At 51.5% G+C, this 57,671-nt stretch carries 49 protein-coding genes (1 of these 49 running past the window's edge); 22 read left to right on the forward strand and 27 right to left on the reverse strand.

What is annotated here, in order from left to right; translation table 11 throughout:
- Positions 1 to 357 precede the first annotated feature (357 nt).
- Complete coding sequence (locus AC1RVX_RS08965; RefSeq protein WP_493216243.1) at positions 358 to 828, reverse strand: hypothetical protein; 471 nt, start codon at positions 826 to 828, stop codon at positions 358 to 360.
- Positions 829 to 1,324: 496 nt separating this feature from the next.
- On the opposite strand from AC1RVX_RS08965, the gene dfrB reads away from it, so the two are divergent.
- Positions 1,325 to 1,561 carry a trimethoprim-resistant dihydrofolate reductase DfrB gene (gene dfrB / locus AC1RVX_RS08970; RefSeq protein ID WP_493216665.1) on the forward strand — a complete coding sequence of 79 codons (237 nt, stop codon included), beginning with the start codon at positions 1,325 to 1,327 and terminating at the stop codon, positions 1,559 to 1,561.
- A 250-nt stretch (positions 1,562 to 1,811) separates the two neighbouring features.
- Complete coding sequence (locus tag AC1RVX_RS08975) at positions 1,812 to 2,276, forward strand: hypothetical protein (protein WP_493216244.1); 465 nt, start codon at positions 1,812 to 1,814, stop codon at positions 2,274 to 2,276.
- Between the two features lie 146 nt (positions 2,277 to 2,422).
- Here AC1RVX_RS08975 and AC1RVX_RS08980 read toward each other — a convergent pair whose 3' ends face one another.
- The 9 genes from AC1RVX_RS08980 to AC1RVX_RS09020 form a co-directional block, all read right to left on the reverse strand.
- Positions 2,423 to 3,523 (reverse strand): ABC transporter ATP-binding protein, encoded by a 1,101-nt coding sequence (locus AC1RVX_RS08980; protein ID WP_493216245.1) that lies wholly within the window; start codon positions 3,521 to 3,523, stop codon positions 2,423 to 2,425.
- A 16-nt stretch (positions 3,524 to 3,539) separates the two neighbouring features.
- A complete protein-coding gene (gene nagZ, locus AC1RVX_RS08985; protein ID WP_493216246.1) occupies positions 3,540 to 5,084 on the reverse strand; it encodes a beta-N-acetylhexosaminidase in 1,545 nt (514 codons plus the stop codon).
- Complete coding sequence (locus tag AC1RVX_RS08990; protein ID WP_493216247.1) at positions 5,081 to 5,902, reverse strand: carbohydrate ABC transporter permease; 822 nt, start codon at positions 5,900 to 5,902, stop codon at positions 5,081 to 5,083. Before AC1RVX_RS08990 ends, nagZ begins: the two co-directional genes overlap by 4 nt.
- 2 nt (positions 5,903 to 5,904) lie before the next feature.
- A complete protein-coding gene (locus AC1RVX_RS08995) occupies positions 5,905 to 6,798 on the reverse strand; it encodes a carbohydrate ABC transporter permease (RefSeq protein ID WP_493216248.1) in 894 nt (297 codons plus the stop codon).
- Positions 6,795 to 8,051 (reverse strand): ABC transporter substrate-binding protein, encoded by a 1,257-nt coding sequence (locus AC1RVX_RS09000; protein WP_493216249.1) that lies wholly within the window; start codon positions 8,049 to 8,051, stop codon positions 6,795 to 6,797. The genes AC1RVX_RS08995 and AC1RVX_RS09000 overlap by 4 nt, the downstream gene beginning before the upstream one ends.
- A gap of 182 nt (positions 8,052 to 8,233) precedes the next feature.
- Positions 8,234 to 9,244, reverse strand: a complete 1,011-nt coding sequence (locus tag AC1RVX_RS09005; protein WP_493216666.1) for an SIS domain-containing protein — start codon at positions 9,242 to 9,244, stop codon at positions 8,234 to 8,236.
- Positions 9,237 to 10,367 carry an N-acetylglucosamine-6-phosphate deacetylase gene (nagA, locus tag AC1RVX_RS09010; protein ID WP_493216667.1) on the reverse strand — a complete coding sequence of 377 codons (1,131 nt, stop codon included), beginning with the start codon at positions 10,365 to 10,367 and terminating at the stop codon, positions 9,237 to 9,239. The genes AC1RVX_RS09005 and nagA overlap by 8 nt, the downstream gene beginning before the upstream one ends.
- A 2-nt stretch (positions 10,368 to 10,369) precedes the next feature.
- Positions 10,370 to 11,104, reverse strand: coding sequence for a GntR family transcriptional regulator (locus AC1RVX_RS09015; protein WP_493216250.1), 735 nt, complete (start codon positions 11,102 to 11,104; stop codon positions 10,370 to 10,372).
- Between the two features lie 40 nt (positions 11,105 to 11,144).
- Entirely contained in the window at positions 11,145 to 12,092 is a 948-nt protein-coding gene (locus AC1RVX_RS09020; RefSeq protein WP_493216251.1) for a glucosamine kinase nucleotide-binding domain-containing protein, read from the reverse strand.
- 647 nt (positions 12,093 to 12,739) lie between these two features.
- Here AC1RVX_RS09020 and AC1RVX_RS09025 point away from each other — a divergent pair.
- Positions 12,740 to 13,642, forward strand: a complete 903-nt coding sequence (locus AC1RVX_RS09025; RefSeq protein WP_493216252.1) for a hypothetical protein — start codon at positions 12,740 to 12,742, stop codon at positions 13,640 to 13,642.
- Positions 13,643 to 13,715: 73 nt separating this feature from the next.
- Here the strand turns inward: AC1RVX_RS09025 and AC1RVX_RS09030 are convergent, their stop codons facing one another.
- Positions 13,716 to 14,414, reverse strand: coding sequence for an aspartate/glutamate racemase family protein (locus tag AC1RVX_RS09030; protein WP_493216253.1), 699 nt, complete (start codon positions 14,412 to 14,414; stop codon positions 13,716 to 13,718).
- A 364-nt stretch (positions 14,415 to 14,778) separates the two neighbouring features.
- Here AC1RVX_RS09030 and AC1RVX_RS09035 point away from each other — a divergent pair, with 364 nt between their 5' ends.
- Positions 14,779 to 15,810 (forward strand): FUSC family protein, encoded by a 1,032-nt coding sequence (locus AC1RVX_RS09035; RefSeq protein WP_493216254.1) that lies wholly within the window; start codon positions 14,779 to 14,781, stop codon positions 15,808 to 15,810.
- A gap of 146 nt (positions 15,811 to 15,956) precedes the next feature.
- Here AC1RVX_RS09035 and AC1RVX_RS09040 read toward each other — a convergent pair whose 3' ends face one another.
- On the reverse strand, positions 15,957 to 16,925 hold the full coding sequence (locus tag AC1RVX_RS09040; RefSeq protein ID WP_493216255.1) for a LysR family transcriptional regulator: 969 nt from the start codon (positions 16,923 to 16,925) through the stop codon (positions 15,957 to 15,959).
- A gap of 117 nt (positions 16,926 to 17,042) precedes the next feature.
- Here AC1RVX_RS09040 and AC1RVX_RS09045 point away from each other — a divergent pair, with 117 nt between their 5' ends.
- Positions 17,043 to 18,326 (forward strand): MFS transporter, encoded by a 1,284-nt coding sequence (locus AC1RVX_RS09045; protein WP_493216256.1) that lies wholly within the window; start codon positions 17,043 to 17,045, stop codon positions 18,324 to 18,326.
- A 91-nt stretch (positions 18,327 to 18,417) separates the two neighbouring features.
- Here the strand turns inward: AC1RVX_RS09045 and AC1RVX_RS09050 are convergent, their stop codons facing one another.
- Complete coding sequence (locus AC1RVX_RS09050; protein ID WP_493216257.1) at positions 18,418 to 20,892, reverse strand: glycoside hydrolase family 95 protein; 2,475 nt, start codon at positions 20,890 to 20,892, stop codon at positions 18,418 to 18,420.
- 306 nt (positions 20,893 to 21,198) lie between these two features.
- Here AC1RVX_RS09050 and AC1RVX_RS09055 point away from each other — a divergent pair, with 306 nt between their 5' ends.
- Positions 21,199 to 21,837, forward strand: coding sequence for an NAD(P)H-dependent oxidoreductase (locus tag AC1RVX_RS09055; protein ID WP_493216258.1), 639 nt, complete (start codon positions 21,199 to 21,201; stop codon positions 21,835 to 21,837).
- A 271-nt stretch (positions 21,838 to 22,108) separates the two neighbouring features.
- On the opposite strand, the gene scpC is transcribed toward AC1RVX_RS09055, so the two are convergent.
- Together scpC and AC1RVX_RS09065 are read right to left on the reverse strand one after the other, a co-directional pair.
- Positions 22,109 to 23,620, reverse strand: coding sequence for a succinyl-CoA:acetate CoA-transferase ScpC (gene scpC / locus AC1RVX_RS09060; protein WP_493216259.1), 1,512 nt, complete (start codon positions 23,618 to 23,620; stop codon positions 22,109 to 22,111).
- Positions 23,621 to 23,709: 89 nt separating this feature from the next.
- Positions 23,710 to 24,651 carry a bestrophin family protein gene (locus AC1RVX_RS09065; protein WP_493216260.1) on the reverse strand — a complete coding sequence of 314 codons (942 nt, stop codon included), beginning with the start codon at positions 24,649 to 24,651 and terminating at the stop codon, positions 23,710 to 23,712.
- A 174-nt stretch (positions 24,652 to 24,825) separates the two neighbouring features.
- Here AC1RVX_RS09065 and hpaR point away from each other — a divergent pair, with 174 nt between their 5' ends.
- The 7 genes from hpaR (at position 24,826) to AC1RVX_RS09100 (ending at position 36,817) form a co-directional block, all read left to right on the forward strand.
- Positions 24,826 to 25,281, forward strand: coding sequence for a homoprotocatechuate degradation operon regulator HpaR (gene hpaR, locus AC1RVX_RS09070; protein ID WP_493216261.1), 456 nt, complete (start codon positions 24,826 to 24,828; stop codon positions 25,279 to 25,281).
- A gap of 337 nt (positions 25,282 to 25,618) precedes the next feature.
- Complete coding sequence (locus AC1RVX_RS09075) at positions 25,619 to 27,130, forward strand: hypothetical protein (RefSeq protein WP_493216262.1); 1,512 nt, start codon at positions 25,619 to 25,621, stop codon at positions 27,128 to 27,130.
- A gap of 786 nt (positions 27,131 to 27,916) precedes the next feature.
- Positions 27,917 to 30,673 (forward strand): TonB-dependent receptor, encoded by a 2,757-nt coding sequence (locus AC1RVX_RS09080; protein ID WP_493216263.1) that lies wholly within the window; start codon positions 27,917 to 27,919, stop codon positions 30,671 to 30,673.
- 151 nt (positions 30,674 to 30,824) lie between these two features.
- Positions 30,825 to 32,333 (forward strand): tryptophan halogenase family protein, encoded by a 1,509-nt coding sequence (locus AC1RVX_RS09085; protein ID WP_493216264.1) that lies wholly within the window; start codon positions 30,825 to 30,827, stop codon positions 32,331 to 32,333.
- Between the two features lie 93 nt (positions 32,334 to 32,426).
- On the forward strand, positions 32,427 to 33,164 hold the full coding sequence (locus AC1RVX_RS09090; RefSeq protein ID WP_493216265.1) for a YoaK family protein: 738 nt from the start codon (positions 32,427 to 32,429) through the stop codon (positions 33,162 to 33,164).
- Positions 33,165 to 33,251: 87 nt separating this feature from the next.
- Entirely contained in the window at positions 33,252 to 35,360 is a 2,109-nt protein-coding gene (locus AC1RVX_RS09095; RefSeq protein WP_493216266.1) for a hypothetical protein, read from the forward strand.
- Between the two features lie 5 nt (positions 35,361 to 35,365).
- Positions 35,366 to 36,817, forward strand: a complete 1,452-nt coding sequence (locus AC1RVX_RS09100) for a M48 family metalloprotease (RefSeq protein ID WP_493216267.1) — start codon at positions 35,366 to 35,368, stop codon at positions 36,815 to 36,817.
- Between the two features lie 47 nt (positions 36,818 to 36,864).
- On the opposite strand, the gene AC1RVX_RS09105 is transcribed toward AC1RVX_RS09100, so the two are convergent.
- From AC1RVX_RS09105 to AC1RVX_RS09120, 4 genes are all read right to left on the reverse strand, one after another.
- Positions 36,865 to 37,524: an amino acid ABC transporter permease gene (locus AC1RVX_RS09105; protein ID WP_493216268.1), complete on the reverse strand. Its 660-nt coding sequence runs from the start codon at positions 37,522 to 37,524 to the stop codon at positions 36,865 to 36,867.
- Positions 37,525 to 37,885: 361 nt separating this feature from the next.
- Complete coding sequence (locus tag AC1RVX_RS09110; RefSeq protein ID WP_493216269.1) at positions 37,886 to 38,692, reverse strand: transporter substrate-binding domain-containing protein; 807 nt, start codon at positions 38,690 to 38,692, stop codon at positions 37,886 to 37,888.
- A gap of 228 nt (positions 38,693 to 38,920) precedes the next feature.
- Positions 38,921 to 39,235 (reverse strand): hypothetical protein, encoded by a 315-nt coding sequence (locus AC1RVX_RS09115; RefSeq protein WP_493216270.1) that lies wholly within the window; start codon positions 39,233 to 39,235, stop codon positions 38,921 to 38,923.
- 320 nt (positions 39,236 to 39,555) lie between these two features.
- Complete coding sequence (locus tag AC1RVX_RS09120) at positions 39,556 to 41,250, reverse strand: peptide chain release factor 3 (RefSeq protein ID WP_493216271.1); 1,695 nt, start codon at positions 41,248 to 41,250, stop codon at positions 39,556 to 39,558.
- Between the two features lie 176 nt (positions 41,251 to 41,426).
- Between AC1RVX_RS09120 and AC1RVX_RS09125 the strand changes: the two genes are divergently transcribed.
- The 7 genes from AC1RVX_RS09125 to AC1RVX_RS09155 all read left to right on the forward strand — a co-directional run bounded on the left by AC1RVX_RS09125 (position 41,427) and on the right by AC1RVX_RS09155 (position 49,797).
- The gene (locus AC1RVX_RS09125) at positions 41,427 to 42,137 is read left to right on the forward strand and encodes a hypothetical protein (RefSeq protein WP_493216272.1); all 711 of its coding nucleotides are present in this window, start codon (positions 41,427 to 41,429) and stop codon (positions 42,135 to 42,137) included.
- A 91-nt stretch (positions 42,138 to 42,228) separates the two neighbouring features.
- Positions 42,229 to 42,975, forward strand: coding sequence for a hypothetical protein (locus tag AC1RVX_RS09130; RefSeq protein ID WP_493216273.1), 747 nt, complete (start codon positions 42,229 to 42,231; stop codon positions 42,973 to 42,975).
- 89 nt (positions 42,976 to 43,064) lie between these two features.
- Positions 43,065 to 44,078, forward strand: a complete 1,014-nt coding sequence (locus AC1RVX_RS09135) for a S1/P1 nuclease (RefSeq protein WP_493216274.1) — start codon at positions 43,065 to 43,067, stop codon at positions 44,076 to 44,078.
- A gap of 59 nt (positions 44,079 to 44,137) precedes the next feature.
- Entirely contained in the window at positions 44,138 to 45,994 is a 1,857-nt protein-coding gene (sppA, locus tag AC1RVX_RS09140) for a signal peptide peptidase SppA (protein ID WP_493216275.1), read from the forward strand.
- A 165-nt stretch (positions 45,995 to 46,159) separates the two neighbouring features.
- Positions 46,160 to 47,986: a CIA30 family protein gene (locus tag AC1RVX_RS09145; protein WP_493216276.1), complete on the forward strand. Its 1,827-nt coding sequence runs from the start codon at positions 46,160 to 46,162 to the stop codon at positions 47,984 to 47,986.
- 69 nt (positions 47,987 to 48,055) lie between these two features.
- Complete coding sequence (locus AC1RVX_RS09150; RefSeq protein WP_493216277.1) at positions 48,056 to 49,195, forward strand: sensor histidine kinase; 1,140 nt, start codon at positions 48,056 to 48,058, stop codon at positions 49,193 to 49,195.
- Complete coding sequence (locus AC1RVX_RS09155; protein WP_493216278.1) at positions 49,192 to 49,797, forward strand: response regulator transcription factor; 606 nt, start codon at positions 49,192 to 49,194, stop codon at positions 49,795 to 49,797. The genes AC1RVX_RS09150 and AC1RVX_RS09155 overlap by 4 nt, the downstream gene beginning before the upstream one ends.
- Positions 49,798 to 49,933: 136 nt before the next feature.
- Here the strand turns inward: AC1RVX_RS09155 and AC1RVX_RS09160 are convergent, their stop codons facing one another.
- A complete protein-coding gene (locus AC1RVX_RS09160) occupies positions 49,934 to 50,791 on the reverse strand; it encodes an SDR family oxidoreductase (RefSeq protein ID WP_493216279.1) in 858 nt (285 codons plus the stop codon).
- Between the two features lie 18 nt (positions 50,792 to 50,809).
- On the reverse strand, positions 50,810 to 51,358 hold the full coding sequence (locus AC1RVX_RS09165; protein WP_493216280.1) for a nuclear transport factor 2 family protein: 549 nt from the start codon (positions 51,356 to 51,358) through the stop codon (positions 50,810 to 50,812).
- Between the two features lie 86 nt (positions 51,359 to 51,444).
- On the opposite strand from AC1RVX_RS09165, the gene AC1RVX_RS09170 reads away from it, so the two are divergent.
- On the forward strand, positions 51,445 to 51,849 hold the full coding sequence (locus AC1RVX_RS09170; RefSeq protein WP_493216281.1) for a winged helix-turn-helix transcriptional regulator: 405 nt from the start codon (positions 51,445 to 51,447) through the stop codon (positions 51,847 to 51,849).
- Positions 51,850 to 51,976: 127 nt separating this feature from the next.
- On the opposite strand, the gene AC1RVX_RS09175 is transcribed toward AC1RVX_RS09170, so the two are convergent.
- The 6 genes from AC1RVX_RS09175 to AC1RVX_RS09200 form a co-directional block, all read right to left on the reverse strand.
- Positions 51,977 to 52,534, reverse strand: a complete 558-nt coding sequence (locus tag AC1RVX_RS09175) for a GNAT family N-acetyltransferase (RefSeq protein ID WP_493216282.1) — start codon at positions 52,532 to 52,534, stop codon at positions 51,977 to 51,979.
- 459 nt (positions 52,535 to 52,993) lie between these two features.
- Complete coding sequence (locus AC1RVX_RS09180) at positions 52,994 to 53,464, reverse strand: hypothetical protein (protein ID WP_493216283.1); 471 nt, start codon at positions 53,462 to 53,464, stop codon at positions 52,994 to 52,996.
- Positions 53,465 to 53,573: 109 nt separating this feature from the next.
- On the reverse strand, positions 53,574 to 54,401 hold the full coding sequence (locus AC1RVX_RS09185) for a serine hydrolase (protein ID WP_493216284.1): 828 nt from the start codon (positions 54,399 to 54,401) through the stop codon (positions 53,574 to 53,576).
- Positions 54,402 to 54,529: 128 nt separating this feature from the next.
- The gene (gene pal, locus AC1RVX_RS09190) at positions 54,530 to 55,057 is read right to left on the reverse strand and encodes a peptidoglycan-associated lipoprotein Pal (protein ID WP_493216285.1); all 528 of its coding nucleotides are present in this window, start codon (positions 55,055 to 55,057) and stop codon (positions 54,530 to 54,532) included.
- A gap of 201 nt (positions 55,058 to 55,258) precedes the next feature.
- Positions 55,259 to 56,584, reverse strand: coding sequence for an ATP-binding protein (locus tag AC1RVX_RS09195; RefSeq protein ID WP_493216286.1), 1,326 nt, complete (start codon positions 56,582 to 56,584; stop codon positions 55,259 to 55,261).
- Entirely contained in the window at positions 56,581 to 57,243 is a 663-nt protein-coding gene (locus AC1RVX_RS09200) for a response regulator (protein ID WP_493216287.1), read from the reverse strand. The genes AC1RVX_RS09195 and AC1RVX_RS09200 overlap by 4 nt, the downstream gene beginning before the upstream one ends.
- Positions 57,244 to 57,446: 203 nt before the next feature.
- Between AC1RVX_RS09200 and AC1RVX_RS09205 the strand changes: the two genes are divergently transcribed.
- Positions 57,447 to 57,671, forward strand: partial view of a hypothetical protein gene (locus tag AC1RVX_RS09205; protein WP_493216288.1) — the beginning only. 252 nt of this gene lie beyond the right edge of the window; only the first 225 of its 477 coding nucleotides appear in the window; its start codon is at positions 57,447 to 57,449; its stop codon lies off the right edge, out of view.

Here is a 57,671-nt window from a genome sequence, read left to right on the forward strand (position 1 = left end):
CCTGTTCATCATTTGTTTTTCCAAAGTTACGTTTATTTTACGTCACCTTTGGGGAACTAAATTTCAGGGGAAGCTCAATTCGATCCTTTCGATGTCTTGAAATATACGAACAGAAAAATGTTTGGTCATTGATATTTTTAAATCATATATGGTAATAGTCGGCCTCAAAAATACGATGGCCACACAAACTACAATCAAAATTGTGGTGGCTATCCAGGCTCTGCACTTCCATTTAGGTACATTAATTTTCATATTTTTGTGCCATTTCAACTTAGATTTCGTGTTAACTTGCTCATTCAAATTTGGCTATAACACTTGCATAATCAATATCCTTGAGGACGGCTGTCTAATGCCGATTTAATTGGCATTGTCACCGCTACGCCTTGTAATCAGACCGCACGGAGTTACGATGTCCCATTCTTCCCATCGCCTAGTGTTACCGTTAGATTGTTTAGCTTTATCGGTCATTTCGTACCTTATAAATGCTTCCAACCGGTCATCGAAGAACACCTCAAATATGCCTCCCAAGCGAAACCCATTAGTTTCTTCTGGTCTGATCTGGCAATTGTCCGGGTGATTTGCGTGATATTCGCGTCCGGTCTTTTCTGTTGGCCCCAATAATAAATCCCCACGTTCTATCGTCTTGTCATATAGCATTACGCACATTTCGTCTTTAGGAATAATCCGCATTTCCTTTGCACAATATTCTGGAGGACGAGCTACTACATAGGCATATAACAAATAGGCGATCAACAAACCAGGTATCGCTACCTTGAGAGATTTCGTGAATGCAGTGAATGCAAGTTGCTCCTTCATCGGAGTGTCCATACTGGTTCTCCCCAAAAATAGCAGTAACCTCATTGCTTGTTATTTCGTGTTCTCTGCCTATTCTTTTATTTCTATTCCTCAAATTCAAATCAAGTATTTTCGTGTCGAACAAACTTCAATCAAGGAAAAAAGACATCCGTCACAATCGCATAACTCTATGAAGCCAGCATGAAGGGAATGTGAAAGAGTGTCTGAAATCAGTCGTTATCGAAAATATTCGATCAAAAAAAATACATCAAAAAAATGGGTGTTTTGTAAGGAAAAAAATATTGCGTATTTCAATCAGAATTAATTTTATTGTTATAGAATTGATTTTTCACCACACCTAACGTAAGAGAGCGTGTTGGGCTTACGCAGTTGGCCAAGTGCCTTTGCGGGCTACAATAGGGTGAAAAGATGCGATGTTGCTTTGCGCGAAATTTCAAGATCATCGCCCAATCAAGTAGTAGATATGGGCCAGCAGATCACCTCAACACATTCAAAAGAAAGCTTAGATATGGATCAAAGTAGTGATGAAGTCGGTACTCCAGTTGCTGGCCAATTTGCGTTCCCATTGCGCGCCACGTTTGGCCTGGGAGATCGTGTACGCAAGAAATCTGGTGCCGCTTGGCAGGGTCAAGTTGTCGGCTGGTACAGTACTAAACTGACCCCTGAAGGCTATGCCGTCGAGTCCGAGTCTCATCCTGGCTCAGTGCAAATTTATCCTGTGGCTGCGCTTGAACGGGTGATCTAAGCCCTCAATCGAGAGGGCGTCGCCCGGCAAGCCGGGTGCCGTCACTCGTCTCGAAAATAAAAACATAATTTCTATTTTTTAGCGCAAAGCCTGCCCTTGGGCATCAAACACATGACACTTGGCGGGAAGTTGTCAACCAATATTGTTCTGGCGGCGTTATGCTCAGTGCGTAATAGATGAGTTAATTTTACTAGTATCTTTGGCAAACTTTATCGCTTACTTAATTCACTAATCCATTTGGGAAACGAAAATGAACAAATTTGCGAAATACCTGCTTCCTTTAGCCTTTGTTGGAATGATTCCCTTTGCCGCGACGGCACAGCAACTACCCGGAAAACATCCTGCCTACCTCCACGCTTTGACAGACTTGCGCACAGCCCGCTGGTTCTTGTATCACCAGGCTGGTGACTCAAAAGTCTATGCTAATGAGGACATTGGCATCACCGAAATTGACGCTGCTATCGCTGAAATAAAGAAAGCGGCAATCGATGACGGTAAGGACATCAATGACCACAAGAATGTTGATGTCAAGGAGCATGGAAGCCGCCTGTTAAAATCCATTGAAACGCTGAAAAAGGCGCGCGCCGATATTTCACAAGAAGAGGACAATCCAGAAGTGCGAGGATTGCGTGATCGGGCAAGGGTACATATTGACCGTGCTATCAACGCTGCTGAAAGAGCCCACGCCGAATGGCTCAGGGACATGGACAAGTAAGCGGATTTATATCGCTTAGTCGAATGATAGCGCCAGGGAACACCTGATTAAGTACGTTCATCCGTGCTGCACCCAGTACGAATACCAGGGTGGTTTTACAAAAGCGGACTTGATCAAAGCTTCCCTGGTTTATTTTTCAGATACATTTACGCGGAGCAGCGCGCCCCCTTCTCATCAAACACATGACACCTCATCACCGGCAGTTGAATCCGCAAATCCGCCCCTGGGAATAAATCTGAAGTGTCCGCTGGCAATTTGATGGCGAACAGGTTTTCTTCACCGGCCAGTGTGGCGTAGACGATGGCGGCATCGCCCAGGTGTTCGATGAAGCTGATGCTGACGGTGAGCTGGTTGTTGCGGTCTTGTGTTTGGGCGGCTGGCATCACGTGTTCTGCGCGTATGCCTATGCTGACTTCTTGCCCTTGTGTTAGTAAATGGGTGGGGGCGATCACTTCAAGTTGCGCGCCGCCAGCCAGGGTCACTACGGCTTCGTTGTTGGCGCAGCGACTGACTTTACCTTGCAGGAAATTCATTTTGGGTGAACCAAGGAAACCGGCGACGAAGCGGTTGGCGGGTTTGTCGTAGAGTTCCAGCGGTGCGCCTATCTGCTCTATCTTGCCGCCATTGAAAACGGCGATGCGCTGGCCCAGGGTCATGGCTTCGACCTGATCATGGGTGACGTAGATCATGGTGGCAGCGAGTTCTCTGTGCAGCTTGCTGAGTTCTATCCGCATCTGCACGCGCAGGCTGGCGTCGAGGTTGGATAGCGGTTCATCAAACAAAAACAGGCCAGGTTTGCGGACGATGGCGCGACCGATGGCAACGCGCTGGCGCTGGCCGCCGGACAGGTCACGCGGCTTGCGTTGCAGCAGGTGGGTCATTTGCAAAATGCCAGCGGCATGCTGGACCGCTGCATCAATGTCTTGCTTGCTCATGCTGCTTAGACTAAGGCTGAAGGCCATGTTTTCATACACGGTCATATGCGGGTACAGGGCATACGACTGAAACACCATGGCCAGGCCGCGTTTGGCGGGCGGGATGTCGTTGGCCAATGCGTCACCTATGTAGAGTTCACCGGCAGTGATATCTTCCAGACCCGCGATCATGCGCAGCAGGGTCGATTTGCCACAGCCCGATGGGCCGACAAAGACCATGAATTCACCATTGCGCACATGCAGGTCTATGCCTTGCAAGACCTGGTTATTGCCGTAGGATTTGCTGATCTGTTGTAGTCTGACTTCGGCCATACCCTGCCCCTTTGCCTTATATTTGTGCCGTTACAGCGCTGGAAAAACCGGCGACCGGGATCTGGCCGCTGGCAATCACTTCGGTGGCAAACCAGGCGCGTGCAGCGTCGATGGCGGGTGGTGCAAAGCCATAGGTGATCAGGGCAGGTGCCTGAATGTCCAGCATTTGAAATGGGTTCCACAAGACCAGGTGCAGGTCTGGCTTCCAGCTGTCGCGCACCTGTTTGCTGTAGCGTATGCGTACTGTCGATGCCAATATCACGAAGCGGCCATCATTGGGCAAGGCGCTCCAGTCAAAGGTGTCGGCTTTGTTAAAAGTGACAGTGTCCACATCATACAAACTGGCCAGCATGGCGCTGACCTTGGCTGCAGAGATGCCCGCTTCTGACACGCCGTCGCTGACGACATCTGCGCTAATGATCAGGCGCACTTTGCTGCCCCTTGCTGGCGGTATGGCATTGCCTTGCGTGGTCAGGCCGCGCTTCCATGCACTGGACATGAGGATGCGATCTGCCATGTCGGTCTGGTAGGCGGTGTCTATGCAGGGATAGGTTTTTGTCAGAGCTGTCATGCGCTGCAGTTTTTGCTGTACGTCGGCCAAGGAAATTTCGCCAGACAAGATGACTTCGGTCAATGCATTCAGGGTTTCGAGCTGGGTTTCTGTGGTGCCCAGTGCCATGACCATGTCAGCCCCGGCCAGCAAGGCACGCACTGCGGCATTGCCGACGCCGTAGCGCCCGGCAATGGCATGCATGTCCATGCCGTCGGTGATGACGACGCCCTGGTAATTCCATTGATCACGCAACAGGCCGGTGAGTATGGGTTTGGACATGGTAGCCGGGTTTTCTGCATCCAGTGCCGGGTAGACGATGTGCGCGGTCATCATGGCGGGGGCATTGCGACTGACTGCGGTCTGGAAAGGGGCCAGTTCCAGTGCCTGCAATTCTTTCAGGCTCTTGTTCACTGTCGGCAAGTCACGGTGGGAATCAACATTGGTGTCGCCATGGCCGGGAAAGTGTTTGACGCAGCAGGCCACGCCTTCATACAGGCTGCCATCCATCCAGGCCAGAGCAAGTTCACTGGCACGTTTTGGGTCAGAGCCAAATGAACGTTCAGAGATGACGGGGTTATCAACGTTATTGTTCAAATCCAGCACGGGTGCAAAGTTCCAGTTGAAGCCCAGCGCCTTGACGCCACGCGCAACTGCAGCGCCCACCTGACGACAGAGTTCAGGGTCATCGCTGGCCCCCAGCGACATTGCCGCCGGGGGCTGCGGTACCCAGGTGGAACGCACAACTGCGCCCCCTTCCTGATCGATACCGATCAGCGCTTCCTCCCCCAAGGTGCTGCGCAGATCAGCCGTCAGTTTCTTCAGCTGGATTTCGTCCACCATGTTTTGCCTGAACAGGCAAATGCCACGGATGTAATTGTCTTTTAAAAATTGTGCCGATGTGTCGTCAAGGCTGGTGATGGGCATGCGTATCATCACCAGTTGCCCGGCAAGGCGGCGTGCTGCTTCGCGTGTCAGGGTCTGTTCTTTATTATTTGTATTTTGTGTCATTTCACTGCTCCATCCATGCCGCGCATAAAAAAGCGCTGGGTAAATAAAAAGGCGACCAATATAGGTGCAACTGTCAAAATGGTTCCTGCTGCGATCACGCGGGTGCTGCTGCCGTAGGTGCCGCGCAGATACAGCACACCTGCTGACAATGGAAAATCTTCCGGCTTGCTGATGACTATCGACGGCCAGATGTATTCATTCCAGGCTTCAACTGCGGTCAGTATGCCTACTGTTGCCAGCCAGGGGGTGATCAGCGGTAATACGATGCGGTAAAAAATTGTCCGTTCACTGGCACCGTCCACCCTTGCAGCATCCAGCAAATCTTGCGGTACTTCATCAAAAGCCTGTTTCAGCAAGAGTATGGATACTGCCGTCACGATATTTGGCAAGACCACAGCAGTATAGGTATTCACCAGCGATACCTTAGTGATGGTGATGAAGTTGACCAGAAAATTGACTTCTGACGGCAGTATCATGGTCGCCAAAATCACGCCCATGATGAGCTTGCTGCCACTGAACTGCATGCGTGACAAGGGATAAGCAGCAAGCGAACACACCACCAGTTTACCCAGCACCGTCGCCAAGGTAATCAACAGCGAATTTTTATAAAACGCGATGATGGGGATGACGCGAAACGCCTCGACAAAATTATCCAGCGATACACCATGCGGCCAGAACGTGGGCGGAAATTCAAACAGATTGCCTTCGGTAGACATTGCCACCACCAGCGTCCACCAGAACGGAAAAATGCAGATGACAGCAATCAGGCACAACAAGCCGTATTGCGATGCCGTGTGCAGGATTTTTTTGATAGCCATGCTCATTCCCTGTGCCCCGGTTTTAGCCAGCGCAAGCAGACGAAGGCAATTGCCATGCAGCACAGGGACACGACGAAACTGGCGGCCAGACCACGCGGCAATTTCAGGTGTTTCAAGCCCTGATCATAAGCGTAATACAGTGCGGTGAAGGTGGAATTCATGGGGCCGCCCTGGGTCAGTACGTCCACTTCTTGATAAGCTTTCAAAGCTGCCAAAACAGACATGATGCTGCATACCAGGATGGTCGGTTTCAGCATAGGCACGGTGATGCGCCAGAAACGTTGCCAGCGATTGGCACCGTCGAGTATTGCTGCTTCTTGCATTTCTGACGGCAGCGATTGCAGAGCCGCCAGATACATCACCATATACCAGCCAAGCCCCCGCCAGAAGGATACAAACATGACGGCAAACAGGGCCAGAGTATCGTCTGACAGCCAGCCCAACGGCGCAGCGATCAGGTGCAATTGCAGCAGCACATAATTGAGCGTGCCCTGCTCGTGGAACATAAAGCCCCACATGATGCCGACCACAGAAACAGTGGTCACCACTGGCACATAAAAAGCGGCACGAAACCAGCGTATGCCGGGCAGTTGATTGTTGACCAGCACCGCCAGCGAGATAGCGCCCAACTGGGTAAAAGGCACGACCAGCAAAAACAGTAGCGAGTTTTTTAACCCGGTCAAAAACATGTCATTTGCAAACAGGGCGCGGTAATTGGCAAACCCAACCCAGTGCACGGGGCGTATCAAACTGAAATCGGTAAAGCTGAGGTAAGAACCATACATCACCGGCCAGAAAGAAAACATCAACAGTAAAAACAGGGCTGGTGCCAGAAAGGCATAGGCCAGCAAGTTGTACCGTCTGGTTATGGAAGAAGAAGCTGTCTGCTTGCTCATGGCTGCTTTACCCCCTGCAATTTACGGTTCCAGATGGCGACCGCTTCATCCAGCGCATCCTGGATATCACGGCGACCGGTGACACCAGCCTCCACCGCCTTGACCAGAAAGCGGCGCAGTTCATCATAATCATCAATACCGCTGACATACAGCGTGCGTGATGCATTCATGGAATTGGCTGCGACTGCCAGCGCCTGTTCTGATGCACCCGCATTCGTGGGTATTTGTTTGAAGTAAGGGTTGGACAAAGCCTGTCTGGTGGTCGGCATGACGCCTGCCAGCCGTGCAAACGTCAGCTGATTGGCGTCGCTGGTCAAGTAGCGGGCAAAGGCAGCAATCTCGGGCAACTGCTGTTTTTTTACCCCCTTGGGGATGGCGAAGTGGAATAACCAGCCGCCATCATTGATGCCGGTCGGCCCCGGCGGCACCGGGAAAATGCCGGTCTGCGCATAAATCTCAGGTGCATCAGTCTGTATGCGTGTCATGGCGGTGGGTGCGCTGACCATGACACCCAGCCGCCCACCCAGATAGGCATCCACCACCGCCGGGAAATTGTCTTCGGCAAACAGTTTGTCTTTCAAAAAACCATTTGCCTTGTAGGTCGCTGCCAGTTTTTTGACCAGTGCCACATGGGCTGGTGAGTTGAATACGGCCTTGCCATTGTGTATTAAATCCAGGCCCTGTTGCATGAAGAAACCATCGATTTTACCCAGCGCAGGCGCGTAACCTGGCTTGCCGGTTTTGGCGGAAATTAAAACCGCCTGTGCCAGCAATTCATCCATGCTTCTGGGGGCCTGGGTGATGCCGGCTGCTGCCAGTATCTTGCGGTTATAGGCAATCACATTGACGTTGCTGTAATGTGGGAAGCCATATACCTTGCCGTTGAAACGCAAATCGGCCAGTGCTGCATCGGTGTAATCAACTGCTGCGCCCGGTGCTGCCAGCAAGGCATCGACGGGTTCCAGCAAACCGTCACGCGCCATTTCTTCTGCCCAGGGTACACTCAGATTCACCAGTGCAGGCGGCGTACCGGCGGCGATGGCGGTGATCAGTTTCAACTGCAAGATGTCCCACGGAAAATCCACCCATTCAAGCTTGATGCCGGGGTGTTGTGCTTCGTAGGTTTTAACCAGTTGCTGGAAGTAAGGAATGAATTTTGGCTTGAGGCTCATGGTCCAGAATTCGATTTTCTGGACGGCCAGGGCGTTGCCATGCAGGCTGAAACCCAGCAACAGGACTGCCAGCCAGGTCATGCACCTTAGCCAACTCCTGAGCCAGCGGTTTTGCCCCGGGCCGCAGCCCTTGACTATACTCCCCCCAATTTTTATTAAATTTTGCATTTTTTCTACATCTGCATTACGGTTAGCAAAAATACTGGAGGGAGTATCTATTTTTTAAGTTTTTAAAAAATAGCGTTGCGGAATAGTTGCACAGTCTAATTGGTTTTTGTCACTTTGCTGAGATGGCGTGGTTTGTCCGGATCCAGACCACGGGCAATCGACAAATTGGCGGCCATGACATAAAACGCCTGTATCGCCACGATAGGGTCAAGATCAGGTGTGGCTGCTACTGGCAGGGTCAGGTTACGTTCCTTGACATCCGCAGGTGCTGCCAGCAAGACATTGGCACCGCGACCACGCATTTCTTCCGCCAGGGCAATCTGGCCAGCTTGTGAAGGACCACGGGTTGCGAAGATCAGCAGCGGGTAACCATCATGTATCAGCGCCATAGGGCCGTGCTTGATTTCTGCACCGCTAAAGGCTTCAGCCTGGATGACGGAAGTTTCCTTGAACTTCAATGCCGATTCCAGCGCCACAGGGAAGCTGATGCCACGTCCCACCACCATGATGCGTGACGCAGGCGTCAGCACTTCCAGCGCTGGTGACCAGTCAAACTCAGTAGCGGCACGCAAGGCTTCTGGCAATTGTTCTATGGCTTGCAAAAATTCTGCATCGTCTTGCCAGTGGCCGACCAGGCGTGCAGCGGCCACCAGCGAAGTGATAAAGCTCTTGGTGGCAGCTACGCTCAGTTCTGGCCCGGCATGCAGGGGCATGGTCCATTCTGCGCTTTGCCCCAGTGGCGAAGCAGCATCATTCACCAGCGCCACGGTGGTGGCACCACCTTCGCGGAAATAACGGATGGGCTCTACCACGTCAGGGCTTTGGCCTGACTGTGAAATCGCAATCGCCAATGCATCCCTGGCGTGCAGGGGTGCATTATTGAGTGTCACCAAAGACATCGGCAGTGACGCGACGATGCGCCCCAACCTGGCCATGATGAGGTAAGCCGCATAATTGGCGGCATGGTCAGAACTGCCACGTGCCACGGTCACGACCGAAGCCGGTGGATGAGCGCGCAAATGGGCACCCAGGGCACTGTAACGGTCGTTGTCCAGCTTCAGTTGTCCGGCTACAAAATCGGCGGAAGAACACGCTTCCTTAAGCATCTGTGAGGTCAATCTTTTCTCCTTCTACATAAACAGCGATGAGGTTGAGCTGGCGATCCAGCACGACCAGGTCTGCGTAACTGCCAGCCTGCAGGCGGCCACGCTCATTCAATCCCAGATAATCGGCTGCGTAGGTGGAAACACGCTTCGATGCATCTTCCAGATCCAGGCCTATGCTGACCAGATTGCGCAAGGCCTGATCCATGGTCAGGGTGCTGCCAGCCAGCGTACCGTCTTCCAGACGCACACCACCCAGGCACTTATGTACGACCTGACGACCCAGCATGTATTGGCCGTCTGGCATGCCGGATGCAGCTGTGGAATCGGTCACGCAATACAGATGCGGTATGGCACGCATGGCGGCCCGGATGGCACCCGGATGCACATGCACCAGGTCGGGAATAATTTCAGAAAACTGTGCATGCGCAAGCGCAGCGCCGACCATGCCGGGTGCGCGGTGGTCCATGCGCGACATGGCGTTGTACAGATGGGTAAAACCGGTGGCACCGTTTTCCAGCGCCGCCTTGCCCTCTTCGTACGTACCCAGGGTATGGCCTATCTGTATCTGCATACCCATGTCTGTGAGCTCGCGTACGAGTTGCAGGTGGCCTTCCATTTCTGGTGCGACGGTAATCAGTTTGATTGGCGCTATTGCATCCAGATGACGTACCTGATCCAGTGAACCAGCATGCGCAAAGTCTGGCTGCGCCCCCAGCTTGCCGGGGTTGATATACGGGCCTTCCAGATGCACGCCCAGCACACGGGCAGCGCCAGCGCTACGCTGATCGACAAAGGGCCTGATAGCCTTTAACGCCTGCTCCAGATCTGCCAGCGGTGCTGTCATGGTGGTTGCCAGCATACTGGTCGTGCCATGCTTTGCATGCTTGCGGGCGATGACTTCGACGGCATCCCCGGCTTCCATGGTGTCTTTGCCACCGGCCCCGTGCACGTGCAAGTCGACAAAGCCTGGCAGTATGTAATGACTGCCTGCAGCCTGATCAGTGGCCATCTCAGCGGTCACACCGGCATCGGCAGTGATCGCCTGTATTTTTTCAGCAAAGCTTACAGATCCGAATACCCAGCCTTGCGGCGTCAGTATCTGTCCTTGCAATTGTTGATCCAAATTCATCTGAACAGCTCCGCCACAAAGTCATAATAATCACTGCGGCAGTACGAGTGAGAAAGCTCGATTGCTGCGCCAGTGGGCAGGTAGGCAACGCGGGTGATGAACAGCATCGCCGCGCCCTGTTTGATATCAGCCAGTCGCGCCTGTTCGGCAGTGGCGTTCACGGCACGGATGTGTTGCAACGCACGTGTGGGTGACAGGTTGTGCGCTTCCAGATAGCCATACAGGCTGTCGTTCACCAGTTTCGGGTTGGGCATATACATCGCTGGTATGGTCGTGCTTTCTATCGCCATCACCACATTGTCTGCAGTACGCAAACGCTTGAGACGCGATACCACGGTATTGGGTGACAAACCCAGCGACAAAATTTCTTCTGGCGACGCAATCCCGGTTTCACGCGATAGCCAGCGCGAGCCTGGCACAAAACCGCGATTGCGTAATTCTTCACTGAAGTTGGTCAGGCGCGATAAAGGCTGTTCCAGCTTGGGGGTAATGTAGGTGCCGGAACCATGCTTGCGGGTGAGCATGCCACGGTCGCACAACATGTCGATGGCCTTGCGCGCGGTGACGCGTGAGATGTCCAGCGCATCAGACAACAAGCGCTCTGACGGCAAGGCTTCATCAGGTTGCCAAAGACCGCTATGTATGCCGTTAGCGAGTTTATTTGCCAACTGCAGATACAGAGGAGTAGAACTCTCTGCATCAGGTTTAAAGTCTATCAGTTGTGCCAGCATGTCTTTCCCTCTTGGTTTATTGGTGTTGCCGGTGTTTCCGCTATTGCCGATGTTGCACGTGCTGCTGTATCAGTATCATGGCACCCGCTGCCGAATCTGCCTGCGGCTTTTGTACACGCCCGGCCAACGCTGCTGGCAGATACACAGCTACCGCATCCGCCAGACCACCACACAGGGTAATCGGCAACTCACCGGAAGGGTCAAGCGCCTGCGCCATGATGGCCACTTCTTTGCCAGCATCCTGCATGATGTCGCGAGCCACATCCACTTCGACAGCAAAGCGTATGACCAGCGGTGCCAGTTCTGCATAACGGGTTTGATTGGCTTGTGCCAGCCATGCGAAGAGCGCATCCTTGTCGCCACCACAATGCGTCAGTACGGCACTGGCAAATGGGTTAGCAGCGGCACGCCCATCCAGCACACGCTGCAAGTGATTGACTGCACGCATGCCCAGCCATGCCCCGCTGGCTTCGTCACTGACAGGGAAACCCCAGCCACCGACTTCACGACGCTGCCCATTGGCCAGCAACACTTCGCCAACGCTGCCCGTACCCAATGCGATGATCGCGCCAGGCTTGCCACCAAGTGCACCAAGCAAAGTGGTATAGGCATCGGTTTCTGCGCAGACTGCACCAAAGCCAGGATTAAGTGCTACAAATTCTTTGGTCCAGTGGATATTGTGTACACCGGCCAGCCCACAACCCACTGCAATATCCTGCAATGACGGCATAACCAGATTGGCCGCCGCAAATGCCTGCTGCGTCGCCTGCAAAATGGATTGCCAGGCCTTGTCACGCCCCAGTGCCAATCCAGACGGCCCAGCACTGCCACGCCCCAGTTCTTTGCCTGTGGCATCAGCCAACACCACTCGCGTGCCAGTGCCACCACCATCTGCACCGACAAAATAGCGGCAAGCGATGCTCGTCAGCGTACCGTGTGCGGTATTCTGCCCGTCTGCCGTATGCTGAATTTCTGCTTGTTTATTCATTGATAAGTGAGGTATTCATGTTTTTTAACGCCACCAAACCAGCGACGCGACATCTGCTACCATTTCAGACCTCACTGTATGTTTTTTCCCTAGTGGATGTCAATAGGTATTTAAGTGGTATCTTCAATTAAAATGTAACCAATTCTTCACCCACCCGCTGATGACTCTTCATTGCCCTGAAAACCAGGGCAGTGCATGGCGGGTGTTTGACAAGTCGTATTACGGCTATTGATGGCAAGCACCACTGGAAATTAGCTTGCTTGTTGAACAACTTATGACAAACATGCGATTCCAGCAGCGGCCCACAACGGGTGATTGACGGTTTGCAAGCGATGCAATCCATGTGGTGATTTTTTTAGGTGGTATTAAGCTGGCGGAGACACTTCTGCAGTTGTGACTTAGGCAAAATTGCCCGGATAAGGCACAGCGATGACGCTGCAAACGCCTTTTCCTGGACTAGTTTGTCCTTGGGGTGTTTTTCGTGATGACAGAGGTAAATCTGGAAATAGTGTCTTTGAAGATGGGCCGAAAATCCCCATTCAAGCCAATGCGTGGATATACAATTACTTGGAAATTAGCACTCCTACGACATCTGAGCAATTAATCTGGCGACAAAGAATGTATGCCGAACCAAGGGTAAATCAACAATGGGCAAAGCAGTTATTCTTGTTATCGGCGATGACTTCAGGGATCAACTCGACAAGTTCAGCATGTCTGAAAGTACTGATCCTGTCACGGTCGATGTTTTAGATAAATTGACGACCAGATATGTAACTTTATTCAGCGCGCATGAAGACAGTTTCTCCGGCTGGGTAAGGAAATATTTCGGTTACAAGGTTCTTGACGAAGGTCAGGAACCAGATATCGATGCGATACACTCAGGCGGTTGGATGCGTGTGGATGGAGATGGACAGGTTTTCGAACTCATGGAGTGCATAATATCAGGTGGACTTATTGAATGGTTTGACGATACGCTCCCTAACCTGAAACTCAAACCGGGGGCAAAAGGAATTGAGACAAGCGACAGCTATGCCTCAGAAACCGTTGAAGGCTTTGCAGGTTCAGCCCGCAAGAAAGCCCTTGATTTCGAAGCCGTCAACAATGCGATGCGCTCTGCTGCCAATGAACGATGGTGCAGCGCTGTAGCTGCTTGCGATTCACAAACATGGGTACCCTTTGAACTTATAAAGAAAAAGTATGCGCTGGATCACCACGGAGATGAGTTGCAGCTTATCACGCAGAATACATGGGTAGACCAGCCCGCCGTGAAAGCCATTCTGACCGATGCACAACTTAACGACGCTCAAGACAAGCACATTTCTTTTCTGGAACAACGCATCGCAAACCTGTTTCGCATCAATAATAGTCCTGACTCAATCGACCCGCTGCTGTTATCGCGTAACCAGTATATGGACAGGTTTGGTTTTTTGAGTCTGGTACCCTATTGGCTGGTGATACACGACAGCGTGGTGCTGAGTCATTTCGACGATGAGTATTTTAATCGACTCGCCGATGACACCATCCTGACGCTTGTTAGTGTACATAACTGATATGAGAGCACCAACTCTTTCAATATCAGGCCGCACGATTGCCTGTGATGAATTGTGTGTCCAGCAGTTAATACTATCTATCAATACCAATAGCATGACGAAGCGCTGCCCTGGCTAAAAGGCGAGTCGAATCGAGCGTAGGCAACGGTGAATTTTCGTCGTTGATGATGAGTGGGATCTCGGTGCAACCGAGTATGACGGCCTCGCAGCCGCGATTCTTTAAGCTATGAATGACCGATTGAAAGTACTCAATGCTGTCCGGCTTGAATATTCCGCAAACAAGTTCATCCATGATGATTCTGCCGATCTCGTCACGTTCTTGATCGGTGGGTCGAATGCACTCAATACTTTGTGCAGCAAGCTTTTCTGGATACACTTCACTTCGTGTAAGCCAAGCTGTACCAAGAAGCCCCACGCGTTGAAATTTTTGACCTGTGGCCTCGGCAGCTACCACTTTGGCGATATGTAGCCAGGGCAAAGGACTCAAGGGTTCAACATACGAGAATGCTTGGTGGATGGTATTGTCCGGGCAAATGAGAAAATCTGCGCCGCACTTCGCAAGTTTTTGTGCGGAATCCAGCATCAGATTGCCGACGCCCTCCATGTCACCACGGTCAAGGCAATCAACATACTTTGCGAGAGAAGGAGTGTGAAGCGACACTTCCGGATGAGCATGCGCGCCAAGGATTTTGGCACCCTCAGAGCAAATGGTTCTATAGCAAAGGGCGGCTCCTTCTGCTGAGCAACCAACGATTCCTATGTGTAGTGGCATATGCTTGGACTTGATTACTGTTGTCTGAACTATTTTATCACTACAGGCTGTTGATATACTGGATGCCGGTTATACCAAGCGTCGGACCATTTATACCGGTTGCCATTGACCGATACCGGTATTTAATCATCCATGCCAAGGACCTGCGGAAGCCATATACTGTCAGCCAGGACGGTCAGTAATCAGCGAATTGCTGATGGTCAGGAAATTGGAATCGTTGTCGTAAGGCAGGCCATCAGAAAAAGCCTTTACGCCAATGTTCCCCATGCTGTTAACTGTTGCATTCCAAGGGATTAGGAGAGGGTGAAGCGTGGATAGAAAAACACATCTGTCGGAAACCTTCCGATGGTCCGCAGCCACCGACATGGATCTGTCACAAGTATTTGCTTCGGGCATAGGCATGGCGGCACCAGTCCTGATAGGAGCTGGAACGGGCCACCTTGTTGCCGGGTTAGCGGCGTCTGTTGGGGCATTAGTAGTCGGCAGCGTTGACTCTTGCTCAAGTCTGACGGCACAGTTAAAAGCACTGGTCGCGACGCTTATTCCGACAGCCATTGCAGTAATTGTGGCGGCTCTCGTCTCTGGTAATGGTTGGCGCACCGATACAACCGTCATTCTGCTGGTTTGTGCGGCAGCAACGGTCGGTTCATATAGCCGCGCCATGATCGCAGCAACTACGCGCCTCATCCTGTTGATGGTGATTATGGTAAATATTGCGAACTCTATGACGGCAAATCACCCTGATTTCTTTCCCTTATTGGTAGCTGGTGGGCTGTTTACGGTAATCCTGAACCTGATCTTTGGCGGTTTGGTCCGGGCACACCGACGCATTGACCAGAGCATAGTCGCGATTGCGGCCTCCCAGGCAACGGTCGCACAAAAATTTGTTCGCTGGAAAAAATCCTTGATGCACCTGTCCGGCTGGCAGTACCCGCTAAGACTGGCTCTGTGTTTAAGTGGGGCAGCAGGGTTGAGTTTTATATGGCCGAATCATCATTTTTACTGGGCGTCACTGACAGTGGTGCTTTTGTCTCAACGGCAAATAGAGAGATTCCCAGTCAAAACGACCCAGCGTGCGCTCGGTACAGCGCTAGGCGTCATCGTCGCCAGCTTGGTCATCTTCAATCAACCTGCCGAATGGGTCATTGTGATTAGCTTCGGATTGCTTGCCGGTATGCGACCACTCCTGAAAATCAGAAACTATCTTGCCTACTCTGCGGTCATGACGCCGCTGGTCATCCTCATGATGGATGCTGGCCATCAAGTGGAGATTGGCGTTCTTGTTGACCGATTAATTGCGACTCTTGTCGGCGCTGCACTTGTCATCACAGTTGATCTCGCTTTCGATAAAATCCTCAACAAAAATGCATCAAGCCAGATTAATGGATTTGACTGAGGTCTGGCTTCATGGTGCTTTTATAGTGGAATCGAGCTAGCAAAAAGCGGACACCTTTGATGGGCCGCCTGGGTTGCCCGTCGCACCATGCGTAGATCAGACATTCAAAACCAGCGCCTGCAGCGATTTTATATTCTCTGCGCCTCTCACACATGCAAAGTAGTCGGCACCGCCGCCCGTATCACTTCAATAAACCGCCGCAAGCGCGCTGGATAAAATTTTGCGTAGGGATAAACCATGCTCACAGGTAAAGGTGCTGCCTGCCATTGTGGCGTCAGTTGTACCAGGCGGCCTGTGGCCAGGTCGTCTGCCAATATCCAGGCTGAACCTATTGCCACCCCCAGGCCCTCCAGTGTGGCTGTGCGCAGGGCGTAGAGGTTGTCGGTGCTCATGCGGGGTGTGAAGGCCAGGCGCTGGATTTCACCCGTTTGCACGTGATGCAGAAATACTTCATTGCGGTAAAACGTGCGCAGTGATAGCCAAGGCAAACCGGCCAGATCAATGGCTTGTTGCGGTAGCGGCCTGCCTGCCAGCAAGGATGGTGTGGCAACAACGATGCGTGGTACTTCGGCCAGTTTGATGGCGACCAGATTGGGGTCGGCTACTTCACCTATCTGGATGGCGCAATCTATGCCTGCTGAAATAAAGTCTTGCAGTGACGTGTCGTCATGCAGCAGCCATTCAACAGACACGCGCGGATAACGCTTGAGGTAATCTGCCAGGGGTTTGATCAGACGTTCCTGACCAAAGGCGTGCGGTGCCACTACCCGCAGCACGCCTTCTGGTTCTTCATTGGTACCGCGTATATCTGACTCCAGGGTGGCCCAGTTCACCAGCAGGTTTCTGGCATGTTCATAGCACCTTTCACCATCTGAAGTCAGGCGCATGCTGTGGGTAGAGCGATTTAACAGGCGCACCCCCAGAAACTGTTCCAGCGACTGCAGGCGGCGGCTGACCGTCGGTTGGGTCGTGCCCAACTGGACGGCAGCGGCAGAAAGATTGCCCGCCTCAACGATGCGAACGAAGGTCTGCATCAATTCTATGCGGTCACCCACCCCTGTCATGAGGGCTGCTGTGGCGACATTGTCAGTTCGGAGCGTCTTGGCTTTGGTCATACGCTTAATGTATAACAAATCTGCAAGCCATGCTACTACCGCTTTATTTTGCGCTGCAATACACTGGTTTCAATCAAAAAAGATCAGTCAGCATCAGCAAATACCAAGGAATTAGCCATGTCTTCCATTCATAATTCGCATAACCAGAGCACATTAGGCCAACCGGCCCCTGCCCTGGCATCCCAGGCCTCTCAAGCATCGGCTGGCACCACTGCGGCGCACCAGCAGCCTTCTTCTTCACTGGTGCTGTTGCTGGCCAGTGGTGCTGGCTTGTCGGTGGCGTCGTTGTATTACAGCCAGCCCATGCTTGGCATACTTGCGACGGACATAGGTGTCAGTGACCTGAATATCGGTTTTGTGCCTACGCTAACCCAATTGGGCTATGCGCTGGGAATTTTGTTGCTGGCGCCGCTTGGTGACAAGTACAACCGCCGCAGCATCATTCTTATCAAGGCCGGTTTGCTGGTGGCATCGTTGATTGCCGCAGCCTTGGCGCAGTCATTGAGCATTTTGCTGGTTGCCAGCCTGGCTATCGGTCTGACAGCGACCATGGCGCAGGATATTGTACCTGCTGCCGCCACGCTGGCGCATGAATCACGGCGCGGCAAGGTGGTGGGCACGGTAATGACTGGCCTGTTGATGGGCATCTTGCTGTCACGCGTGGTCAGTGGCTTTGTGGCAGAACATTTTGGCTGGCGTACGATGTTTGTGCTGGCAGCTGTTGGCGTTTCAATGATAGCTGTCGCCATCTGGCGCGGGTTGCCACATTTTGTACCGACCACTACTTTGAGCTATCGCGCTTTGCTGGGTTCGTTGCTGGATTTGTTGCGCCGCCATGGCACACTGCGTCGAGCTGCACTGGCACAGGGTTTATTGGCGATGGGCTTTAGCGCTTTTTGGTCCACACTGGCGGTGATGCTGCATGCAGAACCGTTTCACATGGGCAGCGCTGTGGCGGGCGCTTTTGGATTGGCAGGTGCGGTGGGTGCCCTGGCCGCCCCCATGGCAGGCCACCTTGCTGACAAGCGCGGGCCGGGTGTAGTGACAAAACTTGGTGCGGGCCTGACCGCTGTGTCTTTTGCGGCAATGAGCCTGAGTCCATTATTGTCGCCCGCTGCGCAACTGTGGTTGCTAGGCATAGGTACCGTTGGCTTTGACCTGGGTGTACAAACATCGCTGATCGCGCATCAAACCATCGTCTATGGCATAGACCCTGGTGCACGTAGCCGCCTGAATGCGGTGCTGTTTGTTGGTATGTTCATCGGCATGGCAGCAGGTGCCACACTGGGCAGCGCCCTGCTGGCACAATGGGGCTGGATTGGTGTGACGAGCCTGGCAACTGCGACAGCGCTGGCAGCATTGGCGGTGCGGTTTTGGAAGGTGCCTGCTGACAAGGCTTGATTGGTCAGGAACAAATGTCAGCTCTGCGGCTTTTCTTGCAGAACTGACGCGATGAAGTTACAGGGTAAATACCAGCAAATACCAGCATTTGTTACGCTATTTCCACCGGTAGTTTCAAACGGTGAATACCTTTTGCATCCAAGCTGACTTCCATCTTCGTGCCCCGGTAGTTCAAGTGCACAGTCTTTCCTGCCTGCCCTTGTATCGTGGCTGACACCAGCTTGCCGTTTCGCCATTGCATATCTATGCTGAACCCGCCCCGTGCGTGCAAGCCTTTGACTTCACCTGATGGCCAGGCCGATGGCAAGGCTGGAAGCAGGAATACTTCACCACCCCAGGACTGGAGCAGCATTTCCATGATACCGGCTGCGCCACCAAAATTACCATCGATTTGAAATGGTGGGTGGGCGTCAAACATATTGGGATAAGTGCGCTTGGGGCCAGTCAATGCCTTTAGTATGCTGTGCGCGTGGTCGCCGTCGCCCATGCGTGCCCACAGACAGATACGCCATGCCGTGCCCCAGCCAGTGGCCAGATCACCGCGCTGGCGCAGGCTGTTTTTTGCAGCTTGTAATAACTCTGGCGTGTCACGCACATTGATCTGGCTGCTGGGATAAACGGCATACAGATGGGAAACGTGACGATGGTGTTGATCGGGTGCCTGTGTATCCCAGTCATCCAGCCATTCTTGCAGTTGCCCCGCTCTGCCAATCTGATCAGGGGCGATTTGTGGCAGGGTCTGGGTTATACGTTCTAACAATGCAGTATCTTGTTTCACCAGGCGGCCCGCTTCCAGTGTATTTTTAAACAGGTCACGCACGATTTGGCGATCCATCGCAGGACCTGCACACACTGATGTACCAAAGGGATGCTGGTTTTCTGGGGACAAGGATGGTGAAGTGATCAGGCCACGTCCTTGCGGGTCTGCTATCAGCGTATCGAGAAAAAACTCTGCCGCACCACGCATGACAGGGTAGAGGCGAGCCAGCACCGTGGCGTCGCCAGTATAGTCATAGTGATCCCACAGCGTATTGCATAGCCATGCACCACCACAAGGCCACAAGCCCCAGCGCGGGCCATCGATAGGCGCTGTGGCGCGCCATAAATCAGTATTATGATGGGCAACCCAGCCGCGGGCGTTGTACATGGTCCTGGCGGTTTTGGCACCGGTGACCGCCAGGTCTTCCACCATGCGTAACAGCGGCTCGACACAGCTGCTGAGCCCAGCCGGGTCTGCCGGCCAGTAGTTCATCTGTGTGTTGATGTTGATGGTGTATTTGCTGCCCCAGGGAGGATTGGTGCCTTCGTTCCAGATCCCTTGTAGATTGGCGGGCTGAGTGCCGGGGCGGGACGAAGAAATCATCAGGTAACGTGCATACTGAACATACAGCGCAGACAATGCCGGATCTGGTGTCGTTTCGGCAGCCGCAATTCGAATATCGGTTGCTTGCTCTGACTGTGTTGTGCTGCCAAGGTCCAGTGACATATTGTTGAACAGCGCCTGATGATCACGGATGTGGTCATGCTTGAGCACCTCATAGCTTTTTGTAGCGGCGTTTTCGGTCTGACGCCTGACAATGCTCACCGGGTCGCCGCTGGTGTCATGATAATTGACATAGCTGGTAGCGGCCGCCATCAGCAAGGTCACGGTCCGTGCTTCGCTGATTTTCAACACGCCGTTTGCCAGGCTGGACTTGCCATCAGTAAGTACCTTGATACGTAAGGCATAACGCAAGCCAGATTTACCGTCAGCACCAGGCTCATTCTTGCCGGTGATCAGGATGGCGTCTTTGCCATCTGCAACAATGGTGCAGCCTGCGGTCAATGCACCAGGCTCTTCCTTCATATTCCAATCAACTGATGCGACTTTTGTTGAGCCATCTTCCCCGGCGTAATCAGGCGATTGGTATTTCGCTTTGCGGGGGCTGCGGTAAGCCAGTTCGAAACCCAGCTTGCCTTGTTGGGCCTGCATATGCACAACGATAACCTGATCCACAGCAGAGGAGAAAACTTCACGCAAAAATTCGCCATTGGCTGCCCGGTATGAAGTACTGTTGACCGCCGTGGCAAGATCAAGTTGACGCTCATACTGACTGGGTTTTTCCGCACCGTCAAAGGTCAGCAAAACATCACCCAGAGTGCCATAGGCCATTTGCCAGAGTGGCTTGGCCATCATGTGGGCACCAGCGAGTTCTGTCGCTTCCTTGTATTTAGCTTCTGTAATCAGGCGCCGTACTTCTGGCAATGCAGCCAGGGCATCAGGATTGTCTGGCGTATAGGGCGAACCCGCCCACAAGGTATCTTCATTGAGTTGCAGGCGTTCTTGCGCCACACGGCCAAATACCATAGCCCCCAGGCGGCCATTACCAAGCGGTAAAGCTTCTTCCCAGCGAGAGGCCGGTTGTTTGTACCAAAGCGTGTTGGCGGTTTTTTGTGACTGTTTGTTCTGTGCCATGACCAGCGCTGGTGCACCATACAGTGCCGTCATGCCCAACATCAAATTGCGTCTGGTCCGGTTGAATGTCGCAGCTTTCGCCAATTTATTGTTAAATAGTTTTTTGGTCATGGTGCATTTGACTCCAACGAGAAGAGATGACAGACATAGAATGAGACTACTATTTATTCACTATTTTTGTTTCATAGCATTACAACAACAGCCAATAATCAAACCAATTCTTTGATGCGCCCCAACTAAAACAATCAGAGTGATGACTGACAAGGCGCATGGCAACACGGTACACAGTGGTGTCAATTTGTCAGATCATACAAAATAGTCGCTTGAAACGCGCTCAGGCAACTCCACATATAATGCGCAAAGCTCAATTTCATTGCTGAAGCGAGTTTCAAATCATTACCCTGAAAGTAAAACCTCATGTCCGAATTGCTAAGTAAACTCGAATGGCGTTATGCCACCAAAAAAATGGAACCGACCAAGGTCGTTCCTCAAGATAAGGTTGACCGTATCCTGGAAGCTGTGCGCCTGACTGCCAGTTCCAGCGGCTTGCAACCCTATGAAGTAATCGTGGTCACCAATCCAGCTGTGCGTGAAGCGATCAAACCGCATGCATGGAATCAGGCACAAGTCACCGACTGTTCCCACCTGCTGGTTTTCGCTGCATGGGACAACTACACCGAAGAACGTATCAACCATATGTTCGACCTGGTCAATGAAGAACGTGGCATCAAAAACGAAGGATGGGAAAACTACCGTCAAATGTTATTGGCCAGTTACCCAAAACGTGATGCCGAAACCAATTTCCAGCACGCTGCCCGTCAAGCCTACATCGGCCTGGGATCAGCACTGATTGCTGCAGCCTATGAAGAAGTCGACAGCACACCGATGGAAGGTTTTGACCCGACCAAAGTCGATGAAATATTGAAGCTGCGCGAAAGAGGTTTGCGTTCGGTCGTGATCCTGCCGCTGGGCTATCGCGCAACCGAAGGTGACTGGCTGCAAAACCTGAAAAAAGTACGTCGTCCACGTGCTGAATTTATTACCCTGGTAGATTAAACCCTCCATTCAGTTGTCAACATCATGGCCTGTCAGGAAATATCCTGGCAGGCCATTTGTGTCATTTGGGCTGTATTTGACCAGGATCACATCATTCTCACGCATCCCGAATCAGCTTGCTCGCACTCATCCCTATTTATGAAATGCGTTCCAGACAGCTCTATTTGAGCTTGCATTCTGCTGTGCCCAGCCGGCCCGCGCAATTATGAAAACCGCCATTCGAAGGAATGATAACCGTCAATGTCTGTATAACCACTATTCGCTTTGCTCTTTACTCCCCTTCCTGTTCCAGCATGGACCCCGTGTTCTTATACCGCACATGCCATGACAATGCTTCTTCCAGCACATGCGGAGTATGGCCGCCACGGGTGGTAGCACGGGTCAGGTAATCTTGCAGCATGTGGCGATAAGGTTCAGCGACGCAATTATTGATAATAACTTGTGCGCGCTCACGCGGTGCCAGGCCGCGCAAGTCGGCCAGGCCAATTTCTGTGACAAGGATATCGACATCATGTTCTGTATGATCAACATGCGACACCATAGGCACGATGCTGGATATCTTGCCGCCCTTGACCAGGGATTTGGTGGCAAACACCGCCAGATAGGCATTGCGGGCAAAATCGCCCGAGCCGCCAATGCCATTCATCATGTGTGTGCCCATGACATGGGTGGAATTGACATTGCCATAGATGTCGGCTTCCAGCGCAGTGTTGATGGCGATGATGCCCAGGCGGCGTATGATTTCAGGATGATTGCTGACCTCTTGCGGGCGCAATACCAGCCTGTCTTTATAGCGCTGAAAGTGGCTAAACACCTGGTCATATTTTTTTGCTGACAAAGTGATGGATGAACCAGATGCAAAATCCAGCTTGCCTGCATCGAACAGATCAAAAGTTGAATCCTGCAAGACTTCAGAATACATGCTGAGATGCTCGAAAGGACTATCAATAAAGCCTGTCATGACGGCATTGGCGATGGTACCTATGCCAGCCTGGATGGGAAGCAGGTTATTGCCCAGCCGGCCTTGTTCCACTTCATTTGCGAAAAAGCTGACCAGATGGCTGGCGATAAGCGCCGTCTCTGCATCTGGTGGAAGTATCGTGGATGGGCTATCGGCCTGATCAGTAATGACGATGGCGACGATTTTTTCTGGCGGTATCTGTATGCAGGTAGTGCCTATGCGATCACTGGCTGACATCAGTGGCATGGGTTCACGCAGCGGGCGTTGTCTGGGGATGAAAATATCATGCAGTCCTTCCAGCTCGGCTGCCTGGGCCATGTTCAGTTCAATAATCACTTGCTTGGCCAGGATGGCAAAGCTGGCGCTGTTGCCGACAGAAGTGGTCGGCACGATAGCACCGCTTTCGGTGATGGCTGCAGCTTCGATGATGGCGATGTCGATACCGGCAATTTGCCTGGTGCGCAACAGTTCTACTGTTTCAGACAAATGCTGGTCAATGAACATGACTTCACCTGCATTGATGGCAGCCCTAAGCACCGGGTCTGCCTGAAAAGGCATGCGCCGCGTCAGCACACCGGCCTGTGTCAGGGTCTTGTCGACATCGCTGCCCAATGACGCACCCGTCATCAGGGTGATGTTGAGTTTTTCAGTTTTGGCTCTTTCAGCCAGGGCCATGGGCACCCTTTTTGCGTCGCCTGCGCGGGTAAATCCGCTCATACCTATGGTCATGCCGTCCTTGACCAAGGACGCCGCCTGGCTGGCGCTGGTGACGCGCTCAAGCAGTTGGGGGTTGCGTATGCGTGCCTGGATTTGTTCGTTCATGGTGCACCTGTAGGTTAATGATTGGTAATGGAATTAATGTTCTGCTATAGCAGCCCAGCTCAGCTCAGGTCAGGTCAGGTTAGGTCAGGTCAGGTCAGGCAAAAATTGACCGGTGCCAGCACAGGCGGCAAACTGGTATCTTGCAATGATTCACGCAAATTGATTTCTATGGTCCGGCAAATGGCGTCAAGTGGCAGATCATTTGATTCAAGGCCAAAGGGCTCCTCTATTTCATCCCCCAATGCATCCAGACCAAAGAAGGTATAAGCAACAATCGCCACCACAAACGGTGTCATGAAACCGATGGAATCAACCAGGCCAAAGGGCAGCAGGAAACAATAAATGTATGCTGTCCTGTGCAATAGAAGGGTGTATGAGAAAGGGATGGGGGTACTCTTGATACGTTCACAAGCTGCTGCGGCACCGGTCAGTGTACTCATGCTGGCATCAATAGCGGCAGCCAGACATTCATCAATTCTTTTTTCGCGCAGGCAGGTTCCCAGATCCAGGCCCATATGCAGCATCAGCAAGGCAGAGGGATTGTTTGCCTGACTGATTTTTTGCCATTCATCGGCCAGCAGGTAGGCGCGCAACTCTTCTGGCTGATGCAAATCACGCAATTGCTGGCGCAAGGCATGTGAAAAGGCAATGGCACGGTACACCATGCGTACCCTTATATCGGCCAGGCCCAGGCTGGCTACGGCAGGTTCTGCACCACCGATCAGGCTTTGACACTGGCGGGCAAAATTGCGGCTGCGCAGCACCAGCTCGCCCCACAGCTTGCGCCCTTCCCAATAGCGGTCATAGGCTGCGGTATTGCGAAACCCCAAAAAAATTGCCAATGGCAGACCGATCAAGCTGAACGGTATCGTCGTCAACGTGATCTTCAGTCTGAACAAATCCCCATGCGACCAGGTGACCAGCGTTGCTACCAGAATATTAATCACTAGTGCAAAGCGTATACGCGGCAGGATAGACCCGCGCGCGATCAGGAACAGGCTAAACCCGGATGGACGGTCACGTACGATCATGGCTGCACACCCCTGCTGTTGTCTAACCCAGGGATGCTGATGGCGTGCGGTAAAAAATATATCACTAACATATGAGTAATTATTTCACTAACATGTGAGTAAGTCAAGCTGTATAATTCAGGCTTATCAGAACAACCAGCGCAACCAACACAACCAGCGCAGTCAGGTGCCCTCATGAAACAACAAGTGTTCAGCCATAACTTACCGCAACTGTTTTTGAAAGCACGTGACAGTCTGATGGCCCATTTCCGCCCCATCCTGCATCACTTTGGCCTGACTGAACAACAGTGGCGCATCATGCGCGTGCTCGATGAACATGCCCAGCTGGAACCGAGAGAAATCTGCGATATGTGTCTGATGCTGAGTTCCAGCATGGCTGGTATGCTGGCGCGCATGGAAGAGATGGATTTGATCAGTCGCCAGCGTATGCCCGAAGACCAGCGCCGCGTCATGGTCAGGCTGACGCCGCACGGCATCAAGATCATGCGCCAGATGGTGGCGCTGATTGATCAGCAATATCAGCATCTTGAGCAAGCCATCGGCAAACCTGCACTCAAAAATCTGGTGGCGTCGCTGGAATCTTTTATTGCAACTGAACATGAAACAGTACGCCAGGTAGATTTACCCTGATAGCCGTGTGGCGTGCAATGCGCCAGACACGTCAATGATCGTCACGCGATAGCATTCTCAACATCCATGGTCCGTCGCAATTCAAGAGGATGTACTCGCTGTTGGAAAATTGCACATATTGCATGTAAAAAATACATCAACATACCTACAATGTGCTACTGTTAGCCTCAAACGTGAAACTAAATGAACTACGGCAGAGAGGCTTACTTTGCTCATTCTGGAAACGGTAAAGCAAAATGCCAATTCCGGTTGAGCAAGGCGATCTTTGTTCGTACAGATGCTTACAGCGTGTTGCAATCCCTTCCCAACCATTTAACAACATTGAATGAGTTAAATTATGCGCCTGCCAATTCTATCCATTTCTTTTTGCCTGCTGCTCGGACCAGCTCCCGCTCATGCGTTCCTGGAAGATATTTGTCTGCCCCGAAAAACGGAAAAGGAGCCGCTTAGCTGGTGCATCAAACCTACCTGTCCATCGGCAGTTTCACCAAATCGCTCCTGCCCGGTGCAACTGATTGATTTTGCAACCATCAAGCCGGGCCGCAGCATGATCCATGCCGACGCCACCTACTTCATCGCGCAGGCGCTTGGCTTTCGCACCGACGTTGCCTATTGGATTGCCGCCTACGACGAGGTGACTGACTACGGCCAGTACATACCGATTGATCAATGTGGGGTCCAGGCATCTGCGCAGAACTCGGGGAAAAATTACATCAGCACCAGCTTTAACGGTTTCGTACGGACGAATGCGCAAACCGATGGTCCTCTTGATCACTATGTCGTGTCTTTCTCTCCAAACGGCTATGGCACCGATGTGCATGGCGCTGGCGGTGTACAGTCGCTGTACCCCCTGCATTATCCGCAGCCTGGTTATCCTGTACGTATTGATGATACCTATCAGAAGACGCTGGCAAACATGCGAGCATGGGCACTGTTACCGACGCGCGACCCGGGTCTGCTTTGCACTGTCGGGCTCACTTCATCCAACGGTCTTGATTGCCTGACAGGCATGAATATCAGCGGTACTGTCCCAGTGATCATGAAGAGCGACAAAGGAATCGCGCTGAATGTACCGGCGGGCAAGAAAGTTTTGAACTACGATACGAATACGGGCAGCTCGGATTATTACGAAAAACTTGGTGCTTATCTTGATGATAAACAAAAGACTACCGGCACACTTTGGAAGGATCCGGTTCCCGTGCCCGTCCCTGTTCAGATCGCACGCATCGGACTTTTTCTTCATGTGCTACAAGATACCTCATCACATGCGACCTACTGCGGTGATGAAGCGCCATCACCACCTGGCGGTACAGACCGGGGCACCTACATGATTAATACAGGTGATGGCATTAAGCTTTCCTTCGGCAACTCTTGTGCGGCAGGCCCTCATCTGGCCAGCCATGTCCAGGAAACCGGTACGGGTGACAAGCCATTACCCTTGCGTGATTATGTCGCACTCAACAACACGGTTGACGAACTGATCAACTTTGGCAATGCCGTGGCAAGCAAAGAAGATGGCTGGATAGTCAACCGCGAGCTGTTACCGCCTGATGTGGTTGGTGGTAAAAATGCGCAGGGCTTCAGTGCGGCAGATTTAAAGGCGATACTGATCGGTACCATCGTCAGCGGAACAGCCTATAGCAATGCCGAGGTATACAAATCAGGTGTCGTCACACTGCCATTGCAACAGGTGAAGCCGATTGACCGGCTACATACGATGAACAAAGCGCTTGGCGCCTATTCAGAGACATTGCGTAAACAATCCCAAAATCGCAATTCGTTCATTCCGCTGGAACCCATGCCTGGCAATTCGTTTGACGCCAAGGACAAGTCAGCCTGCTGGAAGTAAGCCAAAAGCATAGGGCTCTGGCGCATTCGCAAGTGGTCACCAGTTGATCGGGTGAACTGCGGTGCCAGAGCCCACCTCCCCCCAAAAAATAGTCGACGTGCTCAACGTCTAACAGCGGCTATCTGCCACTGCATTCTCGCGGTCGCCGCACTCATGTGCATGTTATGCATAAACCAGTTCATGATCGATAGTGCGGATACGATGTCCTTCGTGAACCAAGTTTATTCAGCGACAGGAAAGCCCCGTCAAGTTTAATGGGCGCATCACCAATCCACGGAATTTCACCTTTTTCGACCAACAGCGCCACGGAAACTGGGTAGGACGAAGCCAAAACCTGCTTAAAATTGTCGCACGGAAATTTGATTTAAATAATCCACCTTAATTCCACTTCAAATCCACTTTTTTTACAGAAAAATTCCTTATCAAGCTCGTGTTGTGGGTTTAAAACATCAGTCCACTTCCATTATTGGCAAATTAAAAAAAATAATTTATTCAATAAAAACAATTAGATACAGAATACAAGCATATCAAATTGCAAACCAATTAAACATCGCATAGATACCACTTAGATACCGATTGACAACCTGTTTAGGCATCACTAAAGTTCAACACATCCGGTGTAGTTGTTTCGAGTGGTAGTTAACTCAGAATGAATTTTATGATGCAACGGGTGGTACCGAAAATACTCACTGTCTTCTACGTCAAGTGCGTAAGGTATTTGGGGGAGTAAGCAATTTTTTGTAACGGACCAGCGTAGTCGGCAGGTTCTAACCGAAGGAGAATTAAATGCAAAATAAATTGAGTCCGATGAGAAGTAATCTAACGCCGATGGCATCCGCAGTTGCACTCCTGGTCATGAGTGTCGCCATGCAGGCACAGGCACAAGAAGCAGCGAAACCAGCAGAAGCGCAAGAAGTGGTCGTCACTGGTATTCGCGCATCGCTGCAACAGTCCCTGAATCAAAAGCGTAATGCTGATACATTCGTTGAAGTGATTACCGCTGAAGACATCGGCAAGATGCCTGATAAAAACGTCGCGGATTCTTTGCAACGCGTACCTGGCGTCAGCGTTGCTGCAGCCGGTGGTGGCGAAGGCAGTTTTGGTGAAAATGACCGTGTTGCCCTGCGCGGCACACCGTTTGGTCTGACCCTGACAACCTTGAACGGTCACTCTGTTTCCAGCGGTGACTGGTTTGCAGACAATATCGTTGGTGGTGGCCGCAGTGTGAGTTTCTCGCTGTTCCCATCCGAGCTGATTGGCCGTGTCACAGTACACAAAGGTTCACAAGCCAACCTGCTGGAAGGTGGCGCTGAAGGTGTGGTCGATATCGAAACACGCAAACCACTGGATTTTAAAAAGCAATTCAACGCCCAGGCCAGTATCGGCATGGTCAACTCTGAAAATTCCAGCAAATCTGACCCTCAATTGAGTGGCATGGTTGCATGGAAAAATGATGCTTCCACCATGGGTATCCTGGTACAGGGTTTCCACCAAAAACGTACACTGAGCCGCGCCGGACAAGAGAATCAAATCTGGTGGGACAAGGTTGATGTCGGCAGCCCTATCGACAATTCCATCAAAGGTGCAGGTACAGCCAATACGGCAACTTCACCTGCATCAGGTGCCATGACCAATTACCTTGGCGGTACTGCATGGTTTGAACAACAGCGTACCCGTCAGGGTGGTTTGATCGACTTCCAGTTCAAACCATCGAAAGATGTCAATCTTGATGTGACCGCATTCCAGTCACACCTGGATGCACCCAACATCAACCATAACTTCATGCAGTCACTGGGCCGTTTTGTTGGTCCATCCTGGGCGACGACAGGCTTCCCTTCCAGCGCCCTGACCGGCACCCTGAGCCAGGGCGTGATCAGCCAGTTGACGGTCGGCAATCCGGCTGGTTGCGTGCCTTGCAGCGGCATGTCCAGCGCAGTACAGGAAATCTTCTCCCGTCCTATCGCTGAAAGCCAATCCCAGTTCTTTAACATCGACGGTTCCGTCCGTGTGAATGACCGTTTCACTTTGAGCGGCAAACTGGGTACCACAAAAGGTTTGGGCAATACCGTCAGCGGTGCCATGGGTATCTGGATGCCATGGACTGGTGGCAGCTACACCATCAATGGTTCCGACAAGCCGGTGATTTATGTGACACCAGGTGCAGACAAGTTCTCTATCGGTGGTTTTAACAATGGCGCACCTGGCACACCTGGCGCACCTTACACCTATGGTTCCCACGTTACAGCCAATGATAAAGAAGACTATGCGCAGATTGACGGCACATATAAAACTGACCTGGCCAGCATTCCTACTGTACGTTTTGGTTTCCGCGCAGCAGAGCACAAGCGTGAGCTGAGTTCTATCGGTCTCAATGCATTGCCAGGCTTGTCGAATGCAGCCAACCTGCCGATGTCTGGCCTGACTGCTTTCCCTGGTATTTTCAATGACCTGGGTGCGAATGGTGCCGGTTACTGGACTTTCTCTCAATCGGCTGTGAATGCATGGCTGTCGCAATACACCAACTACAGCGGTCACCTGCTGCAAAATGAGTTCTCCATCAAGGAACCAACTCAGTCTGCTTACGTGATGGCTGATTTTGGTGGTGAAGGCTTAAGCGGTAATTTTGGTCTGCGTGTTTCCCGTACCAGCGAAGAAGTGACGCGCAATGAGATCGGTGCATCTGGCAACTTTGAACCTAAGACGTACAACAACAGTTATGTCGACTTCCTGCCAAGTGCCAACTTCCGTCTGGATGTCACTAAGGATGTCGTCGCCCGCTTTGGTGTTGCCCGCACTATGGCACGCCCTGAACTGGGTCAGATGGCTGGTCTGGATCTGCGTGACGTGCAAGGTACTGGTAACGGCGGTAACCCTAACCTGAAACCTATCCGTGCCAACACGGTTGATCTGGGTGTGGAATGGTATTTCGCTCCAAAATCCATGGCTTCTGCTGACCTTTTCTACTCGGCACTGGATGGTTACGTGACGTATGGCGCAAGCACAGGCACGTTCTACAACCAGATCCAGAAGAAAAACACCGTGTATGCGATGAGTACACCGATCAATACACAAGCTGAAGTCAAAGGTCTGGAATTGTCTTACATCCAGGCATTGCCTGCAGGTTTTGGTATTAACGCCAACTACACCTACACACTGGGCAAGGAAACCGGTCAGGCTCCTGGTTCCAAGTGCGGCGATGTGCTGGCACCGGATTGTACTTTGATCGGCACATCCAAAAACGCGTATAACCTGGGTGTGTTCTATGAAGACAACAAGTTCAGTGCACGTCTGACATACAGCTATCGTTCCGGCTTCCTGAACGGTACCAGCCGTAACAGCGCAGCCTACCAGAACGAAATCGGTACTTTGTCTGCCACTCTGGCTTACCAGATCAGCGACAATTTCTCCATCTCTCTGGATGGTAAGGACTTGAATAATCCTCTGGTCAGCTCTGTCACCAAAACACCAGGTGCAGCAGATTTGCCAGCGTCGCTGTATAAAAATGGCCGTCAGATCTTCCTGACTTTGCACGCCAAGATGTAATTTGTTACGATCAGGCGGAGGGGCTGGATAGTTGAGTCCCTCTTCCCGGTTTTTTAAGTGATGGCGCGTTTTGCTCCATCACTTTTTTTTCATTGACAAGCTGAGTTGTCAGATATGCTTACAATTGTATTTACAGTTTAGGACCATGACCATGCAAGAACCCATCAAAAAAATCATGATCGTCGGTGGTGGCTCTGCCGGTTGGATGGCAGCGCTGATAATTGCCAATTCTGTCAAAGACAAGGGAATAGAAATTACCGTTGTCGAATCACCGACAGTGGGCGTGATTGGTGTAGGCGAAGGTTCCACACCAGTACTGAAAAAGTTCTTCGACAACCTGGGGATACAGGAAAGCGAATGGATGCCGGAATGCAATGCCACCTACAAAGCTGGCATCACCTTTGATGGCTGGTCTACCAAACCCGGGCACGAAAGTTATTTCCACCAGTTTGCCACCATGGTGGATAACCTGACCCTGCCCGTGTTTATCAATAACGTCAAGGCGCGTCTGCAGGGTGCTGATGTGTGTGCCTTGCCAAACAAGTTCTTTCTGTCTTCTGAACTGGCTAACAGACATCTGGCCCCTATCGCCGCGCACCATTTCCCTTTCTTTACTACCTATGGCTACCATTTTGATGCCATGCTGCTGGGTAAATACCTGCACAAGAAAGCGCTGCAAATGGGTGTACACCACGTCAGTGCCCACATCACGGATGCACGACAAGATGCCAGCGGCAATATTGCAGCAGTCATACTGGAAGATGGCAGCAGCATGGAGGCGGATTTCTTCGTTGACTGTTCCGGCTTTTCTGCCCTGCTGATAGGCAAAACCCTGAAAACGCCTTTTGTCAGTTATGCCGACAATTTGTTCAATGACGCCGCGATTGCGATGCCGTCAGAGATCGGCGAAGCGATTCCCACACAAACCATATCCACTGCCATGAAACATGGCTGGTCGTGGCGCATCCCCTTGCAAAACCGTTTTGGCAATGGTTATGTGTATAGCTCATCCTTTACCACAGCAGAGCAGGCAGAGCATGAATTGCGTGCCAAGCTGGGCCTGCTGGAATCAGACACCCAGGCGCGGCACCTGAAGATGAAACTGGGCCGCGTCGAAAAACACTGGAACAAGAATTGTCTTGCCGTTGGCCTGTCGCAGGGGTTTCTGGAACCGCTGGAAGCCACTGCACTGTATCTGACGCAAATGACGGCTGCCATTTTTTGCCTGTTCCTGGAAAAAGGTGATCTGAGCGAGCGGGCGCAACAAGTCTATAACCAGGAAATCAATGATTATTTTGACGGCCACCGTAACTACATCATTGCCCACTACAAGACCAATACCAGGACCGATACCGAATACTGGAAAGCCAATGCCGCCAACCTGAATGGCATTCCCGATTCACTGAAACACATCTTTTCCACCTGGCTGGAAGGACGTGATCTGGGAGATGAAATCCGTCGGCAGGACATAGAAAAGTATTACCCGATAGGATCATGGTATGCATTGATGGCAGGAATGGGTTTGTTCCCGGAAGTGGATACCAAAGCGCCGGAAACAGGCCAGGACAAGGCTAACCCGCTGGGCGACTTCATCCAGCGCTGTGCCCTGAACTTCCAGGATCATCGCAAGATGCTATCTGCCCAGAGCAAGATGATGTAAGACTTGTTGTTGCGGAGGTTTAGGGAGAGCTATGGCTTTTTAAGCGGACTTTCGGCTACACTAAGGCTTCACAAGCCTTGGTCACCTTTGCGCATGCCCATACATTATCTGTCCAGCCTGACCTCACCCAAGCGAACGCCGCAGTCCAACCGGCATCTGGGTGTCACACTGGCATGCGTGGCAGGGGCGATGAATGCAGGCGGTTTTTTAGCTGTCGGACAATACACTTCACACATGACGGGCATGCTGTCGACAGCCGCAGATGATTTTATCCTTGGTAATTTCCTTCCTGCCTTTGCCGCCCTCTTCATGCTGTGTGCTTTTGCCTGGGGCGCAGCCTGTACCGCCCTGATTGTCAATTACGCCAAACGCAACCACTTCCGTTACGTATACACACCGGTACTATTGCTGGAAGCTGTGCTCTTACTATTGTTTGGACTGGTAGGAACCCGGTTACAAGAACATGCCGTAGTCACTGTGTCGCTCACTACCGTTTTGCTGTGCTACGTCATGGGTTTGCAAAATGCCCTGGTTACCAAGATCTCAAATGCCGAAATTCGTACCACCCACGTCACTGGTCTGGTCACTGACATCGGTATAGAGCTAGGCAAGATGATTTATTGGAACCGTCATCGGGACCAACCAGGCCCTCACCATGAAGTCGGTGCCAATGCGCAAAAATTACGTCTGCACCTGATGTTGGTGTCGTCTTTTTTTTGCGGTGGCGTTATGGGAGCATTCGGCTTTAAATATTTCGGCTTCATTTCCACCTTACCAATCGCAACTGCACTGGTCGTTTTGTCGCTGGCACCACGGTTCAGGAAAATTTGATTATCTGTTCTCATTAAAAAATAGCAACCAATACAATCACCATATTGATTTGTACTATTTTTGTAGCTATTTAACAATTAAACCAGTATGTCTATATCTGACCCAGCCAATTTATTTAAGCGTGTGCCAGAGTTGCGCACCTTCAGCGATGATCCGAAAATCAGCCGGGCCATAGAATCTGGTGACCCATTCAAGGTCTATCGCGCTTTAGTGCTGGCTCGCCTGTTCCGACGCCTGCCGCAACACAGGGATTTACTCAAGGAATTGACCAGTGAGCGCCGCCTGTTTGCCAAGCCATTGAAAGGCACGCCATCGCTGGGGACGATCAACTCAGTTGGTTTCAGTTTTGTAGGGAAATCAGAGCAGGATACCGATGGCAGCCATATTGCCTTGCATGCTTTCGTCATTTTGTTTGGCATACCACTCGTCCCTATGGGTTCATACGTGGTGCGCAGCACTGGCGACAGGCAGTGGCAAATCTATGCTCGCGCGCCTTTGGGCATCATGGGTTGGCTGTACACACGCGGCCTGGCACTGGCCTTGGTCATCATGGTCTTGTCGGGTGCAGCGCATAGTTATCATGAAGCCAGCAATCAGGATTTAACGATACTCAATGGCTTCGATGTGCCGGTAAAAGTCAAGATTGCCGATCAGGCGCTGACCATAGCAGCGCAGGGCCGTGCCACTGTGACTTTGCCAGTAGGTCAATTACAGGGCGAGGCCAGCGCCGACAAGGCTGGCGTCATCGATACGTATGACCAGACGCTGGAAAGTAGCAACCGCTATAGCGTCTGGAATATTGCAGGTGCCACGCCGCTGGTAGAAAATACCATCATCTACAGCGCAGTCAAACCGGCCAATCCTGATCAGGCAGGGAGTCAGAATGTGTATTGCGGTAAGCGCGTGATGGAATTTGCCGAAATCAAATACCTGTTCACAGAACCACCGCAAACCATGAGCATGGGCAAGCACGAAACCTCAGTCAGCGTAAAGCAACTGACCATCATCAATCAGAAGGACACGCCAGGCGTGATGTCTTGCCTGAATTATGCCTTCACGCATGGTCAGGAAAAAGACATGTTGCGTGCGCTGGAAGCCTATGCCGCCATCAAGGATTGGGAATCACGCTACACTGGAATTGCCCTGTATGTCGCCAGCAGCATCTCTCAAGCAGAAGCATTGCGACTAAACCGTAAAGTCTTGAAGATACACCCGGAAGACATCATGCTGGAACGTAACGTCCAGGGTTTGCGTGATGATATTGGTGAGCATGCAATCATGCTCAAGGAATATGCACAACGTGCCAGTCAGCATGCTGACTCTTCATCCGCCCAATATTTGTATGCTTCCTTATTCAGCGGCAATCAAGGTTTACAGGCAATGAAGGATTTGGCACAAAAATTCCCGCAAGATGCCAACATCTTGCGCAGCCTGGTCTGGCGTGAATATGTCCACGGTGACAGCCATGGTGCTGCACAGGATTTGCAACGACTGCACACGCTCTCGTCTGAGAATGCCAAGCATTTATTGGATACAGAGATCAGGCTATTGCTGACACAGCAGCGTGCTGGCGAAGCACTTAAATTGCTAGAAGTTGAAATCAATAACAGCAAGGGAGTGGAAAGAGTCACGCGTGCGCTCGAATTCAATGAAATTGCCCGGCAAATGGGTCATGCCGACCCTGAAAAATATTTGCGCAGCGTGCCAGAGGAAGGCGATGGCCAACTACTGGATATTTACCGTGCCAAAGCGGGCCTGTCACCGAACAAGGTAGAAAATCGTGATCTTCCCGCAGTTAAACTTTCACAAAGCCTGCGCAATTCGCCAGAGCAGACACTGTATTTGCTGAAGCATTTCAGCGCAATCCAGATACGCCAGCATATGGATGCAGACCAACTGGCACTGCTATATGGCGAAGCCAGCCGTATTAACGACAAAGTCACAAAAGATAAACTACAAGCTATCATGCCGATGCACAAAGCAGATTTGTCAATCTTTGAACAATTTGTAAGAGGTGAAAAGCTTAATCTGGATGAGGCCGACTTTGAAACCGATGTGCAGGCTGCCGCTTATTTTATCCGTTCACGCAATCAACAACTGTCAGCCCAGGAACGGCAAAATCTAAGGCAGTTGGCGGTAAAAACAGATGTGCTGCAAGGTGTCGTCAGCACTGCAATCAAGCAATGGCAAAGCTGAGTTCTATGAAAACTGATCATCAACGCAAACCTCAAAAGACCAATCTGACCCGCCGCGCAGGCTTGGTCGTTGCCTTATGGCTGGGATTCTGGATACTCGCTCTTGGCCTGGTTATAGTACTGGCCTGGGTACCAGTTACCCAGCTCAATCACCGGTCCTCGCTGCAGTTTTCTGGTGTCGTCGCTGGCATTGCCGCGTTGACGCTGGCCTATTCGCTGCGTCCACGCAGCAAAGAGAAAAAGAGCAACGAGACCGTCAAACCTTTGTCACGCCAGACCGCGGCCCCATTGTATGCTTTGGTAGAACGCATCGCCAAAGAACTCAAGGTCAACGCGCCCGTCAATATTCATTTGATCGGTGCAGCATCTGCTTTTATCAGTGGTAACAAGAACTGGCTTGGCAAAGTTAAAGCGCTGGAAGTCGGCCTGGGCCTGCCCTTGCTGGGTACGCTGTCAGAAGCAGAACTGGGCTCAGTCATCGCCCACGAATTTGGTCATTTTGTCGCTAGCGATTTGTCGCTAGGCCCCTGGGTATACCGTACGCGCACGTCTATCGCCTACACCGTCACCGACCTTGATGATTCCATGTTTTTCCTGGATGTGCTGTTCCGCTACTACGGCAAATGGTTTTTGAAATTATCCGCCGCTGTGTCGCGCGAGCAGGAATTTGCCGCTGACGCATTGGCTGCAAAAAAATTTGGCCCGGCAGCTACCCGCAGCGCGTTGGAGAAAGTGCATTTGATCTCACCGATGTGGTCCAGCTATCTCGACTATGAACTTGGCCCGGCATTAAATCGCGGTGCCCGCATGCCTATTTTTGAAGGCTTTCGCCGTTTTTGCAAACCAGGTATGAAGCGGCCCGATATTCAAACTGCGATCAACTATGCCGAGTCGCATACCACCTCAGAATTTGATACCCATCCCAGTCTGGAAGAAAGAGTGGCCGCTGTCGTTTCTGGTGCAAAACCCAGCTTTCCCCCCTTATCACAATGCCTGCATTTACTGGGTGGGGAAGATGAAACAGAAAATGCCTGGTATGCCCTGTTTGAAAAAGAAAACTTGCAGCACAGTGATTGGGACCGCTATGCAACAGAAGTCTTGCAGGAACAAAACAGGCAAAGATTTGCCGGTAGCTGGATGGACCCGCAAACCCTGCCCTTGAATGAACTGGTAAAAATGGCGACTGACCCGAAGGGCTTATGGGAGAGGCTAAGGCCAGAAGGCATCAGCTTTTTATCGCCCATGGGCAAACGTCTTTATGTACTGGAAATCATGGAATCCTGGGTCGTTGCCTGCCTGACTCATTACGGTTATACAGCCAGCCTGATACCTGGCCAGGTATTGACCATGACGCGTTCTGACATCACGGTCACCCCATCCGAATTATTGCAAGCAGCATTGAAATCCAAACTGACCGTCGCCTATCTGAATGAGTTGCAGGCAGAGACTGCGAGCTAGCTTAGGTAGCAAGCTCAGGTGCTAAGCTTCAGTGCCAAGCTCAGGTATCAAACCTGATGGGCCTTTTGCAGGCGTTTTTCCAGACGCCTTTGCACCACTTCAAAACATAGGCTCAAGGCCCAGTAAACGCAGGCAGCAGCAACATACAGCGGCAAAGGACGAAAACTGGTGGCAATCACTTCTTTGGTGGCCAGCATCAACTCGGTCACTGTGATAACCGATACCAGTGAGGTATCCTTGATCAGGCTGATCAGGGTGTTGCTCATGGAGGGTACGGCAACACGCATGGCTTGTGGCACGACAATAAAGCGCAAGGTCTGCGCATAATTCAAGCCAAGGCTGAAACTGGCCGACCACTGGCCGCGACTGACACCCAAAATTGCACCGCGTATGCTTTCTGACAGATAGGCACCGGCGTTCAGGCTGAGCGCCAGTATACCGGCTGCGGTGGCAGAAAATTCTATGCCTATGCCAGGCAGGCCATAGTAGATGACAAAAATCTGTACCAGCAGCGGCGTACCGCGCATCAGGCTCACATAGATGGCCGCCGGGGTACTGATCACAGCCAACGGCAGTATGCGTGCAACTGCCAGCAAAAACCCCAATATCAGGCCACCGACCATGGCACCGGTCGCAAATAACAAGGTATAGGCGACGCCCTTCATCATGACCGGGGCGGCCATTTGCAGCAATTCTAAAAGTTCCATGGCGGCTTAAAAAAGAAATATCCCCGCCAGTCTGGACGGGGATAGTAGAACTATTAGGACTTACCCAAAACGGCCCCAGCTGCGTTGCAGCTCCTAACCGTACTAAAGTACTGTCTTCGTCGCTACGCCTTGCTGGGACCGTTTTGCGTAAGTCCTAACTCATATTCAGGCTACTGCATTTTGCAGCAATACCTCAAAACCTGTTTGCGATCTGTAGCGAGCGAGCGTCAGCGGGGTCAGGGTAATTAAGCGCAGCGCAAAAAGCGGAATGTACTTGTAGTACATGAGCATTTTGAGCAGCACATGAGCCCCGATCACGCTCGCGCAGTAAGATCGCAAACAGGTTCAGCCTGATTGTAGCTTATTGCGCTGCCGGTGCCTTGCTGACATCCTTGCCAAACCATTTATTCGACGCTTTGGCGAAACTGCCATCCTTGATGATGTCTGCCAATGCGGCATTCAGGGCAGCCGCAAATTTGGGATTGCCCTTCTGGAAAGGGATACCATTCTTGGCCAGTTCACCGATTGGTGCGCCCGCCTTGACCGGCAAAGCAGTCGCTTTCAATAAATAGGCCACCATCAAACTATCGTTGAGTGCGGCATCGACACGGCCCGCAGCCAGGTCTTGCAGGTATTCTGGTGCGCCAGGGTAGCTTTTGACTTCGATACCAGCGACGGCCTTGGCACGCTCTTCGTAGTTACTGCCTTGCCCTACACCCAGTTTTTTACCTTTCAGGTCTTCCAGACTTTTGAAAACACGCTTGTCATCTTTCTTGACGATGAGCTGGGCACTGGAAACAGTGTAAGGATCAGAGAAATCAAAGGTTTCCTGACGCTTGGCCGTGATACCAACCTGATTGACGATGACATCAAATTTACCGGCTGACAGACCAGCCAGGATGCCGCTCCATTCTGACGTCACAAATTCTGGTTTGACACCCAGTTTGGCCGCCAATAGCTTGGCGACATCGACATCAAAACCAGCCAGTTCATTGGTTTTGGTATCTTTGAAATTGAATGGCGGATAAGTCCCTTCCAGTGCAATTTTAAGTGTGCCACGGGCCTTAACGGTATCAAGCAAATCAGCTGCAGTGGCAGACAGGGAAGCACTAGCCAGAACGACACCGGCCAACAAGGTTGATATTGTTTTTTTGGTAGAGAATTTCATCATATTCCTGAAAAAAGCAGGCATTCGCCTGCGACAGCGAATGCAAGTAAATCGTGACGGGCCAAAATTATCTGGCGACCTGCATATGATATGGAGACTGGACTTTCAAGGACAACGAAGTATTTCTTATTTGCATATATCAAGCATGATCAGCCATCTTCATATGCATCAACTCAGGAAAACGGATAAGCACGCTGCCACATCTATCGCGGCAGCGTTTCAGCAAAATCAGAACGAAGGAAGGTCGTTCAGGCTCTGGCCAGGTCCATCACCACTGGCATTGCTCAGGCCAGGCGCCCCATCCTCATAGACGATGCCAACGACTTTAGGTCCAAGAATAATGCCATTGCTGTTGTGAAACTTGGGAATGACTTCATCCCCATTGGCGATAGTATCCAGTACCGCCTGGACGTCAACCTCTTGCGGGTCTTCCACCATGGCTGGTGGCATGACCTGCCCGCCCTTGCTCTTGCCCCATCGTACCTTGGCAATACGCTGCCCACTGTCGTCAAAACGGACGGCTTCGATAAAAAATAATGCCATGATCACGCTCCTCATTAAAGTTGCAAAGAAAATCGGGAAGGAAATTGAATAGCCAGCGCTCATTTCTGGAATTGCTCACACTGAGAATGCATGACTGATACTTTATCTTGCACTTTCAGTATGACAGCTCTATGTCATAATGTCGTGCAAAAAAAGCACCTCAAATCAACATGTTAGCAAATTAAATTCCGCATTCAAGTGAAATCTGTTGCGCCCAATAGCAAAGCGGCTGACAGAAGCTTTTGCTCTGTCAGCCGCTTATTTTCCCGGTTTGACTCAGTTACGCACGTTTGTCCGGATTTATCCGGAGCTATCCGAATTTAGCCAAGTTTCGCTGCATGCTCACGTGTCGCATGGAAAGTTACGCCAGGCCAACGTTCTTGCGTCAACTTCAGGTTCACGCCCGATGTCGCCAGGTAAGCCATGTTGCCAGCAGCATCATAGGCAATGTTGCCACCGGCACTGGAACGTTCAAAGTCGGCCAGCATTTTCTTGTCTTCACAACTGATCCAGCGGGCGCTGCTGATGCTGGTACCTTCAAATACGGCATCCACACCATATTCATTTTTAAGGCGACTGGCGACCACTTCAAACTGCAAGACACCGACCGCACCCAGCACCAGATCACTGCTGACGACGGGTTTAAATACTTGTACAGCTCCCTCTTCACCCAACTGTTGCAAGCCTTTTTGCAACTGCTTGATTTTCAGCGGGTTCAAAATACGTGCCGTACGGAAAAAGTCTGGCGCAAAGTAAGGGATGCCGGTGAATTGCAGCAATTCGCCTTCAGAAAAACTGTCACCTATCTGCATATTGCCATGGTTGGGCAAGCCAATGATGTCACCGGCGTAAGCCTCTTCCACCTGCTCACGCGATGACGCCATGAAGGTGACGACGGAAGACACCTTGATTTCACGATTCAAACGCAGATGCTTGAGCTTCATGCCACGTTCAAAACGACCGGAACATACACGCAGGAAAGCGATACGGTCACGGTGGGCCGGGTCCATATTCGCCTGGATTTTGAAAATGAAACCAGAGAATGGTATTTCTTTCGGCTCGACTGAACGAATGGTGGCATCGCGTTCACGCGGTGCTGGTGCCCAGTCCAGCAAGGCATTCAGAATTTCACGCACGCCGAAATTGTTGATGGCAGAACCAAAGAACACCGGCGTCTGCACACCTGCCAAAAAGTCTTCCAGACTGAATGGATGAGATGCACCGTGCACCAACTCGACTTCCATCTTCAGTTGTTCGATTTCCAGCGGGAACATTTCTACAAGACGTGGATTATTGATGCCCTTGATGACTTCAAATTCCTGGTCAGCACGTTCACTGCCTGGCGTGAACAGCAAGATCTCATCTTTCAGGATGTGGTACACGCCACGGAAAGTCTTGCCCATGCCTATTGGCCAGGTCACTGGCGCACACTGTATTTTCAGTACCGATTCCAGTTCATCCAGCAATTCCAGCGGGTCGCGGGTTTCGCGGTCCATCTTGTTGACGAAAGTGATGATGGGCGTATTGCGCATGCGGCACACGTTGAGCAGCTTGATGGTCTGTTCTTCCACACCCTTGGCGGCATCGATCACCATCAAGGCAGAATCGACAGCCGTCAACACACGGTAGGTATCTTCAGAAAAATCCTGGTGACCAGGGGTGTCGAGCAGGTTGACCACGTGATCGCGGTATTCAAACTGCATGACCGATGAAGCGACAGAGATGCCGCGCTGCTTTTCAATTTCCATCCAGTCAGAAGTTGCATGGCGACCGCTCTTGCGTGCCTTGACCGTACCGGCCAGCTGAATCGCGCCCGAAAACATCAGCAGTTTTTCAGTCAGCGTGGTTTTACCCGCATCCGGATGGGAAATAATGCCGAAAGTGCGACGGCGCGCCACTTCGCGGCTGATCAGATCTTTCGATGCCGCACTGGTCGTCGATTCGGTGACTGTCCCGACTGTCTGGCTATCGGATTCCGGACTGTCGTCGTCTGGGGAGGTATTCATGGTGTTCATGCTGATGCCGCAAAATGGAAGAAAAACACGCAAGTTTAGCTGGTATTGGGGTTGAAGTCGAATGCCCGACTGGTGGCAAGACATGAGTAGATAATATGCAGGCAATAATCGTTGCTAATAAGGATATTAAAATGCTATAAGAGCAACAGTCAATATTAATTCAATTTCCGTCCAACATGAAAACTTTCCATCTATTCTTCTCCAGCATCCTCATCGTAATCTTGCCAGCCTGTGCACAGGCTGATGAAGACCTGCTATGGCAAAAATTTTCCAACCAGATAGAACTCAGTAAAACCTGGGTAGCCACCACGGTAGACTCCAACTATACCGAAGAAGAGAAAAACTGGCTCAGCCCCAGTCAGTTTGCCAGACGGGCCACACTGGAGAAATGGGTCAATGCAGAACCGGTACGCAATATTGAAAACCTGCCAGAGGTAACCCAATTTAGCAGAATGCATGTTTCCAGCCCCATAGCCAATCATCCGAATCTGGTACTGAGCGGTGTCAGCTACAGGCAACGAGAAGCGGATCAAATAATCGATGGGGACATCTGGGCCGTATATTCCCTGAAGCTGGGATCAAAAAACCGCCCTCAGACAGCAAAAGTCTGGCTGCAGCCCGATAGTGGCAAACCCCTGAAAATGAAATTCAACTTTTCAGCCAGTATGGAGGGAACCGTGCTGTATCAAAGCAATGAGGCTGGCATAAGTCTGCCTATACGGCTTGTGCTGGAACACGAAAAACTGGGCATGCCCAAACATTGGCTTATCGTCTTTGAAAACCTGGACTGGATACCCAGGCCCGCAACAGAATTGGTCGGCCTGAATAACTTACACCATTGGCAACTGGATACTTTTCAGGTTCAAAGCGTGGGGCATATCAAATAAAATCGCTGTTGATCGCATAGATTGCTTGCGATTTTCCATGGCAATGCCATGATATGTGCTGGATCAGTGTGATCTACCCTCCTGCCTGCTCATGAAAAAAATCGTCCTGCCTGCCATCCTTGCCCTTGGCTTTTTCGCAGCCCTGCCTGCGCGAGCGGACTCTGGATATTATCTCGTCAGTCTGTATGAAAATGCGGGGGAAAAGACCATCGACTTCAAGTCCTGGTCGTCATTCCCCAAAAACGGGGCAACGGCAACCGCACCGGAACTGGGTGTCAGCTACATGCCCAACAAAACCTGGTACACCGAAGTGTCTGCTACATGGTTCCGGCAAGGTGCGGATTCACTGGCAAGCAGTGCATGGACCTGGCAAAACGACTTCCTGCTCACCCATGGGCAGTACCCTGTCGATCTGGCATTGCATACCAGCCTGAATAAAAATACCGACAGTAGCCGTGGTGTGGACCTGGAATTTGGACCGGCGATGCAAACTGATTTTGGCAGACTGCAAGTCAACGCCAACGTGTTCTTTGAACGCACCTACCGCAGTAGTGAGGCCGGCAGCATGCAAATGGCCTATCAATGGCAGGGCAAATACCGCTGGCGGCGGGAACTGGAATTCGGCTTGCTGGGTTTTGGTGAGCTTGGCAACTGGAGCAACTGGTCGCCACGCGCCCAGCAATCGCACAGCATGGGACCAGTCATTTCCGGCAGTTTCCGCCTTGGTGACGGTAGCAACGACAAACAGGCTTTGCGCTATGATGTGTCATACGTCAGTGGGAAAATTGATGCCATCCACGCCAGCATGTTCAGCATACGTCTGCAATACGCATTTTGATATGTACACAAAGTTGTAGTTTGCTATATCCTCGTCATCTTTGTGTACTACTATTGATGGTATTTTCTCAACCATAATCTGATATTCCTATGAAAAAGATACTGATTTCAGCCCTGATGCTGGTCATGGCCAGCCTGCCGCAATTGAGTTTTGCCTGGGGTGCCGATGGCCACCAGACCGTGGGGGCAATTGCCGATTCCCTGCTGGCCGGCAGCAAGGCTGGCGCGCAGGTAAAGGCATTGCTGGGTGACAATACGCTGGAAAAAGTGGCAGTCTGGGGTGATTGCGTCAAAGGTATCTCCCCTGAAAAAGACTATGCGTACACATCCACTGGCCGTTATCCGGAATGTGCATCGTTTGAAACAGCAGCAGGCATCGCCGCCATGAGCGATTATGTCAAACGCAATGACACCAATTGCAAGCCTGCAAGTGGTGAAGAAAACTGCCACAAGCAATATCACTATGCCGACGTGGCCTTGCAGCATGACCAATATAAAACCGGCTATGTCGGCACCAGCGATCACGATGTGGTCAATGCCATCCGTGCCGCTGTCATGGTATTGCAAGACAAACCGCAGCCGAAACCCTTCAATTTCAAAGACAAGCAAGAAGCCCTGACCCTGCTCGCGCATTATGTCGGTGACTTGCATCAACCGCTGCATGTCGGCTCCGTCTTCCTGGATGCAGAAGGAAAAATCATTAACCCGGATGAAGGTCAGTATGACCATGGCACCAATACAGTCGGTGGCAACGCTCTGCAATGCCCTTGTGGCAACCTGCATTCGCTGTGGGATGACCTGCCGCAGCAATACAAACGTGGCCGCATGAATGAAACACTGACCAAAAAGGCGAAAACCCTGACATTGGCAAATGCGTCCATCGAAGAATTGCCGGTACTGTGGGCAAATGATGCCATCCGCGACGCCAGGATTTTGTTTGCCGGGACACAATTCAGCAAAAGCACACCGAACCAAAAGGGCAATAACTGGTCTATTGCTTTGCCACTGGAATATGAAAAAACCATGGCCAGCATGAAAGATGATGCCCTGGCTCGCGCCGGTGCCCATCTGGCCCAGTTATTGAAAGCCGTTTGGCCTGAATAATGGCCAAGGTAATGCCTGCATCACCAGAATCACCTGAGTAAAAATAGGACAAAATCATTATGGCTTTCACCCCACTAAACTGGATAGGAAAAGGTTTCAAATATGCCTGGTCGGCGCTGGATTTCAGCCGTCGGGTCATACTGAATCTGATTCTGCTGATTCTCATCATCATGCTCATCGTCGGCCTGTTTAGCGGAGGGCCCAAAAAGATCGAGGACAAGACAGCATTGCTGCTTGATCTGAAAGGTACGCTGGTTGAACAGAATTCTGGCAATGCACGCGACACCCTGCTGGCCGAAGCCCGTGGCGATGTCCGCAAGACCACGCAATTGCGTGACATTCTGTGGGTGCTTGACCTGGCCGCCAAAGATCCGCAAATCAGCAGTGCTGTCCTGTTGCTGGACGATATGAGCGGCACCGGCCTGACCATGTTGCGTGAAGTGGCTGCCGCCATAGATCGCTTCAAGGCCAGCGGCAAAACCGTAGTGGCCTGGGGTTCAAGCTTTGACCAGCGTCAGTACTACCTGGCAGCGCATGCCAATGAAGTCTACCTGCACCCTATGGGTTCGGTGATGATGACAGGCTTTGGGCGTTACCAGAATTATTACCGCGATGCGCTCGACAAACTGGGCGTCACTGTCACCGTATTGAAAGCCGGCGATTACAAGAGCTTTGGTGAACCCTATGTCGCCAATGCACCTTCCGCTGAAGCCGCAGAAGCTGAAAGCTTTTTGTACACGGCTCTGTGGAAGACTTATACCAGCGACGTAGAGAAAGCCCGCAAACTGCCAGAAGGCACCATCATGCGCGGCATTGATGATCTGACCCAGTTGCTGGCGACCGCCGGTGGCGACATCGCCAAACTGGCCGTCAATACCAAACTGGTTGATGGTTTGAAAACCCGTGATGAATTGCGCGAATTGATGCTCAAACGCGGTATTAAAGATGAACAGATCAAAAGCTTCCGTCAAGTGAATTTCGACGACTATCTGGCACACCAGAAACCCAAGCTGTTGGGCAATGCGATTGGTGTCATCGTTGCCTCTGGCGAAATCAGCGAAGGTATTGCGCCAGCCGGTTCCATTGGCGGCTTGTCCACCTCCGGCCTGATCCGCAAGGCACGTGAAGATGACAGCATCAAAGCGATTGTCCTGCGTGTTGATTCCCCTGGCGGCAGTGCCTTTGGTTCAGAACTGATACGCCGTGAACTGGAACTGACACGCAAAGCTGGTAAACCCGTGGTGGTGTCGATGGGTAATGTTGCCGCATCGGGTGGATACTGGATATCCATGGCGGCAGATGAAGTAATTGCGGATGAGGCCACGATTACCGGCTCCATCGGTGTCATCGCCATTCTGCCCACTGCTGACAAGGCGATGGATAAACTGGGCGTACATACTGCCGGTTCACCAACCACCTGGCTGGCTGATCCGTTCAACCCTTTGCGTCCTTTGAACCCACGTTTTGCCGAGGTCTTGCAAAGCAGCATCAACCATACCTATGCTGACTTTACCAGCAAGGCTGCTGCTGCCCGCAAAACCACGCCGGAAAAAATCAATGCTGTTGCCCAGGGCCGCGTATGGACGGGCCTGCAAGCCAAGGAGCGCGGCCTGGTCGATACCATAGGCAGCTTCTCGGATGCATTGAAATCCGCATCGACACGCGCCAAACTGGGCAATGACTATCGCATCAGCTATATCGAACGCGAGCCATCAAAATTCGACCGTATCTTCAGCGTCTTTGGTGCCAAGACTGCCCAGGTATTGCAAGATCAATTCAAGCAGGCTGCAATTCCTACAGGTTTGCCACCGGCAGCAGCAACACAAATGCTGTCTGACCTGACTTGGCTTTCGGAAATCAATAAAGAAGGTAAAAGCTTTACTGCGCTGACACATTGCCTGTGCAAAACACCGTGAGACCCTTCTGACAAACTGGCTGGCAGCGTATCGGGCTGCCAGCCTTCCGTTTCCCTCCCATCTTAGTCAAACATGACAAATGTCATACTAAACTGATGGCAATTGCTTCTGTTTTGACTTTGACTTAAGCCACACAATGGCGGCATCCTTTCTACGGAGTCGACCATGACCAAAACATCTTTTAGCCTTGTCATCGCATTATCCCTGGGTGCTGCCAGCCTGCCATTGAGTGCTGTTGCCGACAGTTTCCTGATACGTCAGGTACGGGTTTTTGACGGCGAAAAAATCCTCAACGACAAAAATGTCCTGATTGCCGATGGCAAAATCAGGGATGTCGATTTCAAAAGCAAGCCAGCTGCTGACACCCAGATTATTGAAGGTAAAGGGCACACTTTGTTGCCGGGCCTGATTGATGCCCACGTCCATGCATTCCAGGACCTGGACTTGCCCTTGTTGTTTGGTGTCACCACTCAAATCGACATGTTTAACCAGGTCGATTTAGTGAAAAGCATGAATGAAAAAATGCGCAAAGGTGAAAACCATGACCAGGCTGACCTCATCTCTGCCGGTACGCTGGCCACTGCACCCGGCGGCCACGGTACGGAATATGGCATGAACATACCCACGCTGAGCAAACCGGAAGAAGCCCAGGCCTGGGTCGATGCCCGCATTGCCGAAGGCTCACACTTCATTAAAATCGTGCTGGAACATGGTAGTGAAAAACATCCCTTCAACAGTCTGGACGTGGTGACTGTCAAAGCGTTGGTCAAGGCAGCGCACCTGCGCCACAAACTGGCCGTGGTTCACATAGGCAACCTGAAAGAAGCGCAGGATGCACTGGATGCCGGGGCAGATGCACTGGTCCATTTGTTTGTCGATAAACAGATCAGCGACCAGGACATGCGTACGCTGGTAAAGACAGCCAAAGACAGACATGCCTTCATCATCCCCACTTTCAGCGTGTTGGAGAGCATTGCTGGTGTCAAGGAGGACGATATTCTCAGCGACACGCGTATGACAGCATTGCTTAACAAGGCCCAATTGCAGCCTTTGAATTCGCCTTACCGTGCCAAGGCTGATACCGACATGCTGAAAGTACCCGCCATGATGACCGCAGCCATGCACGCCGCAGGCATCCCCATCCTGGCAGGCACAGATGCTGGCAATGCTGGCACCCAGTACGGTGCCAGCCTGCATCATGAACTGGCGTCACTGGTGAAAGCCGGTTTAAGCCCGGTAGCGGCGCTGGCATCGGCAACATCCGTACCCGCGCACGCCTTTGGCCTGAAAGACCGGGGCCGTATTGCCGTAGGTTACAAGGCCGACCTGCTGCTGGTCGGTGGAGAACCCGACAAAGACATCAGCGCCAGTCGCAATATTGTCGAAGTGTGGAAAGACGGTGAACGCGCCACAAAGCAGCGCGAACAAAAAATCCAGAAAGTCGCCAATCAGAATGCAAAAAAGAGTCTGCGTGTAGAACTGCCCGCAGATGGCCGCATCGGTTTGTTTAGCAAAGACAAACTGGCCAGTCCCTTCGGCTTTGGCTGGGTACCGTCAAATGATGCTCCCATGGGTGGTAAATCCACCATCGATATCAAGCTGGCTGACACGGGACCAGATAACAGCAGTGATTTGGCGGCAGTGAATGTGATGGCGAATATCAATCCTGGCTTTGCCTTCCCTTGGGCAGGTCTGGCATTTTTCCCAGGCAAACAAGCAATGGAAGCCGCTGACCTGAGTGCGGCAAACACGCTGAAGTTCAAGGTCAAAGGGGATGGCAAACAATACAGCGTAGGCATCAGTGTACAAGGCAGTTACATCCCTATTTCAGTACACTTTATCGCTTCAGAAGAATGGAAGGAAATCAGCATCCCTTTCAGCCAATTCAAAGGCATGGACCCCAGCATTATTACCCTGCTGGCCTTCAACGCCGGACCACAGCCGGGTGAATATCGATTTCAGATTGCCGATGTACGTCTTTTAAAGGAATAATGTCGTTTTTATTGCAGCTCATTTCATCAATGGTGGTGAAATGAGTACTGGATCTCCACGGTGAAACACTTGAGCACATCCATCTTCAACCGCCTGTCCCTGCCATGGGTGCCGCCACGCTATGGCAAGGCCCCCTATTTCTGGCTGTTGTCATTCGCCATTTTTGGCATGAAGTATTTATATGTTACCCCTTCAATCAGGGAAATATTATTGCTGGCGGCCAGCCTGGTATTTTTTTTGCCAGTGTATTTTTACAGCTTCTGGCACAGTGGCTGGCGCACCTATGCCTGTATCCTGGTGGTGTGCGCCATGGGCATCGTTTGGGCACCAGTTAATTTCGGCAGTTCTACTTTCTGTATCTTTGCTGCCACCATGTGTTCACGCATACCTGATACCCGCAAGGCTTATCAGTTTTTATGGCTTATAGCTGGCCTCGTTGTCGCTGCCAGTGTCGCCATGCAACTGGAAAAGTTTTTCTGGGTACCGGCAATTATCTTCAGCATACCCAGCGGCATTGGTGCCATCATCAGTGAGCGCCTGACGCGCAGTAATGAAAACCTGTTGCGCAAACAGGAAGAGGTCGAGCATCTGGCAGCGTTGGCCGAACGTGAACGCATCGCCCGCGATTTACATGACCTGCTGGGCCACACCTTGTCCGTCATCACATTGAAGGCTGAACTGGCGGGTAAACTGTTTGACAAAAACCCGGTAGCCAGTAAAAAAGAAATCAGTGATATAGAACACACGGCCCGTCAGGCGCTGGCCGAAGTACGCGCAGCCGTTATCGGCTACCGTGCCACCGGCCTGTTGCATGAGTTGCAATCTGCCAGGAACGCCCTCAGTGCTGCCGCCGTTGAACTGGAAACTGAGCTCGAAACCGAGGTAGAAAAAGTCCAGCTACCCGCCGCCATGGAAAACGTCTTGGCACTGGCCGTGCGTGAAGCCGTGACCAATATCATACGTCACGCCAAGGCCAGCATTTGCAAGATCAGCCTTACTGCCCACAATGGGCAGGTAGAATTGCGTATCGCCGATAATGGCATTGCAAAAAATAGCATGGATGCCGCCGGCGGCAAGCAAGCCCTGCGTCAAGGCAGCGGCCTGACTGGCATGAATGAACGTGTGCAGGCACTGGGTGGCACACTGGATATCCGTATTGAACAGGGGCTGACCCTGCATCTGTCATTGCCTTTGAAAGAAACAACATGATACGTATCATCATTGCAGAAGACCAGGCACTGGTCTCGGGTGCATTGGCTGCCCTGCTGGGTCTGGAAGATGACCTGGAAGTCATAGCGCTGGCAAAAAATGGGCAGGAAGCCTATGCCCTATGCGAAAAAGAAAGGCCCGACATCATCCTCACCGACATAGAAATGCCCATCATGTCCGGCCTGGAACTGGCTGCCGCCATTGCTGAAAAAAAACTGCCATGCAAAGTCATCGTCCTGACCACGTTTGCCCGCACTGGTTATCTACGTCGCGCCATGGCCAGCGGCGTGCGGGGATATATGTTGAAAGACGCCCCTGCCGACACGCTGGCAGCCGCCATCCGCACCGTGCACGGCGGTGGCCGCGCCATCGCACAAGAACTGGCACTGGAAAGCTGGAGCGGCGAACAAGACCCGCTCAGCGAACGCGAGCGCCAGGTCTTGCGTCTGGCAGGCACGGGCTCCACCAGCACCGACATCGCCAACATCATGCACCTGTCCGAAGGCACGGTGCGCAATTACCTTTCAGAAGCCATCAGCAAACTGAATGCCAAAAACCGGGTAGAAGCCTATCGACTTGCGCGGGATCAGGGTTGGTTGTAAGTAGCAGCATGTTATTACCTGGCCTTGATGACACGGACAGTGAATTAGCAAAAACCACTATTCCAAAACAGGAAAGCTGCTGTCAACAGCAGCTTTCCTGACCCGGACCCAGAACCGGAGACAAAGTAGTATGCGACTAAGCTTGCGGTAAATGCGCTTTCAATACAGCACGCAAGCTTGCAGTTGGTCGTTGGATCAGCTTGCCCAGTTGGCCACCAGCGTCATACAAACCACCCTGCGCGGCGCCTGTATCTGACTGCGCGAGGATGTAGGCAAAACCTTCTGGCAAGCCAAATGACACGAGCATGTCTTTGTATTCGGTTTCAGAAAAATTCACATAAGCGACTGGCTTGCCAGACAGTTCCGACAACGTTGATGCCAGGTCAGCAAGCGTAAATGCCTGGTCACCAGCCAGCTCATAAATTTTGCCAGCCTGGTCATTCGCAATCAGCACCGCTGCTGCAGCCGCTGCATAGTCGGCCCTGGAAGCAGCCGAGAATTTACCTTCGCCTGCAGCGCCAAATACCTTGCCGGTTTCCAGCGCAGTGCCTATGGCAGACAGGTAGTTTTCTATATACCAGGAATTGCGCAAGAAAACGAAAGGCAGGCCGCTGTCACGTATCAATTGTTCTGTAGCGATATGCTCTTTGGCCAGCTCCAACGGCGACGTATCGGCATGCAAAATACTGGTATAAGCAATCAACTCAACACCCGCACTTTTTGCTGCCTGGATCACGTTCTTGTGCTGTTCCAGCCTTTGTCCAACTTCACTCGACGACACCAGCAGCAGCTTTTTCACACCCTGCAGAGCGCCAACCAAAGTATCTGGCTGGCTATAATCACCCTGGCGAACCTGTACGCCGCTGGCACGCAAATCCGCAGCTTTACTGACATCCCTGACGATGGCAACGATCTGACTGGCCGGTACCGAACCCGACAAAGCCTGAATCACCAGACTACCCAATTGCCCACTTGCACCTGTAACTGCGATCATAATTTTTCCTCTTTTTAATTAATTTTTCAAAGCAGAATCCCAATGTTCATCTGCCTTGCCATCCACAATCCGCCAGGTATCAAACCAGGTGGTTGTATATAAAAGCTGGTTGGTCGTCTTGTCCCGGACCGGCAAGGGATACATGACAGTCACCAGATCGCCTTCGGCAATCACGGCTGCAATCGGCGTCGCCATTTTTTCCGGGATAGGTTTGGCCTGGACTTTTCTGACCTCAACAAAATACTTGACCACACCATCACGCCCGGATGCAGCGTTCGGGTTATGCTGTATGTAGCGCTTGGACAGGTACTTGTCTGCCTGCTCCCAATGGCCAGCTTCCAGCAAGTCTTTGACGATGTGGTAGGCCACCTGCTTATTTGCATACAATTTTGGATCGCTGCTGCTGAACAAAGCCTCGGGATTGCTCACTGCAACAACCGGCTCTTGCGCATAGCTGGCCGATGACAGCAAAATAGACATTGCAGATAAGCTGAGTGCAGACATCGCCCCCAGGCTCAGTAATTTTTTGCCAACCAAGTTTTTGAAGCGATGTGTCTGTTTTTTCATGACTAAGTCTCTCCTTGTTTCGACATGATAGCCGACAAGGTCTATAATAGAGACTAAGTCTAAAAATTGTAAGGAGGCAGTTTTTCGTGCCAAGGTTACCTGAAGTGAACCCACCCAAGCGCGCAGGAATGGCGTCTGACTTTGACCCAGCCATGTGCCCGGTCAGGAACGTGCTCGACCATATCAGCACCAAATGGACACCCCTGATCTTGCTGACCCTGCAATCAGGCCCGCTGCGTTTCAGTCAATTACACAAGCAAGTCCCCGACATTTCCAAACGCATGCTCACCCAGTCTTTACGCGACCTGGAAAGAGATGGCTTATTGAGCCGCAAAGTATTTCCCACCAAACCACCCAGCGTCGAATATGAACTAACCGAGTTGGGCATCTCGGTCATGGTGCCAATGGGCGCGCTGGTGCATTGGGCGGAAAATAATTTTGAGAAGATGAAGTTGGCGAGACGGTTTTTTGATAGTAGTGTGCAAGAGTAAAGGTTTGCTACGCGCCTTTATATTCATCAATATCGTCGCCCCGGCCCCGCGTAATGACAAGCTTTGGGCGATGCTATTGATTTAGCCCGCAGCCCCCAATCAGGCAACCGCAATGGTCATAGTCCACTCATGTACGCTTCACCCAATCACTGTGCAACAAGCCAAATAAGGCCGAATCTGACACTTTTCCTTCAACAATCCAACGTTCGCGTAAAAACCCTTCCCGGATAAAACCCAGTCTTTCCAGTGTTTTGGCTGAACCCTGATTGTGCGGCTCTATGTCGGCTTCGACGCGGTTGAGATTCATTTCATTGAAACCATAATTCAACAAGGCGACCAGTGCTTCGTGCATATAGCCCTGTCCCCAGACGGCGGCGTCCATTTCATACCCAATTTCAGCACGGCGGCACCCGGCATCCAGATGAAACAGGATACAACTGCCAAGAAAGAGATTGTCGGTTTTACGTATCAATCCCAATCGCGCAAAATCACCTTTGAGCATGGCCGCCCTATCGCGTTCTACCATCGCCGTGGCCTGTGCCATTTCGGTCCAGGGTGCGGATGGCATGTAGCGCATGACATCCGGGTTCGAACGTATGCGCAGAATTGCGTCGGCGTCATCCAGACACAAAGGCCGCAAATGCAGGCGCGGGGTATCGATAGTGAGTTGTTCGAAAGATGGCATGATGGATTCCGCGTTATTAATGGTGAATACAGTCAAAAAACAAAGCTGGGGTCAAAGAAATAAATATTCCAGAATGGCACCAATATCATTCTTAAAACAACAGTTTTACCTCGTCCTTACCGTGTCTTCAAGTACAACGGTTTTATTATTGAAAATAAAAATAACGCCTCCGCCAAAACCGTTCCATCCATGACGACTAAACAAAAATTCATATGAATTTTTTTTGACGTAAATGGCAACATCATAATTTTCAATTTTTGGCATCTTCTATGAAGGAATCATTTTTTAGGAATTTAGTCATTTCCATAAAGGCTAAGTGACTCACCGTCAACAACTTTACAGACATTTTAATATCTGCGGCCACAGGTTTCTTGCGATCAATTTCATTTTCATTCTCCGATGCAAATGAATTGGCTGAAAAACTTAATTGCAGCAATGCAAAACAAAAAGATATTCGAATTAGCGACACACACTTCCCCCTTCAGGACGAATCACAGGTGCAGCAAACCGGTGCTGCTGCTGCAACAAGATAGGGCGAATGAACGGTGTTGTGATGAAGGAATCGTCGATATCTTCTTCAGCCTGTTCGGTATCTGACCAATACCAGACTGTGTGAATATGTAGCGCTATATTTTGCTCCAGCAGCGCCAGTATTTTTCCCCAGACATCGCTGGACAAAAATGCCTCGTCGTCAGTTGCTGCGTCGCGGCAGGATTCCAGAAGGGTTTCCATCAAAGTAAAGCGTTCGTCATCGTTCAACTCACCGCTTTCATAGACAGCTAGAAATTCGTCGATTCTAGTGGCGTCTGCGACTTCATATTCCCAGTCTTGCATGTCCCGGGTATTGCGCAGATTAAACCTGAGCGCCAGCGCATCATCAATGGCTGTGCTGGTTGGGTAACGGCAGCAATGGTCAAGGTTGATCCACATTTTTCTCTCGGCTTTGGGGTGGCATATACCGTTTATATGCCTGTGCCGATAGATTATAAGTGAGGAATGCTCCCGCTACAGCAATGCTGAAGGGAGAACAATCGGCGCATCAACGATGCCGTCTATGCCTCGCCAGCCTGTGTTTCACTTCTTCTTTGTAGCCCAGCAATTTGCCGATATTCAAGGCGTCCATCAATCTGGCGGAGCTGGCTCTGGCGTTGAGTAATACCAGGGTGGCCATTTTGCCTGCGAGTTTAACGCGCATGATGAGGCAGTTGCCGGCTTCGTTGGTGAAGCCGGTTTTGGAGAGCAGGACATCCCAACCTTTTTTGCCGACCAGACGATTGGTGTTGTGGAATTCGCGCGTGCGTCCGTCCCTGAGAGAGATGCTGTCTTCACTGTCGGTCGTGATGTCGGCAATTTCGGGATAACGGGCGGCAGCCTGGGCCATTTTTACCAGGTCGGCAGCGGTAGAGGTGTTTTCTGGCGACAGGCCGGTGGGTTCTTTGATGACCGTGTTGGGCATGCCCAGGGCGATCAGCTTGCTTTTGACAGCGACCAGAAACGCATTATTACCACCAGGGTAGGTGCGGGCCAGCGAAGCTGCGGCGCGATTATCAGAAGACATCAGCGCCAGTTGCAGGGCATCTCTGCGGGTGATGGAGCTGCCTACGGGTACGTGTGAGCGGCTATGTTTTAACTGGTCGACATCATCTTCTTTGATGTCGATTTTTTCATCCATGTTGGGCTTGCTGTCGAGCACGATCATGGCGGTCATCAACTTCGTCAGCGAGGCGATGGGTACCACGGTGGTGGCATTTTTTTCCAGCAGAACCTGGCCATTGCGGTCATCCACCACAATCGCATTTTGGGAATTCAACTGCATGGCAGCCAGGCTGCTGCTATAAAACAGCAAGATGACGACTAACTTACGCATTAACATCTGGGCATTCGGTTACGTGTATCAAAAACAAAAAACCAATTGGCGGTACGTCTGCATAGTATCAGATGTGCCGCCGCATGGTTTAGTCACACAAAGGGAAACATCGGTTCCCTCTTTAAGCATTACTTGCCAGAATAAATGATATCGGCGCGGCGGTTTTGTGCCCAAGCTTCTTCATTGCTGCCAGTTGCTTTTGGTTTTTCTTTGCCCAGGGAAACAGCTTCCATTTGTGCTTCAGGCACGCCCAGCAGGGACAGGGACTTGCGTACGGCTTCAGCACGTTTTTGGCCCAGTGCCAGATTGTATTCGCTGCCACCGCGTTCATCGGTATTACCCTGGATCAGGATTTTTTTGCCTTTGTTGGCACTCAAGTTTTTGGCGTTGCTATTCACCACCGGTGCGAATTCAGATTTGACAACGTATTGGTCAAAATCAAAATAGACGCTGCGATTAGCAAGTTCGTTAAATTCACTCTTACCTGCGTCTACGGTAGTAACTGTCGTGGTGCCAGCGCCACCATTTGGTTTTTGTACAACTACCTCTTTTTCTTTCGTCGTATCTGTTTTTTGTATTGGTGTACTGCAGGCTGCCAATAAAACTGCTACTGCTGCCAGGCTGGCCGCGCTTTTGATTGTGTTGATTGCACGCATGAAAATTTCCTCGAAGTTTTAATTAATGAATTCAAACCTGAAGCGGGAAAGTACACACCACAGGTATTACAAAACTTCGCTATGGTGCCTTAAGAAACTTAGGCGAATCTTAAAAAATACCTGTGGATAGAGATAAAACAGGCATTTTTACCCTGAGATTGGTGATTTTTGCAATATTTTCCTGCCAATTTTCAGTTGTCTTTAACCTGCATGGCGAAGGGATGCTGGAAATTGTATGCGTACTTCCAGCCCGCCAATGGCAGCCTGGGCCATCTGTATGCGGGCCTGATGACGATCGGCGATGGCTTTGGTAATCGCCAGCCCCAGGCCGCTGCCACTGACACTGCTGCCGGCAACACGGTAAAAACGATCAAAAATGCGCTCACGTTCGGCTTCGGGTATGCCGGGACCAGAATCCTGGATCACCAGTTGTATGCCCCCTATATCGTCAATCAGGGTAATGTAGATTACCCCTTCCCCCTGGATATAACGTACGGCATTGTCAAGCAGGTTACGTATCATGACGCGCAGGCTTTCGGCATCGCCCATCAATTCTGTATTGGCGGACATCTGGCTGGTGATGCTGATTTTCTTGGAAACGGCAAACGGGGTCACGTCGCTGACGGCCTGTTCCACACAGGCGTTGAGCAAGGTCGGGCTAAAGCTGACTGCCGCCTGTGACGATGGGTCTTGCCTTGCCAATGCCAGTAATTGTTCCACCAGGCGCGATGCGCGGTCTACCCCGCCCAGCAGGCGGTTGACTGCCTGTTCGTGGGTATTTTCATCCTTGGCGCGGCCCAGGTTTTGCACTTGCAGGCGCAGGGCCGTAATAGGCGAACGCAGTTCATGCGCGGCATCTGCCACGAAGCGCTGCTGTGCCTGCAGGGCCTGCCCCATACGGCTGAGCAGTGAATTCAATTCCGTCACCAGCAACGAAACCTCACCGGGCAAACCTTTGTCTGACACCGGGTCGATAGAATTGGCACTGCGATTGGCCAGCTCACTACCGATGCGATTGAGCGGTGCCAGCACCGAGCTGATGCCCCACCATGCTGCACAAAATAACAAAATGGAAACCGGGATGACAGGCCACACGGTACTAAGCGCGAATGAAAATGCACGTTCACGGCGGGCGCTGATTTTTTGGGCGACCTGGATCACACGTTTGTTCTCTTCGGCGGCATACACGCGCCAGTCGCCATTTTCCAGATTGACAGTGGAATAGCCCAGCGCCGCCTGTTTCGGCAGGCTGCGATGCTGGCGCGACTGATAAACCCTGGCACCATCTTCTGACCATACCTGGACCACGAAATCAAAGTCATCCATCTCGGTTCCTGGCAGGGCATGCCAATCTACCTGTTCAAAATCCCCATCTTGCAGGGCCAGCGCCATTTGTTGCATGTGGTAATCGAACAGCTTGTCGGCCTCGCTGATAGCAGCATGCAAGGATGTTGCAAACTGCAGGGCGGCGGCAGTCAGAATGGCTACGCCAAACAACAGCATCATTTGCAGGCGCAGGGATTTCATGCGTTTTTCTCAACCATGTAACCAACGCCGCGCACATTGACGATAAATTTCTGGCCCAGCTTTTTTCGCAAACCGTGGATATATACTTCGACCGCATTGCTTTCAATTTCAGATGTATAACCAAACAATTGCTCTTCCAGCCGGCTGCGTGACAGGATGGCACCGGGCCGGGCAATCAGGGCGTCGAGTATGGTCCATTCGCGTGCTGACAAGATGACTTGCTCCTTGCCGTTGAATACCTGGCGCGTGGTCGAATCCACCACCACGTCACCACAGACATAAGAGCTGTCCACCCGCCCGCGTGAACGGCGCAGCAGCGCATGCATGCGGGCAATCAGTTCATCCAGGTCAAAGGGTTTGATGAGGTAATCGTCCGCCCCGGCATGCAGGCCCTGCACTCTTTGCGCGACGGTATCACGCGCTGTCATCACCAGCACTGGCAAGGTATCACCTCGCTTGCGCAAGGCTTTCAGGATATCCATGCCGTCGCGCTGCGGCAGGCTCAGATCCAGCAGCAGCACGTCATAGCTGTGAATTTGCAAGGCCGCTTCAGCAGCTTCGCCACTGGTCAGCCAGTCGACCAGGTTGGATTCACTCTCTAGGGCGATCTGGATATTTTCACCTATCATGGGGTCGTCTTCGACGAGAAGGACTTTCATGGTCTGTCAGTAGTCAGCGTTTGAGATGCAATGACGGCTTGCACATATTGTAAAGCGAGGATTGTACGCGATGGCTGTGCGGCATGTAATGGCAAGTTACTGAATGCGGCATTGCCGGTAGATGCTTGACACTTTATACATTTGATAGTTAATTTCCGTAGAGACAAAAATTATCAGATTTTACTGAAAAGACAGGAGTAAATATGGCCGGTAGAAGGCAACTGAAATCTGTTGCAGCGGGTATCGCAGGCAGCTTTAATAGCCGTAATAATGATCTCGAAGGTTATTGGGCCATAGGCAAACTTTGCCGCTTTAGCCATGAACAGGATGTTTCCTTGATCAGATTAGATTTGTTGAATTTGACCTGTTCGCCAGCAAATGCGGAATTTAATGCAGTCATGTACACCTATAAAATGCAACTGGCAGGA

Source organism: Undibacterium sp. GW821-FHT11B02 (assembly GCF_058808955.1).

What these genes read in the sequence shown, in the direction of transcription:
- AC1RVX_RS08965 (WP_493216243.1), bottom strand. Translation starts at nt 828, where the DNA reads ATGGACACTCCGATGAAGGAGCAACTTGCATTCACTGCATTCACGAAA.
- dfrB (WP_493216665.1), top strand. Translation starts at nt 1,325, where the DNA reads ATGGATCAAAGTAGTGATGAAGTCGGTACTCCAGTTGCTGGCCAATTT.
- AC1RVX_RS08975 (WP_493216244.1), top strand. Translation starts at nt 1,812, where the DNA reads ATGAACAAATTTGCGAAATACCTGCTTCCTTTAGCCTTTGTTGGAATG.
- AC1RVX_RS08980 (WP_493216245.1), bottom strand. Translation starts at nt 3,523, where the DNA reads ATGGCCGAAGTCAGACTACAACAGATCAGCAAATCCTACGGCAATAAC.
- nagZ (WP_493216246.1), bottom strand. Translation starts at nt 5,084, where the DNA reads ATGACACAAAATACAAATAATAAAGAACAGACCCTGACACGCGAAGCA.
- AC1RVX_RS08990 (WP_493216247.1), bottom strand. Translation starts at nt 5,902, where the DNA reads ATGGCTATCAAAAAAATCCTGCACACGGCATCGCAATACGGCTTGTTG.
- AC1RVX_RS08995 (WP_493216248.1), bottom strand. Translation starts at nt 6,798, where the DNA reads ATGAGCAAGCAGACAGCTTCTTCTTCCATAACCAGACGGTACAACTTG.
- AC1RVX_RS09000 (WP_493216249.1), bottom strand. Translation starts at nt 8,051, where the DNA reads ATGACCTGGCTGGCAGTCCTGTTGCTGGGTTTCAGCCTGCATGGCAAC.
- AC1RVX_RS09005 (WP_493216666.1), bottom strand. Translation starts at nt 9,244, where the DNA reads ATGCTTAAGGAAGCGTGTTCTTCCGCCGATTTTGTAGCCGGACAACTG.
- AC1RVX_RS09015 (WP_493216250.1), bottom strand. Translation starts at nt 11,104, where the DNA reads ATGCTGGCACAACTGATAGACTTTAAACCTGATGCAGAGAGTTCTACT.
- AC1RVX_RS09020 (WP_493216251.1), bottom strand. Translation starts at nt 12,092, where the DNA reads ATGAATAAACAAGCAGAAATTCAGCATACGGCAGACGGGCAGAATACC.
- AC1RVX_RS09025 (WP_493216252.1), top strand. Translation starts at nt 12,740, where the DNA reads ATGGGCAAAGCAGTTATTCTTGTTATCGGCGATGACTTCAGGGATCAA.
- AC1RVX_RS09030 (WP_493216253.1), bottom strand. Translation starts at nt 14,414, where the DNA reads ATGCCACTACACATAGGAATCGTTGGTTGCTCAGCAGAAGGAGCCGCC.
- AC1RVX_RS09035 (WP_493216254.1), top strand. Translation starts at nt 14,779, where the DNA reads ATGGATCTGTCACAAGTATTTGCTTCGGGCATAGGCATGGCGGCACCA.
- AC1RVX_RS09040 (WP_493216255.1), bottom strand. Translation starts at nt 16,925, where the DNA reads ATGACCAAAGCCAAGACGCTCCGAACTGACAATGTCGCCACAGCAGCC.
- AC1RVX_RS09045 (WP_493216256.1), top strand. Translation starts at nt 17,043, where the DNA reads ATGTCTTCCATTCATAATTCGCATAACCAGAGCACATTAGGCCAACCG.
- AC1RVX_RS09050 (WP_493216257.1), bottom strand. Translation starts at nt 20,892, where the DNA reads ATGACCAAAAAACTATTTAACAATAAATTGGCGAAAGCTGCGACATTC.
- AC1RVX_RS09055 (WP_493216258.1), top strand. Translation starts at nt 21,199, where the DNA reads ATGTCCGAATTGCTAAGTAAACTCGAATGGCGTTATGCCACCAAAAAA.
- scpC (WP_493216259.1), bottom strand. Translation starts at nt 23,620, where the DNA reads ATGAACGAACAAATCCAGGCACGCATACGCAACCCCCAACTGCTTGAG.
- AC1RVX_RS09065 (WP_493216260.1), bottom strand. Translation starts at nt 24,651, where the DNA reads ATGATCGTACGTGACCGTCCATCCGGGTTTAGCCTGTTCCTGATCGCG.
- hpaR (WP_493216261.1), top strand. Translation starts at nt 24,826, where the DNA reads ATGAAACAACAAGTGTTCAGCCATAACTTACCGCAACTGTTTTTGAAA.
- AC1RVX_RS09075 (WP_493216262.1), top strand. Translation starts at nt 25,619, where the DNA reads ATGCGCCTGCCAATTCTATCCATTTCTTTTTGCCTGCTGCTCGGACCA.
- AC1RVX_RS09080 (WP_493216263.1), top strand. Translation starts at nt 27,917, where the DNA reads ATGCAAAATAAATTGAGTCCGATGAGAAGTAATCTAACGCCGATGGCA.
- AC1RVX_RS09085 (WP_493216264.1), top strand. Translation starts at nt 30,825, where the DNA reads ATGCAAGAACCCATCAAAAAAATCATGATCGTCGGTGGTGGCTCTGCC.
- AC1RVX_RS09090 (WP_493216265.1), top strand. Translation starts at nt 32,427, where the DNA reads ATGCCCATACATTATCTGTCCAGCCTGACCTCACCCAAGCGAACGCCG.
- AC1RVX_RS09095 (WP_493216266.1), top strand. Translation starts at nt 33,252, where the DNA reads ATGTCTATATCTGACCCAGCCAATTTATTTAAGCGTGTGCCAGAGTTG.
- AC1RVX_RS09100 (WP_493216267.1), top strand. Translation starts at nt 35,366, where the DNA reads ATGAAAACTGATCATCAACGCAAACCTCAAAAGACCAATCTGACCCGC.
- AC1RVX_RS09105 (WP_493216268.1), bottom strand. Translation starts at nt 37,524, where the DNA reads ATGGAACTTTTAGAATTGCTGCAAATGGCCGCCCCGGTCATGATGAAG.
- AC1RVX_RS09110 (WP_493216269.1), bottom strand. Translation starts at nt 38,692, where the DNA reads ATGAAATTCTCTACCAAAAAAACAATATCAACCTTGTTGGCCGGTGTC.
- AC1RVX_RS09115 (WP_493216270.1), bottom strand. Translation starts at nt 39,235, where the DNA reads ATGGCATTATTTTTTATCGAAGCCGTCCGTTTTGACGACAGTGGGCAG.
- AC1RVX_RS09120 (WP_493216271.1), bottom strand. Translation starts at nt 41,250, where the DNA reads ATGAACACCATGAATACCTCCCCAGACGACGACAGTCCGGAATCCGAT.
- AC1RVX_RS09125 (WP_493216272.1), top strand. Translation starts at nt 41,427, where the DNA reads ATGAAAACTTTCCATCTATTCTTCTCCAGCATCCTCATCGTAATCTTG.
- AC1RVX_RS09130 (WP_493216273.1), top strand. Translation starts at nt 42,229, where the DNA reads ATGAAAAAAATCGTCCTGCCTGCCATCCTTGCCCTTGGCTTTTTCGCA.
- AC1RVX_RS09135 (WP_493216274.1), top strand. Translation starts at nt 43,065, where the DNA reads ATGAAAAAGATACTGATTTCAGCCCTGATGCTGGTCATGGCCAGCCTG.
- sppA (WP_493216275.1), top strand. Translation starts at nt 44,138, where the DNA reads ATGGCTTTCACCCCACTAAACTGGATAGGAAAAGGTTTCAAATATGCC.
- AC1RVX_RS09145 (WP_493216276.1), top strand. Translation starts at nt 46,160, where the DNA reads ATGACCAAAACATCTTTTAGCCTTGTCATCGCATTATCCCTGGGTGCT.
- AC1RVX_RS09155 (WP_493216278.1), top strand. Translation starts at nt 49,192, where the DNA reads ATGATACGTATCATCATTGCAGAAGACCAGGCACTGGTCTCGGGTGCA.
- AC1RVX_RS09160 (WP_493216279.1), bottom strand. Translation starts at nt 50,791, where the DNA reads ATGATCGCAGTTACAGGTGCAAGTGGGCAATTGGGTAGTCTGGTGATT.
- AC1RVX_RS09165 (WP_493216280.1), bottom strand. Translation starts at nt 51,358, where the DNA reads ATGAAAAAACAGACACATCGCTTCAAAAACTTGGTTGGCAAAAAATTA.
- AC1RVX_RS09175 (WP_493216282.1), bottom strand. Translation starts at nt 52,534, where the DNA reads ATGCCATCTTTCGAACAACTCACTATCGATACCCCGCGCCTGCATTTG.
- AC1RVX_RS09180 (WP_493216283.1), bottom strand. Translation starts at nt 53,464, where the DNA reads ATGTGGATCAACCTTGACCATTGCTGCCGTTACCCAACCAGCACAGCC.
- AC1RVX_RS09185 (WP_493216284.1), bottom strand. Translation starts at nt 54,401, where the DNA reads ATGCGTAAGTTAGTCGTCATCTTGCTGTTTTATAGCAGCAGCCTGGCT.
- pal (WP_493216285.1), bottom strand. Translation starts at nt 55,057, where the DNA reads ATGCGTGCAATCAACACAATCAAAAGCGCGGCCAGCCTGGCAGCAGTA.
- AC1RVX_RS09195 (WP_493216286.1), bottom strand. Translation starts at nt 56,584, where the DNA reads ATGAAATCCCTGCGCCTGCAAATGATGCTGTTGTTTGGCGTAGCCATT.
- AC1RVX_RS09200 (WP_493216287.1), bottom strand. Translation starts at nt 57,243, where the DNA reads ATGAAAGTCCTTCTCGTCGAAGACGACCCCATGATAGGTGAAAATATC.